Below are 57671 nucleotides of genomic sequence, written 5' to 3' on the forward strand. Positions count from 1 at the left end.
GCGGACAGCCGTGCTCCGCCGCTTGGCGGCGGACAGGCGCGCGAGCGCGCCGTCCTCCGCGGGAGCGGCTTCGCCGGAGGCGGCGCCGGTGCCGCGCCGGCCGGCCGCCGCGAACGGAGCCGCCAGCATCGCGGCGATCCGTTCCCATGGAACGGCCAGGCGGCGAATCGCGATATCCGCGATCCACAAGGCCAGCACGGCGGCCAGCAGAAGCGACGTCCAGTCCCGCATCTGCTTGTGCGGGGCGGCCGGCTGCGCATACACGGCCGCGGGATCGTCCCAGGAGAGCACGCGCCCTCCGGTCAGCTGCGCCAGCTCGGCCAGACGGGCAGAGCCTTGCGCCTCGGCGGACGAAATGCGGTATTCCGGCGAATACGGAATAACGAGTCCGGTTCCGGTCGAAGCCGGAAGCGCGGCCGTCTCGCCGCTGCCCGCCGTTTCTTCCCCGTTTGATCCCGCCGCGTTTTCCGAATCCGCCCCGCTTCCTGCGCCCGCAGGCGACAAGTTGAGCAGATAAGCGCCGGGTTCGCCGAGAGGCAGCATGCCCGTGTACCGGCCCGGAGCGGTCTGCACGAGCGTCACCGGATCGGTCGCTGCGCTTCCATCCCCGCCGATCGAAGCGACCAGCTCGTCGGGAAGTACGACGTCGCCCTGCGATTCGGCCGTCACGCTGAGCTGCGTGCCGCCTTCGGCCATCGCCGTCTCGATCCGGTAAGGCGACGCCGCAAACTGCGGAAACGTCCATTTGACCGTCTGCGTAAGCACGTTCGCAAAGCCGTCCCAGCCGATCCAGGGCCCCGACCATTCGCCGGTCAGATCGCTCGTCCAGGCTACGCTTCGGCCGGAGCCGTACTGCCAGCGGACGAGCAGCGGATCGGGTTCGGGACTGACCAGCGCCGTCTGCGCGGACGGCTTGGCGCTCGTCGCCACGTAGCCGTTGATCGTCGGCAGCCCTTCCGCGAACAGCGGAGCCCAATCGCCCGCGTCCGCGACCCGGGGCGTAAAAGGCTTGTCGACGACGTACGTCCGGGCGAGCAGCACCGCTTCGCGGCTGAAGATCGCCGGCAGCGTCGTCTCGTCCTGCACGTCGTAGAATCGGCCTTTGCCCAGATCCGCGACGCGCTGAAGCAGTCCGCGATCCGCGTCCGAGCCGACCGCGACGCTCGATACGGTCACTTGTTCCTCGCCGAGGCCGGCCAGTAGTTCTTCGTAGCTGCCTCCGCCCGCGGACTGTCCGTCCGTGAGCAGAATAATATGTTTGCGCTGCGCGTCGATCCCTTTGATCGTCTCCGTCGCGGAAGCCATCGCCGGGAAAATGTTCGTCCCGCCGCCGCTCGGAATCGACTGGATCAGCTGAAGCACTTCTTCTTTGTCCGTCAGCTTGCGCGGTTCGACGACCCACCACGGCGAATCGTCGAACGCGACGACGCCGACCGTGTCTTTGGCCCGCATCAGTTCGACGGTGCGCATGGCCGCTTCTTTGGCCAGCTCGATCTTGCTTCCGCTCATGCTGCCCGAACGGTCGATGACGAGAATCAGGCCAAGCTCCGGCACTTCGCGCTTGCCTTCGAGTTCCATCGAGACGGGCAGCGCCCGCTCGATCGGCGTATCGAAGTAGCCGCCCAGGCCGAAGCTTTGATCGCCGCCGCTCATCATGAAGCCAATCCCGTAACTGCGGACCGCCGTTTCGATTGCGTCCATTTTGGACTGTCCGAGCGCGTCGCCCGATACATTGTTGAACAAAATGCTGTCGTACTGCGCGTAATCGGCAATCTCCGACGGCAGCAGCGACGCCGGGATAACGGTCGTATCGATCAGCCCCGCGTTCAGCGCTTTTTCGATATTGGACGATGTGTCCGGTTTGCCTTCGACGACGAGCACCGACGGACTGCCCGCGACCCGGGTAAAAGCGAACGCCGCATTGTTCGCGGACTGTTCGTCGCCCGGCAAGCCCAGTTCGGCCCGATAGCGATGCAGGCCCGGCTTTTTGGCCAGGCCCTGCAGCAGCACGGCGTTGTCGCCGCGTTCCACCCGCACAGTCTGCGCGCCGATCTCCACGTTGTCTTCGTACAGCCGGATCTCGCCTGTTCCCGAGAACGTGCTGCGCAGCCGCGCTTCGACCGTAAACGCTTCGCCGAGATACAGCTTGCCCGGCAGGGACAGCGAATCGATCGCGGCGTCGCGCTCGGTCTCGGTCCGCTTGTCCAGCACGTCGACGGCGATGCCGCGGTTTTTGAGCAGGCGTCCGCTTTCGAGCATGCTGCCGATATTTTCGTCGCCGTCGCTGATCAGCACGATGCGCGGATCGCCGGCCCCAAGCATGCCGGACGCCAGCTGCAGCGCGCGCTGCACATTCGTGTAGTCCGCGTCGATCGCGGCTTCCAGCCCGCCGAGCGGCGCATCGGCGCTCATCGTCCGCTCGGCCGACGCGTCGCGACCGAACGAGAGCATCGCATACGCATCGTCGGCTGCTTTGGCCGCAAGCGAACCATCGATCCAGTCCCGGTCGGCGTCGCCGGCGGACGCGCTCGACGAACGGTCGACCGCGTACACGACTTCATGCTGGCGCTGCACCGTATAGAGCTGCACGCCGGCCAGCAGCAGCACGAGCAGCAGCAGCGCAATCGTCCGCAGCGAAGCGGCCAGCCGGTGCCGGAACATCGGGATACGCGCCGGACCGCGCCAGGCAAATACGGCAAAAGCCGCCAGCGGAATCAGCAGTAGAAGCAGCCACGGATGGTCAAATTGAACGCCCACGTCGGTACACCCCCCATTCCGTCAGCATGATTGCGGCGATCAGCGCGGCCAGCCAGGCCGTAAGCGGCAGCCGGCCGCGCGTGTCTCCGCTCGCCGCCGGTCCGGACCCGGACCCGGCTTCGCCGGTATCCGCCGTCCGGCCGAATACCGGAACGTCCGCGGCCGGCGCCGCCGACTCCGAAGCGTCCGGCCGCACGTCGAGCAGATACGTCGGCGAATCGTCCGATCCGCTGCCGGTTTGCTCGAACGCGTACAAGCCGGGCACGTTCGGCGCGATATCCGTTTGCGCTTCGATCGTTGGCGTCCCCCCGCTTCCGAACGCGGGGCCTTGCAGCGGACGCCATACGGCCTGCTCGGCGTCCGCCGCGATCGGCATGTCCACCGCCGCTCCGGATACGACGCGGCCCAAGCCGCCTCCGCGTCCGCCCGACAGCCAGGAGACCGCGTTGCTGACGAGCACCGGGAATTCGCTGTTCAGCGGCAGATCGCCTTTTTGCAGATCGAAGCCGAACCAGAGCGTCCTGCGGCCGTTTGTCGTGCCCGCCGCCGCGGCCGGCTGTTCGCCGATCGTGAAGATCGTCGTCAGCCCGGCCGGCTTGCCGGTCGCAAGCGCCCCGAAATAAGGCTCGCCCAGCGTCAAATACCGGGTGACCGGGTGGTTGGACACTTCCGCGCGCCGGCTGCCCGGCTGCTGTGCATTTTCCGGTCCGCCGATCGTCCAGAGCGCCGCTTCGGACAGCATTTCCCCCCANTCCGTCCCGACAGATCGAGCCGGGTCACTTCCGCGCCGGACAGCCGCAGCGCTTTTTCCAGAAACAGATTGCCGCCGGACAGCAGCAGCACGTTCACCGAACCGCCCGTTTCCGCAAAAGCGAACGCGTCGTCGTCGGCCGCGTAATCGTCGGGCGCATTCGCGAGGCTGAGCCGGTAGGCGTCCGCCGCTTCCGTCGCGTCGAACGTCACCGTCTGCCGTTTGCCGGGCTCAAGCTTCAGTTCCCGGCTGCCAAGCGGACGGCCGTCGCCGGACCATTCCGCCCGAAGGTCGAGCGGCACCGTGCCGGTGTTCGCGATCACGCCGACGAACCGGCCGCTCGCGTCTGTACCAAACTGCTCGACCGACGCGTTGCGGTATTCGGTACTGCCGATTCGCCGTACTTCGATCGGAACATCGACCGGCAGGTCGTCCGCGCGCTCGTTCCACTGGGCGTCGGTATAGACGACGATCCGGGCGTCTTCCTGCCCTTCGGCGACCGCCGACGCAAGCGAGATCGCTTCCCGGTAAGCCGTTCGGCCGTAGTCCGCCGACAGCGAACGTACCGCTTTTTCCCAGGCGCCCCGATCAGACGTCCCCGATTCGATCACCTGCGGGCTGCCTCCCATGCGGATCAGCGTCAGGCCGCCGCCGGAAGAGTTCGTATCCGCCAAAATGCCGCGCTTCATCTCGTCCAGCCGGGTTCCGGCATCCGGATCGTCCGGGCCGCCGTTTCCGCCTTCGCCGGCGGCGAAGCGCGCGCTCATGCTGGCCGAGACGTCAGCCACGACGACCGTGTATCCGCCGCCGCCCGCTTCCGCCCACACAAACGGACGCATCAGCGCAAACGCCAGCAGGGCGGCCGCCAACAGCTGAAGCCACATTAACAGGCGGCTGCGCAGTTTTTGCCAGGGACGGTTCGCCTCGGTATTTTCCAGCGCCCGTCTCCATAACAAATGGCTCGCGACCGGCGTATCGATAAACTTCCGCTTGAACAAATACAGAATGACAATGACCGGAATACCCAGCGCAAACCAGAGCCCCGCCCATGAACCGATTCCCATGCTCCGCACCTCCTCTCGTTCTCCGGCGAGCCGGCTTCAGCGTACCCATCCCTGCTCCCGCAGCGTTCCGAGCACAATCTCGCGCACCGGCACGTCGGTAGGCGCAAGCACGTACGCAATGCCCCGCCGCGCGCAAAACTCGGCCAGTCGTCCGCGGTAAGCGGCGAATTCCCGTTCATACGCTTCCAGCAGCCGGCCGGTCAGCGCGGCTTCTTTTGCCGTTCCGAGCTCGGCGTCGATCAACTTGAGATCCCCGCTCAGACGGGGTTCGATCTCGCCGCGCGTCACCACCTGCACCAGTACCACTTCCTGACGGGCGGCCTGCAGGCGGGCCAGCGCTTCTTCCAATTCTTCTTCGCCGCGCTCGGTCCAGCAGTCCGAGAACACCCACGCCATACCGGGCAGCCTGGGCAGCCGGGAGCGTTCGCCGAACGCCTCGGCCAGATCGCCCCGCCCTTCCGGCTCCGAAGCGGCCAGAAAATTCAGCATCCGGTGCACGGCAGGACGCCCCCGCAGCAGCGGCAGCCCTTCGCCGACCCGGGCTCCGACCCGGTAGACGCCGAGGCGATCATAGCCCGCAAGCGCCATATAACCGATGCTCGCCGCAAGCCGCGAAGCATGCAGCAGTTTGGTTGGTGGAGGTTCGTCGGCCAAACGCGAAGCGTGCCGCGAAGGGGTCGATGCCGGTTCGTCGGCCAGCCGCGAAGCGTGCGGCGATGGGGTCGGTGCGCCTTCGTCGGCGAACGCCATCGACTGCGAGCAGTCGAGATACAGAGTCACCTGAAGTTCCTGCTCGTCGAGATACTGCCGGACCACCTTGCGGCCCGTGCGGCCGTATACGCTCCAGTCGAAGCGCCGCACGTCGTCGCCCGGCGAATATTCGCGGTAATCCGCGAATTCCAGCGAAGCGCCGAGCTCTCTTGACCTGCGCCGACCCTGCCTCGTGCCGCGCACCCGCCTTGCGGTGGACAGCGTCAACCGGTCCAGCCTCGCCGTCCATTCCGCGCCGAGCAGCTGTTCGGGCTTCATCTCGACGGCTCCAGCCGGGCCAGAATATCGTCGACCAGCGTATCCGGCGACACCCCTTCGGCCTGGCCTTCGAAATTGAGCAGCAGGCGATGGCGCATGGCCGGCTTCGCGGCGGCCACAAGGTCTCCGGTCGAGACGTGCATGCGCCCTTTGACGATCGCCCGGACTTTGGACACGGCGATCATCGCCTGCAGGCCGCGCGGCCCGGAACCGAACCGGACATACCGTTTGACCGATTCGGGCGAATCCCCCTGATCGGGATGCGTCATCATGAGCAGGCGCACCGCATAATCGAGCACGTCTTCGGACACCAGTACTTCTCTCGCTCCGCGCTGAATCTCCATCAGCGCCGCGGCATCCGCTCTCTTCACCGCCTGACGCTGGGACGAAGCGGTCGTGCGCCGGATGATCTCTTTCAATTCGTCAGGCGACGGATAATCGACGTCCAGCTTGAGCAGGAAGCGGTCGAGCTGCGCTTCGGGCAGCGGGTATGTGCCTTCGTTTTCCAGCGGATTTTGCGTCGCGAGGACGAAGAACGGTTCCGGCAGGCGGTGGGTCGTTCCGCCGATCGTCACCGTCTTCTCCTGCATCGCTTCAAGCAGCGCGCTCTGCGTCTTGGGCGTGGCGCGGTTGATCTCGTCGGCCAGCACGATGCTGCCGAACAGCGGTCCCGCGCGGAACTCGCTCGAGACGCCGCCGGCATTGCCGAAATGGATCATATCGGTGCCGGTAATATCGCTCGGCATCAGGTCGGGCGTGAACTGGATGCGCGAGAACGGCAGATCCAGCGCGTCCGCCGCCGAGCGGACCAGCATCGTTTTGCCCAGCCCGGGAATGCCTTCGAGCAGGGCATGCCCGCCCGCGAATACGCACCACAGCATTTGTTCCACGGTCTCGCTTTGTCCGACGATGACCTGCGCGATCTCTTCGCGCACGTCTTCCATCGTTTGTCTCCAGGCTTCGATCCGATCGGTCTCCTGCAGCATGAACCTTCCCCCTTTGGCGGCCTGTCGGCACGCCGTTTCGTCTAGCCTTGCCGCCGCTTGCCTTCCCGCAAGATCGCTTCGGCTTTATTCGATGCGAACGGACGGTCAGGACTGCGGACGGATTTCGGTAAAATAACTTTCGACGAGTCCCTGCACGCTTTGCGGCAGCTGACTGCGGCCGAGCGATTCTTTGGCCCGCTCGGAATATTGACCGTACACTTCTTCGTAAGGCCGGCTGACGCCGTCGATCGTCGGCGAGACGCCGCCGGTCTGCTTGTCGCCGCCGCTTGACGGTCCGCCGTCGGACTGGACGTTTCCTTCGCCCTGCAAATTGCGGGGCGTCGTGACCAACTCCCGGCCGCCGCTGCCTTGCCCGGCGCCGCTGCCTCCCTGGCCCGAACCGGAGCCGCCGGAACCGGAACCCGAGCCTGCGCCCGAACCGCTGCCGGCGCCTTGGCCCGAACCTTGACCCGAGCCCTGGCCGGAACCCTGCCCGGCTCCCTGGCCCGAAGCGCCGCCCGGCGAACCGGAACCTTGCCCGCTGCCGGGATCGCCCGTGCCTTCGCCGCTTTCGCCGCTCTCGCCCGGCGAACCTTCCCCTTCTCCGCTCTCGCCGGAGCCCGGGCTGCCGGCTTCGCCCGCGTCGGCCAGCGCTTCGGCCGCTCCGCCACTGCCCCATGCTTCGGACAACGACAGTCCCGAAGCGGCCAGTTCCCCGGCCATCTGCATGCCGCTGCGCGCCAGCTGGGCCGCCGCTGCGGCGGCCAGATCGCTTTGTTCGCCGAGTCCGCCGGACTCGCTCGCCGCCGCGGCCAGCTTCTCGGCGAGCTCGCGCAGCTGCTCGTCGGACAAATCGCCCGAAGCCGCCAACTGCTCGGCGGCTTTGCTGAGCGCTTCCTGCAGCGCGCCCGTTTCCTTGCCGGCTTGGGGCGCCTGCTCCGCGAGGCTTTGCATCGCTTCGGCCAACGCTTCTTTTTGCTGCGCGGACAGCTTGTTCATCGCGTCCTTCAGCGCTTCCGCCCGCTCCGAAGCGTCGCCGGCCTGCGGCTTGGCGGCTTCCTGCAGCGCCTGCTGGGCCGCAAGCTTGCGGCTCCAGTCTTCAAGTTCACGCTGCTCGCCGGCCGCCGCTTCCGCCCGGCTGCCCAATTCCTTCATCGTGCGTTCCATTTGTTCCAGCGCTTCTTCGGCGCGGCCCGAGTCGCCGAGACGCTCGGCCAGGTTCGCCGCCGCTTCAGCGAGCGGCGCCCGCGCCTGCGGCTCGATCGGCGCCTGGGCGAGTTCTTTCGCCAGCGCTTCGGCTTTGCCGCGCTGCGATTCGATCAGCGCCTGCTCCTGCTCCCGCTGCCGCAGCTGCGTATCCATCGGATTCGGAAGCAGCAGCAGAAGGAGACAGAGGGCCAGCAGCGCGGCCGAAACAACGCCCGGCCGGCCGAACTTGCGCGGAAAAGGCAGCCGCTTGCCGCGCTCGGCCGCAAATTCCAGCGCATAAGCCCGCGCCTGCGCGCGCTGCCAGTTCGCCGCGGCCGAATCCCGCCCGGCGAACTCAAGCGCCGTCTTCATCAGGTCGCGGCGTTCTTCCGCCGGATCGGCACGGTCCATCGCGCGCGCCGCTTCGGCCGTGCCGACGGGCCGCCGATAAGCGGTGGCCGCTCCAAGCAGCGCCCCGGCCGGCAGCAGCGCCAGTGCCCAGAGCGGCGCGTGCGCCACCGGCACAAAGCGTGCCGCGGCCAGCAGCAGGGCGGCGGCCGCGAATCCCGCGGCCAACCCCCGCAGCGCAAACGCGTAGACGCGAACAGCCTGAAGCCGCAGCCTCACGCTCCGAACGGCGGACAAAATAGGTTCCATGCCGATCCCTCCTTAATGTTCATATATGCCGGCGCAGAGCCGGATATTTACGATTTGCCCGGTCGGCCCGGATTCGGCTGCATCTCGGCCACTTTCGCGCTCTCGCCCGGTTCTCTGCCGAGCGGCGTAGTATCGACCGAACGCTTTCTTCGGCTCACCGGACGGATGCGCCGAATAGCGATCCACAGCGCGCCTGCGATAACGAACGCGTATACGAGCAGGAACTGGAGCCAGAGCGAGATCGGAGCTTGACTTTGCAAGTTCGCGCCATTGACGAGAAATGCTTGTTTGGAGAGGCCCGGCTCGAAAATGCTGATCAATGCGCCGACCGGATTAAGCCCCAAAATGAAGCCGATCCACGAATATTGCGGCTGCACCGTGCCGCCGTAATACGTCTGCTGCACGATGGCGAGCATCAGCAGGTACGCGACTCCCGTCACGACAAAAATGAACAGCGTCATGCCGTACGTCATGATGACGGCCATGATGGTCCGCTTGAACAGCGTGGAACACAGAATGCCGAGCGAACCGAGCAGCAGCATCGTGAACAGGTAGAACAGGAAGACGAGCGTCAGCTGCGAAGGCGAGATGCCGCCGTACAGGAACACGATGCTGTAGATTGGCAGCGTCGCCAGCACGATCAGCACCATGAAGGCCAGCGAAGACGCCAGCTTGCTCAGCACGATCGCAGACGAACTCTGCTGCGTCGTCAGCAGGATGTTCAGCGTCTGCTTCTCGCGCTCGCCGCTGATGACGCCCGCCGTCAGGGCCGGCGTCATGAATGCAACCAGCACCAGCTGCGCGATGCTGAGCACGTAGAACAGCATCCGGCTCGTCGACGGATCGAAGCGCATGCCCGCCTGCGAACCTTGAAAGCCCATCGTCACGTAGATGAATCCGATCGCGAGCCCGCCCAGGATCAGCACATAGGCCAGCAGCGCCACGAAAGACCGCGGCGTCCGCATCCGCAGGCGAAACTCCTTGTCCAGCACCGGATTGATCCACAGGCTTCCGCCCCGGTCCGTTTTGTTTTTCGGGCTCATGTCGCCGCGCCTCCTTTCGTGATTTCGAGGAATACGTCTTCCAGATTGGTCTGCGCTTCGTTAAAAGAGACCACTTCGTATTCCCAGTCCAGGATGCGGCGCAGCAGCTGCATCTGCTCGGCATCCTGCCCGCTGAAATGGACCTGAATGCCGTTCGCTTCGCTCAGCACCCGGCTGACGTGGGACTCATCCCGCAGCCGCTCCGCCAGTTCGTCCTGCCGGCCAAGCGTACGGATATGCAGCACCCGGTTGACCTGCATCCGGCTCTGGATATCGGACACTTTGCCCTGCGCCACCATCCGCCCGTGCTCGATAACGCCGATCTGATCGACCATCTCCGCAAGCTCCGGCAAAATATGCGAGGAGATGATGATCGTTTTGCCCATGCGCTTGAGTTCCTTGAGAATTTCCCGCATTTCGATCCGCGCCCGCGGGTCGAGTCCGGAAGCCGGCTCGTCCAGAATCAGCACTTCGGGATCGTGCACGAGGCTGCGCGCGAGGCAGAGCCGCTGCTTCATGCCGCGAGATAAACCGTCCACGTAAGCGTCTTTTTTGTCGGACAGGTTGACGAGTTCCAGCAGCTGCGGAATCAGTTTCTCCCGTTCGGTACGCCCAATGCCGTAGCTCGCTCCGTAAAAATGCAAATATTCGTCCGTCTTGAACCGGTCGTAGACGCCGAAGAAATCGGGCATATAGCCGATGCGCCGCCGCACTTCCTTGGGATGCCGCGTCACGTCGTACCCGCTTACTTTGGCGATACCGGAATCCGGCAGCAGCAGCGTGGCGAGAATCGACATCGTCGTCGATTTGCCTGCCCCGTTGGGGCCGACGAAGCCGAACACCGTGCCCGCGTCGATCGTCATGCTGATGTTGTCCAGCGCCTGAAAATTGCCGTAACGCTTGCTCAGTTCCTTGATCTCGATCATGGCTGCACCGCTCCTGTCAGTTTGATCTCCGGCAGCGCCATCGTCGTCCACTCGTTGACCCGAATCCGAATCTGGATCTGGTTGTCGCCGCTCACGTAATCGCCGGCGTTTTTGAACGAAGCCGAGACCGCTCCGGCCTTCCATTCGATCGCCTGCCACCGGTTCTCGGCTTCGTTGCGCAGTTCGACCGAGAACGTCTGCGGACGGCCGTCCGGCAGCCGGATATCGAGCGCTTTGTAAGCGGCGCCCGGCAGATCCGGCAGCGTGTAGCCGAGCGTCATCGAACCCGGTGAAGCGCTGACGCGGCCCATGCCGTCGTCGGACACCTGCGTCGTGTTCGTGTGGACGACCGAGCCGCCCACGTAGCCGTACGGCAGATTGAAGGCACCGTTTTGCACGACGTTGATCGACACCGGCTGCGTATACATGCTCAGCCGGTCGTTGGTGACTTTTTTGCTGCCCACGTCAAGTTTGTTTTCCGAATCTTCCGAGAATGCGACCAGGAAAGCTTCTTCCATTCCGCCCCGGTTCACCGCGCTGTTGACCGGAATGTTCTGGGCCAGGGAACGCTGGCGGACGAACTCGTCGCTGCCGCTCGCCGGATACGCGAACAGATAGCTGCCCAGGTCGTAATAACCGGAAGACAGCTTGGTCGCCTGGCCGAGCGAAGCTTCCGCGCCGGGCTCAAGCGTGCCGATCTTGTACAGCTGGCCTCCGGCGACGAGCCCCATATCGTCCATGCGCCGGGGCGTCTCGTTAACTACGCTGCCGCTGATCGCTCCTTTGTCGTCGATCGCAAGCTTCGCGTTCAATTTGCCGGTCTCCGCGCTGGCCGGTTCCTCGACCGTGAACTTGGCGACGGACCAGTACGACATGTCGCCCAGCCGAAGCTGCGAACCGTCCGGTTCCTCGCGCACGAAATTGCCCAGTTTGCCGCTTACCTCGCCGGTATTGCCGCCCATCCAGTTGTCGCCTCCGCCCATCAGGCCGAGCTGCGTGCCTGCCGGGAAATTGACCGTGTAATCGCCTTTGCTCGGCACGAACAGCGCGGTCGCGCTGCGCCGCACGCCTTCGCCTTCCCCGTCAAGCGTGACGAAGCTCAGCGTGTGGGCGATTTCGTTCGTTTTGTCGGAAGAACCCGCCAAATAGATCGCGACGCTTGAGACGACGGCCACGAGCGGAATGAATACCCATGCCCACTCGCGCTTGTCGAATTTGCGCAGCACCAGATACAGCAGCGGCGCGACGACGACGAGGTAAATCAACAGCATCCAGACAAGTCCGCTCAGCTTCGGCATGCTCAGCGAAGGGAAATAATCCAGCGTGCCTGAGAGGTTGTAATAGTCCGAGCCGAATGCAGGGACGGCAGCGCTTACGCCGGATGACGTCTGCGTATTCAGGTCTGCCCGCAGCAGCTTGCCCCACAGCGGCGAACTGCCCGCCCACGAAGACAGCGGCGCAAGCGCCAGGTCGTAACCCGCGTACCAGACTTCTCCGGCCTGCACCGGCATCGACGCGATCAAAGGCCGTTCTTCTTCGCCGTAGCGCACCTGCGCGTCCGGCTTCGCCGCAGCGTTCGCGACCGTAAGCATGGTGCCGCTTGCGAGCGGCTTGCCGTCTCCGCCGGGCACAAGCGGCGCCGCGGACAAGGAAGACGTCCCGCCCGACGCTTCGACCGGCGAGAGATCTTCAAATCCGGCCGACGTTTTGGCATAGCCCGCGCCTCCGCCGAACACCAGCGATCCGCCGCGCTCTACCCAGCTGCGAATAGCGTCCGACTGCTCCGCGCTCAGCGTATCCGCGGCGAAATCGTTCAGCACGAGCACGTCGAGTCCGTCGAGCAGTATCGGATTGTCGCCGATATCGTCCGCTTCGAGCGGCACGAGGCTGATCGCCTGTCCGCCGGCCTGCTGCAGACTGAGAAAATTCATCGTGTCGGGATCAGACGCCAGCACGCCGACGATGCCGCCGTACTGGCTCGAACCCGACAGATACGCGCGGCCTTCCCGGAACGGCAGCGATTCTCCGGTCTCGACCGAGCCCGGATAGAATCGCAGCAGACTCGTATTGCGCGAATACGAACCGCCGGGGATCGCAAACACCACTTCTTTGGCCGTGCCTGCCGGCAGCTCGACGCGGCGCACATATGTACTTTCTCCCATTCCGTTCTGCGGCGTGACCTGAACGACCAGATCGCCGGTCAGATCCTCGGCGCTGGTCAGCGTCACCCGCAGCGGATTCCAGCGTCCGTCGTTGATCTTGCCTCCGTAACCGAACTCCGTCGCGACCTGAAGCCCGCCGCTCGCGGTGGCCGCTCCCGCCGGCCAGGCCGGCAACAGCGCGGCAATCAGCAGCAGCGGCAGCAGCAGAGTCAGGCCGCGCAGCACCGTACTTTTTTTCCGTTCCAACATAACAGGCTCCTTTCGTTTGGCGAATCGAATCCCTCAAATAACTAAAATTTACATCCCTGAAAATGACACCGGCCTGTTGAGCATTCAACAGGCCGGTCATGCGCCGTAACGGCTGCATCCTATAACGACGCCGCGCCCGAACGTTTCTCTACTAAGACGGTTCGGAGCGGGTCTTTGTTACGAAAAGAATCAAACTTCCGGTCTCTCCGGCGGCTTGGCGATCAGTTGAACACCACGGTCTTGTTGTGATGCACCAGAATGCGGTCTTCCGCATGCCATTTGACGGCGCGCGCCAGCACGACCCGTTCGATCGTGCGGCCGATCCGTTTCAGTTCCGGCACGTCGTCGCGGTGGCTGACCCGCTGCACGTCCTGCTCGATGATCGGACCTCCGTCCAGTTCTTCCGTCACGTAATGCGCGGTCGCGCCGATGATCTTCACGCCGCGGTCGTACGCCTGAGCATACGGCTTGCCGCCGACGAAGGCCGGCAGGAAGGAATGGTGGATATTGATAATACGGTTGCGGTAATTTTCGATAAAATAAGGCGAGACGATCTGCATGTAGCGCGCCAGCACGATCAGGTCGATCTCGTCGCCGACGGCGAGCAGCTGCTGGCGTTCCGCTTCCGGCTTGTTATCTTTGGTGACCGGAATATGGCGGTATTCGATACCGAACGATTCGACGTACTCCCGCATATCCGGATGATTGCTGACGACGACCGCGATTTCCGCGTCCAGGTCGCCCGCCTGCCACTGCCAGAGCAGTTCGACCAGACAGTGGTCTTCTTTCGAGACGAACAGCGCCAACTTTTTCTTTTTCGCCGCCCGGTAGATTTTCCAATCCATCTCGAACCGATTGGCAATTTCCATGAAATCGGCTTCCAGCTTCGGCAGCTTGCCGCTCAGTCCTTCGAGATCGAATTCGATCCGCATGAAGAACATTCCGCCTTCGGGGTCCATCGTATACTGGTCGGACTGGACGATATTCGCTCCGTGGTCGAACAGGAAACGCGAGACCGCCGAGACGATGCCCGGGCCGTCCGGACAAGAAATAAGCATGCGCGCCCGGTCCTGCGGCTGCTGTTGGCCTGCGGAACCCGCAGTTTTGACATGTTGCTCCATGATTCCGTAATCCTCCTTGGGTCCGGCCGCGACTGTTCGCGCGCCGGCCTTCTCGACATGGTGAAGGCAGCGGGAAGAAGCGGTTGCGTCTCGAATATGGACGCCGCGCCGCGTGCTTCCCCTGCTTTTTTGCCAGAAAAATTAGAACCGCGCCAGTGCTTCCCTGCCTGCCAGCACGGCGATCAGACGTTTGTTGAGGTCTTCTTCGGAGACGTTCGGCAGCACCGACTCCTGCACCGCGAGATCGTACAGCCGCTCAAGCGGTTCGCGCGGATCGGCCTTTTTGGCTTTGGCGTCGTTTTTGAGCACCGCCCACGTATCGAGCGTGAACGCGCGCGGATCAAGACCCTGCGCCGCGAAAAAGGCATGCAGCTTCTCGACGTCTTCGCCGAAGCCCGTGCCGAAGCGCTCGCTTACGGTGCCGCGCAGAAGCGCGATTTCGACTTCGTACATCGGACGCTGCGTTTTGACGTCTTTGCCGATCCACGGCGTCTCCAGAATGAACGGCAGATGGCTCAGCGACGGATGGTTGACGACCCCGTTGAGCGCTTCGAATCCGATCCAGCCCGCGCCGATCGGCGTATGACGGTCTTTGCCCGCGCTGACCGGATTTTTGCTGTCGTTGATATGCATAACGCCAAGGCGGTCCAGTCCCACGATGTCGTCGAACTGCTTCAGCACTCCGTCAAAATCGTTCGCGACGTCGTACCCGGCATCGTGAATATGGCAGGTGTCCATGCAGACGCTGAGACGTCCGTTGTTCGGCACTTTGTCGATGATGCGCGCGATCTCTTCGAACTTGCGGCCGACTTCCGTTCCTTTGCCCGCCATCGTCTCCAGCGCAATATTCACGTCGGTCTCTTCCACGCCGCTCAGCACTTCGGTCAATCCCGCCGCGATACGCTCGATACCGTATTCCAGGTCCTTGTCCGTGAACGCGCCCGGATGCAGCACGATCTGCTTCGTGCCGATCGCGTGGGTCCGGCGGATTTCTTCCTGCAAAAAGCTGACACCCAGCTCGTACGTATGGTCTTTGTACGAAGCGAGGTTAACGATGTACGGCGCGTGCACGACAATTTCCGGCACCCCGTTTTGCTCCATCAGCTTGAGTCCTTCTTCAATGTTCATCGTGTCCATCGGTTTGCGCCGCGTGTTCTGCGGAGCACCCGTATATATCATGAACGAGGTCGATCCGTAGCCGTTCGCTTCGTTCGCCGCGCTCACCAGTCCCTTGTCCGAAAAAGACACGTGGGAGCCGATCTTAAGCATGGTTCATCCTCCTCTTTGTCTGCGGCTGCCGGATCTTGTCGCCCGCAACGGCCCATCCCGTCGTTCGCGTATCCGGCCTGCCGTCCAAACCTTGTCTTATTTTAACGTGAAGCGGGCAAGAAATCCACGCATAAGCACGGATAAGTCAGAACTGTCATCGGATGCGGGAGATGGCCGGCGCCTTCCGATTTGTCATACAGCCCCCGACGCCGTTTAATAGAAGGAGAAGAACAGTAATAGTAAGGGTAGGATCATTCGCGGACGAATCGGCAGGTTCCGCACGAGGAGGTACGGCATGAAGATTGCTATCAGCGGAGGAACGGGATTTATCGGCAAAAAACTGACGGAAAGACTCACGCGGTCGGGACATGAAGTGGTCGTGATCTCGCGCAAGGCGGCAGACGGGGCTTCCGGCCCCGCCGTCCTGACCTGGGATCGACTCGAGCGCGATCCGCAGGCGTTGGCCGGCTTCGACGGCATCGTCAATCTGGCGGGTTCTTCGCTCAGCCAGCGCTGGACGGACGAAGCCAAAGCGGAGATGGAACGCTCCCGCCTGGAATCGACGCGCAAACTGATCGAAAGCATGCGCAGCCTGACCACGCCGCCGTCCGTCTTCGTTCAGGCGTCCGCGATCGGCATCTACGGCACGTCCGAAACGGACGAGTTCACGGAAAGCTCGCCGCCCGGCGGGCAGGACTTTCCTTCGCAGCTGTCGGTGAAGTGGGAAGCCGCCGCCGATCCGATCGAAGCGATGCCGCAGACGAGGCTCGTCAAAATGCGTATCGGCCTGGTGCTCGGCCGCGAAGCGGGCGTGTATCCGGTGCTCAAGCTACCGTACAAGCTGATGGGCGGCGGCAAGCTCGGCAGCGGACGGCAGTGGATGTCGTGGATTCATATCGACGATCTGACGGGACTGTTCGAATTCGCCCTGACGCAGCCCGGCGTATCCGGCCCGATCAACGCGTCCGCGCCGAACGCCGTGCGGCAGGACGAACTCGGCCGCGTGATCGGCGGCGTCATCGGCCGTCCGCACTGGTTCCCGGTCCCGGCCCCGCTCATGCGCGCCGTGCTCGGCGAAATGTCGCTTATGGTGACCGGCGGCCAGCACGTCCTTCCGCGGGCCGCGGAAGAGAACGGGTTCAAGTTCGGGCATCCCTACGTGGAAGAAGCGATTCGGGATTTGGAGCGGAAGTAGGCACAGCTGGAATCAGCAGGTAAAAAAGAGTCCGGATCAGGGATCAACCTGAACGGACTCTTTCCTGTTCTATAGAAGATGCAGTTTTTTGCTTTTGAGTTCGTACTTGCGCCGGCAGATCCGGGCTACCGAGTCGTCGTGGGTGACCAGAATCATCGTCATCCCTTGTCGGTTCAAGTCTTGCAAACTAGTCAGGATCGACGTTTCCGTTTCTTCGTCCAGCGATCCCGTCGGCTCATCCGCCAGCAGCAAAGGCGGATTTTTGATGATCGCCCGCGCGATTGCGACCCGCTGCCGTTCTCCGCCGGACAGCTCTTTGATTCGCCTTTTGAGCAGCGCGCCGATCTCCAATTGGGCCGCGACTGCCTCGACGCGCTTTTTGATATCCGGTTTGGTCGTTTTCAAATAATGCAGCGGCAGTGCGATATTGTCGAACACGCCGCGGTCATGCAGCAGATTGAAGTTTTGCGTAACAAAAGAAAGATGGTTCCGCCTGTAATCGGCCAGCCTGGATGCGTTCCGGTCAGAAATCTTGTCCTGCCGAAAATAGACCTCGCCCGCTTCGATTCCCGTAAGTCCGGCAATGACGTTCAGCAGGGTCGATTTTCCGCAGCCGCTTTTTCCTTTGATCGCTACGGAATCTCCTTCGTCTACGCTCAAACTCAAATTTTCCAAAATAGTGCTTGTCGTCCGCCCGTTTTTGAATAGTTTGGAAATCCCCGACACTTCAAGCAGCATGTGAACGTCTCCTTACTCCTCGGTTTTGATATACTCCGACATCGGCCGGGACAAAAACTTGCCGATCGGCAGCGCGCAGGCGAAGATCCCCATCAAGGCAGCTACCCCGAACAGCACGAATTGCATGGGCAGATCCCCGATCTTCAAATAATATTCCATGATTATGAAGTTCACGCAGCAGGTGACGCCGAAAATAGACAGGATCGGCAGCGCTTGCAGCTTCACGAGCTGAAATCTTGTAGCTCCGTTCAGGTAGTGCACGGCCAGCATAGGGAAGCGCCTTTTTTGCTGCATGAACAAAAACAGGTTGATCACGACGACGTTCAATATGACAAAAGCGGCAAAAAGGCTTTTCACGAGAGCCTCGTTTTCCTGAATGACGACCATCAGGCCCCGGTAATTTTGGAAATGCGGATTCAGCCCGATAAACGAATATCGTCCAAAGCCGGTACTCGACGCGAGGGCGTCGATCCGCTGCAGCATCTCTTTTTTCAACTGCGGATCGTCTTCAAGCACCACATACCCGTTGACTCGGGCAAAATAATTGATCGTCTGAAATTTGGCTTCCCCTTCATTCTCGGGAGGTCCGTACGCCACGTACGGAATCACGATGGAATCATCCAGATAAAACTCCGGCCGATCCGCATAATAGACCCGGGTGTTTTCAGCCAAAATGCCGATCACTTCTACCTTTTGAATTGTGCCGTAATAGTTGATACTCGTCTGCTGTCCCACTTCGTACAGCTCCCTGTAGTCATACCCCAGCATAACCGGCAGAACTTCGGGGCTTAGTTCGGACTGGGACTGGCTCCATATTCGGCCCGCATACGTTTTGAGATCGAAATAACGCAGCGCTTGTTCGTTAAGCTGCAAAGATTTGACCCATGTATACGGTCTGCCCGCTAGGTTCTCCTGCCGCTTCCCGTTTCCGTTCTCGTATCCCTTGACAAAATTTAACGGAAGCCCGTTGTCTTCCAGCATGACTTCGTGATTGAACATCGTGAGATATTGAAACTCCCGGGCCGTGTCGAGTTCGCCGTAGTAATTTTTCAAGATGTCCAAAGAACCCGGCCGAGCATTGAATGCCGCATAGCTCTGCCCTTCCCTATAGTCATCCATTAGTTGGTACATCGCTTTGCCTGCATAATCCGCCTGCATGCCTTCATGCTCGTAACGCAGCTGCTGAACAAAAGCCAGAAAGGTACCGAAAATCAAAAAAAACAAAAATAGTTGGATGTAGAACAGGACCGTCAACGCTTTATGTTTTTTATAAAAATAAGCCAGTTCGGCGAGTACCATGTCATCCCTCTCTTCGGTTGGCGTGCAGGCGGTCGAGGTACCCAAAAATCATTTGCAGCAAACCGTTCAACACCGTTGAAGCGATCGCTACTGCGATGAATGCGCCAGCCGCAATCTCCACATGGATATACCGAACGACCAAGCCGATCGACGCAGCGGCGATAATCGAACACAAACTATTTTTGACCAACAGCTGCCCGAACAACTGCCGATCTTTAACTCCCAAAATCCGCAGCACGGACAAGACCGGCCAATGTCGTTCGTACCAATACCGCTGAAAGCTCACATGCGAAATCACAATCAGACCGACAAAGCCCGCTATGAGTATGGAAAAAAAGCCGGACGTGCGATTCGTGCGGGAAAGGCCTTGTTCGAGTGCGGGAATCCGCTTCACGGCAGGATTCGCAGCAACAAAAGCCGAGGTCAAGCGGTCCATGTTTTTCTTCTCGCGGCTGTCCAGAATGATCTTCTGACCCGGGCGTGTAACGGTAGAAATACGGGGATGATGCAAAATGACCGATTGGTCTACAGGCGTCACGAACGAGGCTCCCATCACCCCGATAACCTCGTAAGAGGTTCCGGTATAATCCAGGTAACGTATGCCCTCCTTCAAATAGGTGGAGTCCAGTATCGACCTGCCGACGACGGCTTGAGGGACCGGCGCTTCTTCGTCGATAAATTTGCCCGATCGCATCGGCGGCAGCCAACCTTCCGGATTGGCGAGCAGAAATTTATGGATGCGATCGCTGCGCAAAAACAACCGGTAACCGGATTCGGACAAACGGACCAGATCGTCATTCGGAGCAGAATTAGCAAAAGCCGCATAATGATTCGTATACATCTCGTTGGTCAAAAACCGATACTGCTGCTGCCGTTCAACATAAGACATCAAAAAGCAGCTCAACAGATACAAGCAGCCCAGCATGAATATCAGCAGCCCGTCTGTTCTTCTTAAGCGAAGCACTTGGTTTCCTCCCCTGTAGTTGGAGTCAGATAACGATAAAGCTGCTCTACTCGTCACGAAGTAGAGCAGCTTTTTGGTGATCGCTAGACTTGGAATTTAACTCCCCCAGAATGTTCGCGCTTCGATATTTTCCCAAGCACCAGGGTAGTACCATCTGTCCTCGATGCCGGAGTGTGCCTCCGTATAACCGGTTCCCCAGTTTCTCCCACTGTCTGTTCTTACCGTTCCTCTGTTATCTCGAATTTGAGCTGTCGTATAATGGGATTTGTCTTTCCAAATCGTTTCCCCATAAGCCGCATAACCTGTCGATCCATCAGAATCATGTCTGACTCTGCGTTCGCCCCTATGGGATTTAGGCGAGCTGGTGACTGCCGCGATTTGAAAGAAGCCGTCATCGGATGAATTGGAGAAATAACCTTCGGACTCACTCCACCCTCCCGATGGCGGCGTGTCCAAAGAGGCAGCCGAGCCTGATGCAACAATCGCCAAAGACAACCCCAAAGCACTTACAGCAATAGACAATTTAGTTCTTTTGTTCATTTCATCCCTCCAAATTCAATTTGTGTAGCAACAAGACTTTATTATATTATTAAATAATAATCAATACCTTATTTAACCAAAATAAAAATATATTTAAACCTGTGAGTAAGTTTGGTTATTGGTTTTCCAGAAAAAGCATGTATTTTACTTCAAGATTAATTTAAGTTGAATTTAAAGAAAAAAGCCTCAGATTGATCAGAGAATATTTTGCGACAAGCACAAAAAAAGTCCGCATCAGGAATCAACCTAAACGGACTCTTTTCCAAGGAACGTCACTTCAAAATCAACGCTCTCTGTTAAGGAAGAGTCACGTAAATGTGCATCTTCCCCGCTTTCAGTTCCGGCACCCATTCCGAATATTGAATACCCAGAAAATCCAACTTTTTATTCCACTCTTCTCTTTCTATGTCCTTGTAAATCTCTCCGTCAATATTCACATTTCCATACCGATGAAGAATGTAAGTCAGCACGTAGAGATCGATCATCGTCTGTCCGTTCTGCATTTTAATCCAGGTTCTGGGAGCTACCACTTCTCCGGCTTTCGGTATTACAGGGTTGGCGGAAAAGTTGAGAAGCAGCTTTTTACCGTTATTCGCTACGGTAGCGATTTTGCTTTTGCCATCCCATTTGATCGTGCTGGAGGTGTAGCCGAACACTTCTCTCAGAGGAACAAACTTGCTTTTGTATTCGGTCCCTTCGATCGCGATATCCTTGGGTGCCTTCCCGCCTCCTACGTGCAGCACGACGGTTTTTTCACCCATTGAAATGACTTGATCGGCCCGGGTTCTTAACGAAAGGTCGGCAGCAAAAGCGCTTGAACTCATTGTTGCAAGGCCGATGACAAGAGCTAAAACACATACAAACTTTTTCATGTTGAGTCTCCTTTCCGAATTGTTTATTTTATTATATATTATGGTTAATTTTATATTATCATAAAAATATGTTCTGCCTTATATTCTCGATCACTATGGGGAGGTCTATGAAGATCCGGAACGGGAGCAATAGCAGGCGAAGTTGGATTTCCTCGGGATTCAATACATTAAGTTTTTACCGAAAGTAAAAGACAGTCGCATGCATATTTATATGACTCTTTGTTAATGTATAAAAAAGAGCAGGGCCTTCTTTTGTTACAGAAGACCTTGCTGTTTTTATTGTCCAATAAACCTAAAAACGCACAGCGTGATTTTTCGAACTGACTATTCATGTTTTCAAAAGGTTCAAGTTGCTTCATTTTTCCAAAGTCAGAATTTCCAACTCCGACAATCCCGTCGTCTGAACGATCGTGCCAAATCGAGATCCAATTGCAGCATGTTTCTAGCGACTATCCTGATACCTGCCTGCGTAACTCCATCAAGCATGGAAATTCGTCATGCAGAACCTTCTGGCTTTCTTCGTACACACGCCGCGCTTCGACGTCCTGAATCAAAACTCGTAGAGTGTTCATCGCCGGCCCCAACTCCGGTTCGTTCATTTTTAGCACCTCCCAGTATTCAGTACTGCTGTTTTGCAAAAAGAACAGCCAGCTTGCCAAACTGCCCTGTGTCGGAACAGAAGACCCCAGCTTGGTCAATTCAAGAAAATGCACTTCGATATTGTATTAGTAGGCATCAGAAATTCAGTATCTATGATTGGCCATGTTACGTTTGGATAAAGATATCGAAAAATCAACTATTTATCAAATAAATCTTATTTGTCTGTATCTGTATACGACTGATTTTTGACATTATCAAGATTTATACACGTCCGGGAAATCCTGCTGGAGACGTTTTAACTTCTACCGGTAAGGAAAGCTGCTCTTTTAATTTGAATACTGTAGGATCAATCTCAAATAAACTAACAGCAATTTGATTTTGACCATGAACATGAGCAATTAAACGATCATGTTTAGTGAAAGGGGCTTGAGCAGTTGAGCCTCCGAATTCTCCGGTATTGGCAAGTATTACTGGCTGATACATATGATAATGAAGCGCACCTACCATATTATTAAATGTATTAATATCTTTATTTAAAGCAGCCACTACAAATACATCCGATATATCTCTTAAATCTGCGACCAGCGATAAGTCAGTAGCATCGTAACATATAGCCCCTGCAACCCGTATCGTACTTCTACCAGGTTTCTTAAATTCTACAAGAACCTGATAGGGCCTATGTCCTTCAATACCCATCGCTAGTTCCTCTTTTGTCATATGCCATTTCCCTTGTCTAACTTCCACAAATTCTCGACCAGTACTTTTTTGTGATCTTAGTATCCATATGGCTTGGTTGATAGGAACTTTTTTTGTATCGTGTTTTATAAAAGTCATCCCTGCAAATATACTAGCTTTTGTCGAATCAGATAATCGTCTCAATAACCATAAGTCATCAGGGTGTACAGATAGTTCTGGAAAAATTATTAAATCTACTACATCTAAGTTCCTTCTTTTTTGAGCCTTACACCAAGCTTTTAGCTTTAACCTTACAAGATTACAAATCGATGCCAGATGAGATCGATGTTGTGCCCTTAAAGATGGTGTCCAATGTAGAGGATCTTTAGTAATGAAATCTTTAGTTTTTGGAAACAGAGTTTGCACTATTGCTACTCTAAACATCTGATCTTCTGCTTCTTGATGACTTACCGTAGGCATTACATATACAGGAGTTTTAGTGATTTTTCCGAATATACTTCTTTGATGAGTCATGCGTTCATAAACTATTTTTAAAAGATCATTAGCATTTTTAACATCTTCAAATTTCTTTAATAATTTTCCATGGGAGTTTACTCCGGGCCATTGTAACATGCAAAACAACAACTCACTTAGCCAAGGAGAAATAGGAGTTTGATTTCTGCTTAATCCACTTGATGAATTTGCTAAACCGAATCTTCTAGTAAACCATGTAGACCTTAATCCATTATAGCGACCTACATCATTTCTCGAAAGAAAAGAGGAAGCCGTAAAATCAAGTTCACCAGTTAAGCATGCCCTTAAAATGCTACCCAAAGCATAAAGCCAAGATTTATTTTCTGGCACCCATTCAGGCACTAAGTACAAATTATTATCGACTGTTTTATGAGAATGTTCCATAATTCTAATTTTTAAAAAATCTTCATCATGGCTCAAGTTTTGAATTTCTCTCCAATCGAAACAATATATATCTAAAAATTTAATTGACAATCCTTTGTGTAGAATACTTTCAATCTCTGGATGCTTCAAAATGATATATAAAAACATCAATAATGCATTTTCTTGCACAAAAGGGTTTTGTGTGTTTTGCACTACTCTTATCAACGATATCCATTCTTTATTAAATAGTTTAAAATTGTTTTCTGCAGAAAAATCAACTTTTTTACTAATATAATTGAGCCATTCTGTTCCCTTAGCTGCTCTAACTTTACGAATTTCAGGCAATAAATCTGGACGATTCAAAACAAGTAAATCTATCAACTCAATTTGTTCTTGTATTGTTACTGTATTCATTAATTGTGAGAACCAATTTGCGTATTTTTTTTCATTGGGATGGAGTTGCTGTACTACTAGAGAAATCGGAAAATATTTTTTCGCAAAATTATCTTTTATAGGTTTGTAAGATAACATGTTGTGTAAAAAGTTATAACTTTCTAAATTTTTCGTATCTCCTATACTCACAACTTCATTAAGCGACGCCAAAAAAAGTAGAGCTTGTTGCTTCACATACCAAGGGAATTTATCTTCTTCTTGAATCACTCTTTTAGCGCATAGTGCTATTTCTTGTCTAAAATAATCTCTATTTGCATTAGTTGGATAATCGATATCTGGCCGAAAACCAATGTCAACTGCTGCCGCTCTAAATAAGTCAGCAATAATGTACTGAATAACTCTAATTTCTCTTTGAAATTTCTTTGTAAAATCAATTGATACTTTTTCTCCTGTAAATATCCAAAATTCAAGGGCTTCTAAGATAGGATCCAGAATAGAAGGGTCTGGATACAAATCTAGAGCAGCTTTAAGAAGAAGTGTTAGAGAAGGATTCTCTGCCCAACATGCAATAAGTTTTCGTGCTGTAGTTTCAAATTCATGATCTAAAAGTTCTCCTAAAGTTACACCTTTTGAATCTTGTCCTAAAAATTCTCCAAGGTCAGTCATTCCTCGCCGTGTACGCAAGGCACCAGCTATTCTTATAGCTGCAAACCGCTTGAGTGTATCATCTCGCACATCGACATTAGGTATAGATATTTTAGATAGCAAGAGCCAATTTGACTTTCTTTCTTTAACTCTAATTAACTCTTCTGAAATTTGAAGTAAACCATCAAGCCCTCCCATCACTTGTTGTAAAGAGTCAGCATCAGGAGTACCACTTAATACCCCTTGAAATAAGCCCATCAACGAAGATACATTATTCTCTGTAGACATTTGTCGATAAGAAACTACTTTTGTTTTTTTTTCGTTTATCATTAGTTTTATTCTGGCTTTTTTTAAATGATCACTTAATTTTTGCGCAACAAATTTAGTAACTATTTCACCTAATTCATTTTGATCTGTATCTTTTATATCATAGCCTTCTACCACTAATCTCAAATCGTCTACATAACGACAATAATCTTTTATGACTAATTTGAATTCCTTTCCACTTTCTCTGTTGGAACTCCCGTCTATTTGATAACCAATACTATCTCCTAACAAGTTATCAAATCCCAGCAAATAAGCATTTGAAAAAAAACCACTTGCTACTAATCCCTGAGGAAGACCTTGTGGTAAGGATTTACTTCCAAAAACATTTTCTGTATCATCAAATCTTTCCCATTTCCAACTCATTATACTTTTCAAGATTCTCCAAAACTCATCTTCACTCTCGTACTTAGAACTTAAATTAAACTCCTCCATATAAGACTCATGAATACTTTTTAATTCATTAATTAAAAAAGTTCGGTCAATATGATCAAAAAATCCTTTTAAATCTAGAGAAACGATAAACAAATTTTGATGAGAATTTAATTTTGGAACAATATATTGACAGATATTTTTAGGTCGAGAAAGAAAAGTTCTATAGTCTTCATAGTACTTTCTATATACTTGGGAATTCGCCCATCCGAACTTCGCTCTTTTCTTGCCATTATGAGAAGTTATCCATTCACATTGCAATCTATTCCCATAACTAAACACTCTATTTTTTTGGGCCTCTATTGCATTATTTTCTTCAGTTGAACCTTGAGCAGATTCAACTGAGTCAGCTAAGCATAGCATAGCTGACGTAGCTAAAGTTTGATCGCAAATATTCAAATGTGCTAAAGGCCTTAACTCAATTCGATCTTTTTTATTATCTTCCTTAAAAGGTTCCCAAGGAATTAAATGAGATATCTCCTCTAAAGAATATTCTTTGTTTATTTCTATTTCATTTACATCATTGAATTTCCAAAAGGCATTTTTGGGAGCTGGTACTACCTTTAAAAGAGAGGGTTTGTAGCTTTCTTTCTTACATTTTAAAGACCACTCTTTTAAAGTTCTTTCTAAATTTATTGTGGAACAGTCTAATTCCAATACATCTGCATACCAATTATGTCTTCTTATATAGTTTTGTGTTTTTTTCCATGATTGAGCTAACACAATATAGTTAGAAACAAATTCTTCTCTAGGAGCTATAAGTTCAAAATCTTCTGGTAAGTCAATATTACTCATAAAAACCACCTAACTTATTCTTTATATGTGCTAATTCAAAATAATGGATTCAAGAATTATAAGTACAAACATGTTGAAGGTAGCTTTCAATTTCATTTAGAGAATATTTATATTCAACAAATGAATTAGGGTAAATTGATATGACTAGCTCGCTAGTGAACTTATTACCTTTCTTTATTTCTTCTAAAAAACTATCTGCAATTATGTGAATAAGTTGTACTCTATTCAAACTGATTCTATTTCTACCACTTCCAATAATAGGTATGCATAAAGCTTCACGATGTCCATGCGAAGCAATGTATTCCCATAAGAATTTCAGTGCTTGTTTAAGATGGTCTTCATTAGGCATAGCAATTCCTTGATCATTTAATTGACTTGTAACAAGCAAGTATGCTTTCTCAATTTTTTTCGTTGGCGTTTTTAGTTCTAGTACAGTTCCTATGGGATAACTTTTAACTCTTTGATTTCTCACTGTCTTTTCAACAAAACTTTTGTTTAGAAGTTCCTGTTCTAATAGCCGAGTAAACTGAGAAGAGTTTTCAAAGATTTTATTTCTATATTGTAGTTGAATAGTTTTTTTAGATATATGTTCATGCGCAAAACAATCATTAACAGCTATTATAGGAATATGCTTTCTCATACTAAACATGTTTTTCACTTTAAGAACTACTTTAATATCCTTATCACCGACTTTGATCTTTCTAGTAAACCTAGGTCTAATATTTATAAGGGCCACTCCTGTTGCTATAATAAGGCAAACCCACCAAGGTGGAGGAGTCCATGGAACTACATGATTTTTTTTATAAAAATCAATAAAATCAATTATTAGCCAACATAAAGAAAACAAACTTATCCATGTTCGAAAAAATTTTAAGATGAGGTCTTTAGATAGCTCTGATGCATTTTTCAATAGAGAAAAGTATTTAATGATCCCCATATTCCCTCCGTCTTTGAGAAATTGATAAACTTTTTTTGTTTATAATCTAAAAATAAATAAAGAAACCATTACTCACAATATATGGTTAGTGCCAAACTGTCAATTCCTATTTATCTACCCTATTCCATTAGTACAAATAAGAAAAAAAGTAATAGTAAACCAATAATTTCAAAATCCAAAATACTCTCTAAACTTCTAACTCATCTAAATCGTTCGCCTTTCAAGAATTTTTTAAGCAAAATAAAAATATACTTAGTTCAGCAAGCAAGATCATATATCCGGCTTTTCACAACCGTGTGTAGCTTTCTTTGAGGCTAATTCCACTTAAAACTAAAACCAAGCAACCTTTAGAAAATCATTACATATTTTGTTATAAAAACAAAAAAGGTCCTGATCAGTGAATACCCTGAACGGACTCTTTTTGTTTTTTAATTTTACCAAAGCTCATTTTTCCAAAGCCAAAATCTTCGACTCCGACAATCCCGTCACCTGAACGATCGTATCCAAATCGAGATCAAATCGCAGCATATTTTGGGCGACTATCCTTGCGCCTTGCCGAAGACCTGCCTGCGTAGCCCAATCAAGCATGGAAGCTTCGTCGTGCAGAACCTTCTGGCGTACTTCGTACACCCGCCGCGCTTCGGCGTCCTGACTCAAACCTTGCAGCGTACTTGTCGCCTGGCCCAACTCCAATTCGTTCATTTTAGCACCTCCCCGTATTCGGTGCTTCTGTTTCACGGGACAGAGTATCCGGACGACTCGAATCATTCGAATGGCTGTATGTATGATACCAAATTTCGCCTCGATCATCCGCTCTTCAACGTATACGAAATCCCGGCGAGCCGAAACGTGTCGCCTTCGCGCAGCTCGTAGGCTTTGTACGGAATCAGTGTCTCTTCGTTCAACGTCGTACCGTTGCGCGAACCGATGTCTTTGATCGTGTACATGCCTTCGTACAGTTCCAGTTCCACGTGCGCACGGGAGATGCCGGCCGCGGTCTCTACATGCTGCGAGACGTCCGCCGCGCGTCCGATCGTAAAAGGGCCTGCGGGCAGCGGGATGCTTTGCGGAAGTATCCCGTTTTCGATACGTTCCAACCGGTAGCGGGGCCCCGGGTCGGCCGATGCCGACGCTCCGCCCCTGCCCGCCGGAGTGCGACCGCTGTCCAGTATGACGGTCGGCTGCGCAGCGGGTGTGCCGAGTACGCCGGTGCCGCAATCCGCATAAGACGGAGCCCCCGCCGCTTCCGGGACATCGCCTGACGAAGAACTCCCGGCATAACCCGGATGCAGAAAATCGGGAATGTTTCTTCCTTCGGCGGATTCCGTCCGCATGTCCCGATTCTGTGTATCCCGATTCTGCATGATGCGCTCTCCGGCTCCCGAACTGCCGTCGACTGCTTGTTCTCGCTGCCCGTAAAACGGTCGCGGTCCCGGGTTTCTTCCCGGTTCCTGCCACGCCGAAGCCAAAGCTTCCGCTTCTTCTTCCTCCTGGCGGCGCTCCGCCCTCCGGCCGCCGAATTTTACTTTGCCTGCCCAGCCCGCATAAGCGAACAGCAGCAGCGGCGGCGCAGCCACGACGCAGACCAGCAAACTGACTCGGCCCGGATGGTCCAGGTACAGAAGCTTCCAGAGCGCCGCAAGCAGCAGACCGGCGATCAGAGGCGCGATCAACCGGCCGCTGCTGCCGTTTTCCGAGCGTTTGCGTTCGGTTTCCGGACCTTGAAGCGCCGAATCCGACGGCAAGGAGCGGAACGATTCTCCCGAAAACGCGGCAGCCGGCTCGGCGTAAGACGCGGCGAGGTCGGGTGCAGCCAGAACTCCGGCCCTGCCTTCGCCGTGCTGCGGCCAAGCGGCCTGGCTCGCGGATCTGCCGGCATTGCCGCCTCCACCAGCCGCTTCGCTGCCGCCGGCCCGGAAAGAAGCTGGGTGCATGCTCGGTCCGTACGCTTCCAAATCGCCGGCAGGCGATTTGCCGCTTTCGGTCAGCAGGCCGATCAGCAAACTTTTGAGCGTTTGCAGCGAGAAAGAAGGCTGTTCGCACATCTGCAATACGTGCTGGATGCCGTTTCCCCGAAGATCGTCCACCGCGGTCATCCAACGTGCGGCCAGACTGCCGATGCGTTCCCGAATCGGTGCGGCTCCGGCAGACTCGTCCAGCGGAACATACGTCAGATATACGATCCCTTCGGCCAGCGGACCGTCTACGAACATATAGTCTTCCTTGAGCAAAAAACGGTGCGGGTTCAGCATATAGGTCATCCCGTATTCGAGCGCCGTAACGATTTGCAGCAGCAGCGCATAATATTCGACGAGAGTGATCTTTTCCGTTCGCAGGCAGGCCGACAGCATTCTTTTCCCGCCTATGTCGTAATGAAGTTCCGTGTCCGTATCCACTTCGCGCACATGCAGATCGAGCACATGCGGCACGCTGGAAGCGGCCAGCATCTTCACCTGTATCCGGTTCAGCGTACCCGCTTCCGGATTCAACTTGTTTTTGAGCACCATGTACGTCGTATCGCTCTGAATAAAATCGGTTACGAATTCGGCCATGTCCAACCCCCTTAATGCAAATAAAAGTATCCAACCAGCGCGCCGGGCAGCACCGCCCACATAAACGGAAACGTCAGATGGTTGACGCGATCCGCCGTCAGCGGACTCAGGCTGCGGAACACGAACAGTCCGGCCAAACTGCCGAAGATCCGCTTGATCCGCACCAGTCCTTCCCGCCGCCAGCACAACATGCCCAATCCGATGACTCCGGCGAACAAAATAGAATAAAGCAGCGTCTGGGCGGCGAACGCGAGGCCTGTCCAGGCTCCGATTCCCGCGAACAATTTGACGTCGCCCGCGCCAACGGCTCCGAGCAGGTACAACAGCAGCAAAGTCGCAAATCCGGCGGCGCAGCCTTGCAGCGCAAACAGCAGCCCGTCCGCTCCGTGCGAGATGCTGCGATATAACAGTCCGCTTAACACAAACAGCAGGTTCAGCCAATTGGGGATTTTGCGGGTGCGAACGTCCGTTATGAAAGCCGCAGCCAAAAAGCATCCGCAGCCCATATAGGCAGCCATGTCGTCGATCATGGAGTTCCTCTTTTCCGTTTGCTTCATTAGATTGGGATTTTAGATTGGGATTCGATTAGCGGACTTCGAACGAGGCTTCGGCCGCCGCTGCCCCTTCGGCTTCCACGATCAGCGTCCAATCGCCGGAAGTCGTATTGCCACCGACCAGCCAGGTCCAGGACAGATTGCCGGCGGCGTCGGCCGTCTGCTGCCCCAGATAGCGCGCTTTGCTGCTGCCGCTTTTGTACACGACTTTGATCGTCGCTCGCTGCCGCGGCTGCACGCGGGCCGTCACGGTCGCCTTTCGGCCCGGGTAAGCCGGATTCGGCACGGACGTGATGACCGCCGGCCTGCCGGATTGCGTGCCCGTACCTGCTGCGGCACCTGTGCCGGCCCCCGCCTGTTCGCCGGTATCTCCGATCCAGACCCGTTCTTCCGCTTTGACGCGGACCGACACGGGCTTTCCCGTAAAAGGCACTTGAAGCGGAAGTTCGTAAGTCAGTTCGACGCCGAAATAAGGCCGATTGCCAGCTCCTGTCGTCGGAACGCTGATCCCGATAACGTGCAGCCGGTCGTCTTCCAGCGGCCCGTTCGCGATCAGCGGACCGAGCAGCGGCTTGATCACCGGATCAAGCACGCTCGAAGCCACTTCGTCTTTGAGCGCCTGCAGCGGAAGGTCGCCGGTTGCGGCCGCTTCCGCGACCCATTTGCCGATCGGATCGGGCAGCGCGGATCCGTATGTCGCAGCCAATTCGGCAAACGAAATTTTGGAAAACCCCTGCAGCGCTTTGGATACCGGCTCTAACCGGCGCAGATTGTCCGCCGCCGTCTGGACCGGGTAGAGGTGGGTTGCGACCTGCTTGGCGGCTTCGGAAGCCGTCGTCTGCAGAACGGTCGAATACGCCGTCATCTGCACGATATAGACCAAAAAAACGAAAACAAGCAGAAACAGGGGCAGGACGAGCGAAGCTTCCACCACGATGCTGCCCCGTTCGCCGGCGAAGCGCCGGTTCTTGCCTGCAACCCGCTGCATAAGCCGCCTCCATCCTTCATCGTTCATTCTTCAATACGAGTAGTCTGCCTGCAGATCGACCGTGTACGCACCGCCTTCCCAGGCGCCTCCGCCGATCCGCAGCGTTCGCATGACGCCCGGCAGAAACCAGACCGGCATCGTGATTCCGGCATCCGCGGACAAATACGTATAGTGGTCGTCGGGATTGATTCCCGTATCGAGGCGGATGATCGCCAGCATACGGGAGAGGCGGCTTTCGCTCCCCGGATGAGCGAACAGAAACAGCCTCAAATGGTCTTTGTACGTCAGCTTGATCTTGAGCGTCTTGGCCAACTCCACGTAACCCTGCTCGGCCAGCATCGTCATATCGACCAGCGCCTGCGTAATTCCGTGCACGAGCGCCTTGGCAAAAACGACGAGCGGATTGCCGAACGCGAGCACCGCCGGATCGGCGAGTGCCTCCATCGTCCGAATCGCCAATCGCATAGCGAAAATTTCTCCGTACGCCGCCGCGAGGTTGCCACCGGGATGGCCGAAGCCGTACAGGATATACTCCAGCTCCTGATTTTCGACGCTGAGCAGATCTCCCGCTGCCGCTCCGTCGAACGGGGTGCCCGGCCGCGCCAAAGCCAACACTTTTGCATAATCGAAATGGGAAAAATGGTCCGACGCGTATTCGTTTTGCAGCAGCCGGTCTCCGGTCGCATCCAGCATACCGGCTATGCCGCCGAAGAAGCCGTCCATCCGTTCCATCGCGTATTTGCCGGCTGCCGCCGAGTCTTTTTCCGGACGGGCTGCGCTAACCGCTGCGGCGATGCCGCGGTTCAACTTCAGGTTTTCCCGGTAAAATCGTTCCAACCGCCGAAAATCGCTTTGATGGCCTACGGCTCGCGACAAAAACGCGATCTTTTCGTTCGCTTCCCTAAGCTTGCCGTTAGCCGTGCGTTCTTCCCGTTTGCGGAGTTCGTCGTCGGCTCGATGCGACTTGAATTCCGCTTCGATCTCGCGGATCACGCTTCCCCGGCCTCCGTAGCGATCGTGATAAGCGCCCGCTGCCCTGCCCGCCGCACGGACCAGACTCTTTAAGACATAGCCGTTCGTTCCCGCATCATCTAAAATCACATGCAGCGTCTCCCGCAGCGCCTCGACGTCTGTCCGCAGGCTTGAGAAATCACGTTCCTGACCTTCGATCCGCTGCCGCATGCCGACGAAAAACCGGTCCGGCAGCGGCAGTTCGCGCAGCTTCTGCCGGACCGAAGCGCCGCCGCCCGCAGGCCCGCCTGCCGCTCCCGGCATATCCGACCGCGTTACGGCATCGTAAGCGCCGTCTGCTCCCCGCCTGCCCGCAGCGGCGATAACCGCCTCCAGCTCGGCGTTGATCCGCTGGGCTTGAAGCAAATGTTCCGACGCTTCTCGCATATCGTTGACGTGCGACGCCAGAGCGCGCGTTACGGCAGCCTGCATCCGATCCGCGACGCGCCGCGAACCGGATTCGTAGGCGGCAATCTTCGACTGCCGCTGCAGCCGTTCGAACCATCCGGCGTCCGGTTCGCCGCTGCCACCGCTGCCGTCGCTGCCGTTGCTGCCGTTGCTCTCGGCCGGGGGCGTTTCGAACGCTGCGCTTTCTTGTTGCCTTTTGTAATCGCCATACTGCGCAGCCATATCCGCCGCCGAAAACACCCCGCCGCCAAGTGAAGCATCCGCCAGCTCGCGTACGCCGTTCGTACCGATTTGTTCGACCAATCCGTCCGTTTGGTGTCCGGCTGTTCGTTGAACGTTCAGCATGCGGTCGAGTTCGGCTTCCCGCCGGTCGTACAGCTGTTGGATTTGCGCCAGTATCTCCACCGTCCCCGACGCTTCTTTCATCGCTTGGGACATCGGCTTGAATCGTCCGACCACTTCGAGCGCAAAATTGACAGGCGCCTTGTATTTCATCTCTTCGTTGATTTGGGCCGCGAACACGTCGTAACCGCCGAGTTCCCGACTGAGTTCCACCGAAGAAGAGAAGCGCTTGGCATCCAGGATCGGCAGCACGTCCGTTCTGGCTTTGTACGCCAGGCTCCGATCGAGCACGCCCGACAGAATCATCGCCGGATCGGTATCGCCGTAGGCGAACAGTCCGTAAGTCCGCTGCAATTCCGGCACGTAAGCCGACATGACCGAACGCGTCGCCGCATGCAGCAGCCGCTCGCTTTTCGCTTTTAACGCCGACATGCGCGAATAGTCGATAAAAATCGCGACGAAAGCCAGCATGACCGCCAGAATCAGACTGAGAAAAATCGTGATCGAACCGTGTTCGTTGTGCCACAGACGAAGCGTACGAATCAGCCGCCGCCCCCTGCGAAATTTGCCCGATCGAAAAGCCACAGCTTCACCCCCGTGCCGGGATACGTCCACACACGCATATCCCGGCTTCCCTTTCTTTTACTTGGCTGCTTTTTTGCCCAACTGCGCTCCGGCGTTTGCCGGGGTCATGGCGACGGCAGCGCCGCCCTTCTCGTCATTCGGCACCGCTTGATCCGCACGAAATTTGCCCGCGTAATAGCGGACCAGTTCGATATTGCGAATGAATTCCACCGGTTCGACGACCGTCGAATACTGCGAGCCGCCCATACGGTCGCCGGCGATCGCCCGGATCGGAGCCAACCGGAGCGGCGTATACAGAACCGTGACGATCCGATGCAGCAGGCCGCGCCGGCTGGTCATCGTCCCGTCCATCCCTTTCGGAAGGCGTTCCGCGGCTTTGGCCATTTTGACGGCTCCAAGCGACGGACCCGCGCCTCCCGGCACCCGGATACTTTCTTCGCCCGATCCGCCGCCGAGTCCGCCGAACAGCGAAGCCAGCAGACGGTCTTCGGTCAGACGCCAATACAGCTCTTCGGTCCGGTCCGCGCCGAAACTTCCGGTCCGCGGGTCCTTATGCCGGTTGTTCCAACTGTATGCCGCCCGCTCCGACGTGATCGCCGACGCGTGAACGAGCACGGCGCTTTGATACAGATAGAGGCAGAGCATCAAGATGACGATGACGCAGAGTATCACGATCGGCATGACGACGGCGGACTCGACCGTAAAGCTCGCTACCTCGTCGCGCATGAACGATCCCGAACGTTTCGAACCCGGCCTTTTCAAGACCAAAATTTTCAGAACCAAACGTTTCAGACCTGACCGCTTCACGGCGTTCACTTGAAAAATTCTTGGCTTTTGGAAGTGACGCTTGCGAGCAGGTTGGTAACCAGAGTCGTGATCTGTTTTTTGAAAATCAGGGCGATGATCAGCGTAATTCCGATAATCAAAATGACTTCCAGCGTGCCCAGTCCGTCTTCTTCTCTCCATATCCGTTTGGCTTTGTTCCCGATAGCTTGCAGCATAAGTAGGCCTCCTCTTAATCGTTGAATGGTCTTACATTTGAATCAACATCATGGCCGGTCCTCCGACCATGAGCATGACGACGAACAAGATCAAAGCCATCGGAAAAACCATTTTCGACGAGGCTCGTTCTCCTTGAATACGGCCGAGCGCTTTGCGCTTTTCCCACAGCGTTCTCGACAAGTCTCTCAGCGCCAACGCAAATTCTCCGCCGCCGCGCTTGTGATTGAGCAGCACGGTCGTGACGAATACGGTAGCGTCCTGCACGCCGCAGCGTTTGCCGAACTGCTCGAACGCCTGATGAAAAGGATCTCCGCTGCGCCACTCGGCAACCATGCGGTCCAGTTCTTTGTACAGCGGGTGGTCGACGCCTTCTTTTTGCTGCGAGCAGCGGACGATCGCCTGCTGCACCGTCTCGCCCGCGCCGACCAACAGCACGATTTTGTTCAACATTTCCGGCAGTTCCAGCAAAACGGCTTCTTCCCGGCGCTTGACCTTCGACGCCAGGTCTTTGATCAGTGCGATCGGCAGCACGGCCGCAAGGCCGAGTCCGATCGCGAGCCAGGCGGCGGAGCCGTGATTGGCGATCGCCATGACGCATCCGAACGTCAGCATCAGCACGGCGTGCAGCAGCATATGCGCCAGAAACAGCATCGTTCTCTCCGTGCTGCTCCGCAGTCCTTCGCCGCGCTGCACGGAAGATTGAAGCCGATGGAAAAAAATCGGAAAGCGCGCGGCGAGCCGCATCCGCTCTACGAGCACCAGCATCGGCGCAAGCAGCCCCCGCATGCGGATGCCTTCCATCGGCAGCGCCGCAATTTTCCGGTGCGCGGGCTGCCGCTTCGCCAAGGCGAACAACAGCGCGCACGCGGCAGCGAGCAGCAGCAGTCCCGAACAAGCCATGACGAGCATGTCTTTCCTCCTCTCAGATCCGAATATTCATGATGCGCCGCATCAGCCAGGCGCTGAGGAACATCAGGCCCAAGCCGACGGTTGCCAAGATGACGCCTAGCAGCGAACCGTACAGCGGAGCCATAAATTCCGGCGCGGAAGCGTTGATGAACAAAATAAAGACGAACGGCGTCGCAAGCAAAATGTTCGACTCGAATTTTTTCTGCGCGATCATGACCGAGATATCCTGCTGGATATCCATCTTCTCCCCGATTACCGCCGACGTGCGCCGAATGACTTCGATCAGGTCGCCGCCCGTCCGCTTGCATGTCACGAAAACGTCGATAAAATGGTCGATGTCTTCGATCCGGGCCCGCCGGCCGAAGTCGAGCAGCGCCGATTCGATCGGTTCGCCGTATTCCAGCCGCGTCGCGATCACGTCCAGCTCCCGAATCATGTCGCTGCCGCCGCCCGGATACAGTAGCTCCAGATCTTTCGCGGCTTCGCGAAACGCGTTTTCGACCGAGCGGCCCGCGGCCATCGACGAAGACAGCGAGTACAGCGCCTGCTTGAAATGCAGCTTGAGCAGCGTACGCCTGCGTTCGATCTGCCGAACGCGCCACAGCGCGGGAGCTTTCAACGCAGGCAGCGCCAACAGCAGGGCCAGCAGCCATATCTGGTAGAACAGCATCCCGACCGCAAACAGCAGGCCGGCGGCCGCAGCCGTGCTGACGATGCGCTCGTAGCCGGCCAACGCATAAACCGTATAATCTTTCAATTTGTCCGCCGGAGACAAATTCTCCCGCTTCCGCTTGGTTACGCTGTCTGCGGAATCTGTTTTAATGGACGCCGATCTGCCCGCGGGACTTCTGCCTATGCCGTTTCGCCCTGTACGCGGCATCTCTCTTCACCCCCTCTCCGGCAGTCCGGCCAGCCGGCGCCAATCGGCCGCGCCCGCGTCCCGCAGCTTGTCCGTGCGCCGCATCGGCTCCGCGCTTCTGCGCAGGCATCCGACGATCCGCCCGTCGCGCTCGCCTTCTTCTTCGAAACGGAATAGATTCCGCAGCCTGACCGCCCCGTCTTCCATCCCCGACACTTCACTGATCTCCACCACCCGGCGCGAACGGTCCCGCAGCCGCGACAAATGAACGATCAGATCGATCGCCGACGAGATCTGCTGGCGCACCACGGCGACCGGCAGATCCGCGCCGCTCAGCACCATCGTTTCCAACCGGCTGAGCATGTCCTGCGCGCTGTTGCTATGCCCCGTCGACAAGCTGCCCGAGTGCCCGGTGTTCATCGCCTGCAGCATGTCCAACGCCTCCGCGCCGCGCACTTCGCCGACGACGATCCGGTTGGGCCGCATTCGCAGCGAAGACCGGATCAGGTCGCGGATCGAAATCTCGCCTTTGCCTTCCATGTTGGCGTTCCGGGTCTCCAGCGACACGAGGTTGGGCACCGTCACGATCTGAAGCTCCGCAGAATCCTCGATCGTAATGACCCGTTCGTCGGGCGGGATGTACTGCGACAGCGCATTGAGAAAAGTCGTCTTGCCCGAACCCGTTCCTCCGCTAATAAAAAGGTTATAGCGGCTGCGCACGAGATGCTTCAGCAGAAGCGCGGCGTCTTCGTCCAACGCTCCGCGCCGAACGAGATCGTCCATCGTCATCGGGCGTTCCGGAAATTTGCGGATCGTCACCGTCGGACCTTTGAGCGCGATCGGCGGCAGCACGACGTTGACCCGCGACCCGTCCTTCAACCTAGCGTCGACGATCGGGGAAGACTCGTTGACGATCCGGTTGACGCCGGACACGATGCTCTGCACGAGATCTTCCAGCTTCTCCTGCGATTCGAAACGCTGCGGAACGCGAACGACTTCCCCGGCGCGTTCGATAAAAATTTCCGTGTGTCCGTTGATCATGATCTCCGTCACGCTTTTGTCGTCGACCAGCGGCTGCAAAATGTCCAGGCCGCGAAACGAATCGTAGACCCGGCGCACGAGCGTCCGCTTCTCGCCGGACGTCATCGCGGCAGCACGCGAATCGGACAGCACTTTGCGTTCGATCCGCCGCATCAGCTCGCCGTCGTCCGCGGACTGCGTGACATCGAGCGAAGAGCGGACTTCGGCCCGCATGACGCGAAACAACTCTTCCCGCGCCGCTTCTTCGGCGGCTTCCGGCTTTATGACACGCCTCCGGTCGCCGCTGCGGCCGCATACGGGGCGGAAGCCGGCGGACGGCGGCTTCCGCCCAGCCCGAGCTGCCCGCACAGTGCCAAGATGTCCCGCTGGAAGATCGGGGAGCCGAGCAGCACGTCTTCCCTGGATAACGCTTTCCAAGACGGAATATACGACAGGAAGGCCAGCGGACGCAGGTCCGGACGCGGCAGGACATTGTCCAACCGGCCGCCGCAGCGGTTGACCGCGAATACGCTTCTGCCGATCAGATCGTAGAACTCCGCAGGCTGCCGGGCTTCCCGATACTTCATCCACCCCGCCGTCCGGCGCAGATGCAGCAGATCGTCGGCCAGCAGCCACAGCACCCGATCCGCCCGCCGCAGCAGCGCCCGGCATCGGTCGTGATCTTCCGTATCCGTATCGGCCACGATCACGTCGCACGCCCCGCACGTCGCCAGGTAATCGAGCAGTCCCGCCGTATCGGCTTCGCTCATCTGCAGCAGTTCGTCCGGACGCTCCAGCGGCGGAAAAGACAGACTCTTGAGCTTCTCCTGAAAAGGCGCATGGCGCGACAGCGGAGAGCGGCACGCCTCGCCGTTCTCACGGGCCGTTCTCAGCTCGTACAATAGCCCGGGCAGTCCGCTTTCGCTGCCGGCTCCCCGGAATGACGCCGCGCTGTCCCACGTCTCCAGATTGAGGTAAAATACGCGTAGTCCCCGGCCGCCGAGCTGCTTGGCCAGATTCAGCGCGACCGCCGTCTTGCCGACTCCGCCCGCGGCCGAATGCACGGCGATGACCTGCGCTCCGGCTTGCGAGGCGCTTCCCGCCGCCTGCGCCGTTCCGGCCAGCTCCAACACCGCCGTCAGCAGCCGGTTCAGCGGCTGGAAAGCGTGCAGCACCGGCCCTCCCAGCGCCGCGCTGTCGGCTTCTCCGCTGCCCAACCCCAACACCGCCCACGGCACGCCCCGGCTGCTGTCCCCCTGCAGCCACGGCGCCAGAAACGCCGGTTCGCCCAGCACGAAGTCCGGGCGGTCCAACGCCATTGCGGACAGAAAAGCGTCAAGTTTCGAAAAAGCCCGCACGCTGACGCGTTTGGCGAATTCCCCGGTGCGTGCATACAGCAGAAACGGTTCGATATACCGTTCGTCCGCGGCGGCCAACGTAATCCGCACATTCCGCATCGATTTCATCTCCTCCTTGTCCAGCAAACACAAAAAAAGCACCGCTCGCAGACGGGCCTGAATCGGCCAATCCGGAGCGGTGCTTCCGCCGTGTTCCTGTTATTTGTCCTCACAATAGCATAGCGCGATCAAGCAGGCAAGACCTATTTTGCGCTTTCATATTTACGCCTGCCCCGCTCCCGTATCCAGAAACCGTTTGCGTACGCTGGGCGGCGGAATCGGGCACGTATCGTCTTTGCCGAACCAGCGGTAGCGGTTGCGGGCGATATAGCGGTAGACGGCGTTGCGCAGCGGGCGCGGCACGACGATCAGCGCGTACAGCAGCGGCCACGGAAAACGCAGGCGGCGCGCGATGCGCAGAGCGGCGGCGGAGCGCACGTATCTGCGTCCGTTTTCGATCAGGACGAGCGTGTTCGGTTCGCCGGAGTCTTCGAAGCCGGTTCCGCCGGCCAGTTCCTTGCCGAGGTCCGATTGCAGCGAAGCGAATTCAAAAGTGCCTTTCGGATCGCGGGCCACGATAAATCGCACCGCTCCCTGGCAAAAATGGCAAACGCCGTCGATCAGTACGATATGCGGTTCATCTGTCCGTACGGCCGATTTCTCGGCCGTTTTACTGTCGGGGTTCCAGGTAGTCACACTGCTCAAGATGATCGCCTCCAGTCCAAAATGAATGCTTTTCCTTCAGGGTGTCTTATGAATTGTTTAACCGTCTGCGCCGCGTTGAACCGCTTTTGATCCAATCCGGCGTTCGGCGCCGAAGATCGGTTCCTATCAAAAACAGCGGACGCACGGGGGTTATCCCGTACGTCCGCTGTCCGATTACGCGAGCAGTTGTTCAATTCTTCCGTCACGCAGCTGCGCGTCGAGTTCGCCCTTGAACTTCTCGAAGCAGTTGCAGATATAGTCCTTGCGGCAGATCGGGCATGGGGTCTTGAGCAGGCGGCTGATATGAGTCAGCTTCCACTCCGGATAACGATTATAGAAGACGCGGCACATTGTGCCGTCTTCCAGATGCACGACGTACTCGTACAATCCGTCCTTGTCGTTGCTTCCGGCCTTATCTACATTTACCACAGTCGGTCTGTAAGCCATATTCGTATCACCCGTTATTCTTAGTCTCGTCATAGGATGCAATCTTCACCCACGGCGCGTGCTTATATAGCTTAATGAATTTCACCCTTCGTGTCAACCGCACGTCCGGCGCGACTTTGACGAAAAAAAGCCGGAAAGACCCGCTCGCGGGACACTTTCCGGCTTCCGTTTCCGTTCGGACTTAGACGACGCTCAGTTCCACGTCCATGTTGCCGCGGGTCGCTTTGGAGTACGGGCAGAACGCATGCGCTTTTTCTACCAGATCTTTGGCTTTGTCGGGATCGAGTCCCGGAATGCGCACTTCCAGCTTGCCCGCAAGCTTGAATCCGCCGTCCGTCTCGTCTTTGCCGATATGGATATGGCACGTCACTTCGGTATCGGGAATATCGAGCTTTTCTTTGCGGGCGATGTTGGCCAGAGCGCTCTCGAAGCAGGCGCTGTAGCCGGCCGCGAACAGTTCTTCCGGGTTGGTGCCGGTGCCTCCGCCGCCTCCGAGCCCTTTCGGTACGGACAGCTGCAAATTCAGCGCTCCGTCCTCCGATTCGACGATTCCGCTTCTTCCGCCTCTGCGGGCCGTTGCTTTTGCCGTATATAAAGATTCCATAATATCGTCACTCCTTCTGTTCGTGTGAAATTTTAAAAGCATGCACTGTCTGTCAAACTATCTAATTTATAAAGCAAACAGAGACGAATGAAACGAAAGCGAATTGCAAAACTCAATTAAGTTGTTTACAATCAAAAAGAGAGTAATCATTTTAAGAGGAGGAATTCAATATGTCCGTATATGAATACGAAGCCCGCACGTCCAAGGGGGACGAAGTCAAGCTGTCCGATTACGCAGGAAAAGTGGTGCTCGTCGTCAACACCGCCAGCAAATGTGGATTTACGCCGCAATTCCAGGGCTTGCAGGATCTGTACGACAAATACCACGACCGCGGCCTGGAGATTCTCGGCTTCCCAAGCAACCAGTTCAAGGAACAGGACCCCGGCACCAACGAGGAAATCGCGGAGTTTTGCCAAGTGAACTACGGCGTCAAATTCCCGATCTTCGAAAAAGTGGACGTCAAAGGCGAAAACGCGCATCCCCTGTTCCAATATTTGAGCGACGAAGCGCCGGGTCTGATGGGTTCCAAATCGGTCAAATGGAACTTCACCAAATTCCTGATCGACAAAGAAGGCCGCCCGGTCAAACGTTTTGCTCCGCAAACGGCACCGGACCAGTTGGAGAAAGACATCGAAAAACTGCTCGGCTGAGTCGGGTCACCCCAAGCCAGAGTTCACAAGCCCTCGCGAACGCGCAGGGCTTTTCTGTGCATCGGCGGATCACGGAAAAATAAAAAAGCCTGCAAACCCCGAAAACGGGATCTGCAGGCTTCTTCGGTATGCGGTAGAGAGGACTCGAACCTCCACGGGTATACACCCACTACCCCCTCAAGATAGCGTGTCTGCCATTCCACCACTACCGCACGTCAAAGAGAGAATCAACTTCTATATCGTACCTAATTTCAAGCATACAGTCAACCACTTTTTCAAAAAAACTGAAAACCGATAAAAGATTTTAATTCGCGCACTTCTAAATGTTATATTATATAACTTAATGAGTCATTTAATTGAACTATTTTCCGGAAAATCGATCTTACTTCTTCATTTTTCTTGACCAAATACCGATATTCATGTAAAAATAAACAGCATAACGAACGAAAAACCTTTTCATATCCTAAAACCTAACATTTATATAACGCACAGAAATTCATCCACTTATCCCTTTAAGGAGGCGCAGCATCATGCACAGCGGACACAAGCTTCTCAGTTACATGACCCTGCTCGAAACGTCGTCCCCGTCGCCCGTCGGCTGCATTAAAGAGGATATGAACGGCAATCGCCTGAGCGGCGTCGAAGCTTTTGAAGAAGTGATGCGGTCGTATATCCATCCCCGATTGACGCATATCGAAGGACGCGCGATTGAAGATCTGTACGGCGCTTTCGCCCGCGGCGATTTCGAGACGGCGTTCCGCATCGACCGGAGCCTGCGCACCAAAACCTGTCCGAACGAAATCGATACCGAGATGCGCCGCTCCGGACGCAAAGTGCTGAAGCTGTCGAAATCGCTCTACCCGTGGATAAATTTCGCGCCGTTCGCGGAAGCGCTCCAGACCGGCCAAGCGTTCGGCTGCCTCCCGCTCTGCTATGCCTGGATCAATTTCAATCTGGAGATCGAACCCGAACAAGCGGTGACGGCTTATCTGTACCACCATACGACCTTGTACGTCGACCATTGCGCCCGCTTGTTGAGCCTGGACGACGTGACCCGGCGCAAACTGCTGATGCGAATGATCGACGACGCATCGGAGCGCTGGTCGCGCGCACGGACGACGACGGAGCCCGCTTTCATGTCCGCCGACGTTTACGGAACGCCTATCCAAAAAACGCTTTGAAGCTTATGCTTCAAAGCGTTTTTTCGTGCCGGGGCCGAAACGGATTTCCCCCTCCGTCCTCCCCGGCTCCCGCTAGTCTTCCCGATCCCGCGATTCCCCGCTGTCCGCCTCGCGGCTTCTCCGGTACGCGGCAAAAGCCATGTATTCGCGCATGAACGCTTTCTCTTCTTCGGTCAGTTCGTCCAGCTGGCAATCCGATTGCCCCAAACTTTCAAAAAAATAACGGCCGCCCGTTTCTTTGACTTCTTCGGGCTGCCATTCTTTGCCCGTCATCAGCCAATCCAGGCTTACCGAAAAATAGGCGGCGATCTCGATCAGTTTGTGCGTGCTCGGCGTGGATTTGCCTCTGCGCCAATCGCCCAAATTGCCCGCACTGATATTGAGGCGTTCGCCGAACGCCTTTTTGGTCATGCCGCTGCTCTTGATCAACTGCTCGATTCGTTCGTAGATCGACTGCAAACTGACGCCCTCCTCACGACCGCTTTTCGCTCATAATTACGCATTTGCGTATATTACCATTGAACGTTCACGTCTTTGCGTATATAATACGTTTTATGGTAAATGATCCCTTGTCCGTCTCTAATCGATTATAATTCATCCGTTTGCACATGAACAGGAGGAGCGATACGTTGCAGAGAAAAAAACCGATCACCCCGTTCGGTTGGGAAATCAAACGGCGTCTGGCGGAGCTCGAAATGGACCAGAAATCTTTTTGCGAGCTGTACGATATTCCGCCTTCCCGCCTGTCGAACCTGATCAACGGCAGCCGCAAAGCGGCCAAATACCGTAAACGGGTCTCCGAACTGCTGGACTTGTCCGCTTCTCCGACACCTTGTCAGACCCGACGCCCCGAGAGCGACTCTTTCCGCCCTTCGCAGACCGGCAGCGCAGGGAGGTTCGGCCGATGACGCCTTCCGCTTCGGACGATGCCCCAACGCCGCCCGTCCCCAGTCCGACTGCACCCTGGATCGTCATCTGTGCCCACTGCAGCCAAATCCGCCGTCCGGACGGCTGGCGGATTCCCGCGTTCGGCGAATGCAACGGCGCCGTGCTGACGCACGACATTTGCCCGGATTGCATCCGCGCGCTGTATCCCCAATACGCCTCCGTGGCGGACCGGCTTCATCGGGACGGCATGCTGCCGAATCCCTACGCACACAAAAAAGCGCAGACTCCGTAAGGAGTCTGCGCTTTTGTCGTATGCGGTAGAGAGGACTCGAACCTCCACGGGTATACACCCACTACCCCCTCAAGATAGCGTGTCTGCCATTCCACCACTACCGCATATTCAAACCGTTCGTCTTGCGAACGTTCATCACCATTTCTGTTAGAGGAGTAAAAAGAAATGGTGAGCCATGAAGGACTCGAACCTTCGACACCCTGATTAAAAGTCAGGTGCTCTACCAACTGAGCTAATGGCTCAAAGTGACCCGTAGGGGATTCGAACCCCTGTTACCTCCGTGAAAGGGAGGTGTCTTAACCCCTTGACCAACGGGCCTTATTGTCCTGCCGGCTCAGTGTTTCTCAACTGGGCACAAGTAAGAGTATAGCAAATGCAGCAGATAGATTGCAAGCTTTTTTTGAAAATATTTTTAAAAAGTTATTTGGGGTGCTTTTTTCGAAAAAGAGGCGTTCCTGAAAACAAAAAGAGGCACCTTCTCAGGTCCCTCATTCGATCAAGTGTATGAGTTGCTTGTGAGTAAAAAATATGGCGGAGAGAGAGGGATTCGAACCCTCGCACCGCTAACGCAGTCTAACCCCTTAGCAGAGGGTCCCCTTATAGCCACTTGGGTATCTCTCCATAAAAATGGCTCCCCGAACAGGACTCGAACCTGTGACAACTCGATTAACAGTCGAGTGCTCTACCAACTGAGCTATCAGGGAACATTGGCTAACGTTTCAACAAGATATAATTTAGCATGCCAGGATTTTTTCGTCAACCCCTTTTTCGTTTCTTTTTGCATCTGCCGCGTAAAATAAAAAAGAACCCTCGTCACCTCCGGTGAAGTTCGGGTTCTGGTAAGGGTCTTTGTGCTTGAGACGGCCGATCGCCTCCCGCTTCGTTTTCGTTTTGCGCGTTCTCAGATCCGCAAGCGCAAACGGGCTTCTCATCGTCGTCGTGTCCAGCTTGCCTTCCCTGATCCGCTTGTCGCGGATTTTTCTTGCTGCCGATTTGGCCATAGGATCGATCTCCCCGTTTCTGGAAAATGTGGCTGCCCGAATCCCGGGAGCTTTTTCCATTATACCCGATCAATCGATCTTCCGCACGTCGTCCGCGTTCAATTCTTCGAGCCGCAGATTGCCTGCGCAGCGCCCGCAGCGGTAGCGCGAGACGTCCATGCGGCGTTTGCGCTTGTATTCCATGCCGCAGTCCGCGCAGACCAACCTGTATTTGAACGGCAGTGTGCGCCTGGTTGGGTCCGGCAGCGCCTGACAGTACCGGCTCCCTCCTACCCGGGCCAGCAGGCGCTTGAAATCGGCGTCCCGGTGGCGGTAGCCGCGTCCGGCGATGTGCAGGTGATAATGGCACAATTCATGCTTGATGATCCCTTCCACCGCTTCTGCGCCGTGCGCCGCCAACTGCCTCGGATTGATATCGATATCGTGCGAACGCAGCGCGTAGCGCCCTCCGGTCGAACGCAGCCTTGCATTGAAAAAAGCCCGATGCCGGAACGGCACGCCGAAGTGTTCCAGCGATAGGCGTTCGATCCATTTCTGCAGCTCGGCGTCCGTCATCGCCTGCCCGCTTTGCATGCGGCATTCCCCCTTTCTTCGCGTTGGTTCGTTTCTTGAATTTTACCTTGCGGGTGGACTACACTGTCAAGGTAAGGTTCGGCCTGTCGGCCGCCGATTCGCTAAAAAGAATATTTTATGTCTGGAGGCAACCATCCATGCAATCCACGCAACTGCCAAGACGCCGGCCCGAAGAAGTCGGCATCGATCCGCGCGGCATCCTCTCTTTCCTCGATGCCGTCGCCGAAGACCGCTTTGACCTGCGCAGCTTCATGCTGCTTCGCCGCGGCTCCGTCGCCGCCGAAGGCTGGTGGGCGCCGCACGCGCCGGAAGACCGCCACGCGCTGTATTCGGTCAGCAAAAGCTTCACGTCGACCGCGATCGGCCTTGCGGTCGAAGAAGGACGGCTTGCCGTCGACGACAAAGTCGCCGACCTGCTGCCGGAGCTGCTGCCCGAAGATCCGCATCCCAACCTGCTCAAGATGACCGTGCACGACCTGCTCGTCATGGGCACGGGTCAGTCGAAAGATCCGCTGGAACGCGTTCGCCCGGTGCCGGAAGCCGATTGGGCCCGCGCCTTTTTGGCGGCGGACGTCGAACACGCACCCGGCAGCGTTTTTGCTTACAGCAGCGGCGCGACGTACATGCTGTCGGTCATCCTGCAAAAGCTGACGGGAGAAAAAGTCGTCGATTATCTGGAACCGCGTCTGTTCGCGCCGCTCGGCATCGCAAACAAAACGTGGCAGGAAAGTCCGCAGGGCGTTACGACCGGCGGCTGGGGCCTCAAGCTGTCCAGCGAAGACCTGTCGAAGTTCGGCCAGCTCTATCTGCAAAAAGGACAATGGAACGGACAGCGCCTGATCGCCGAAGACTGGATACGACTGGCGACGTCGAAACGTATCGAGAACGGCGACAACCAGGGCGGCGACTGGACGCGCGGCTACGGCTACCAGTTCTGGGTATGCCGGCACGGCGCTTATCGCGCCGACGGAGCGTTCGGACAGTTCTGCCTCGTGCTGCCGGAGCAGGATGCCGTTATCGTATTGACGTCCGCGATCTCGCGGACGCAGGAGCTGCTGGAAGCGGTCTGGACGCATCTGCTGCCGGCGATGCAGGAGGCGCCTTCGGCGCCGGGCGCGGCGGGCGACGAAGCCGCGGAGCGGCTGCGGAAGCTCGCCTACGCGCCGGAGCCGGCGGGCGAAGCGCCGGCGGACGAGCCCTGGTCCGGCCGGACGTACCGGCTGGACGGGGAACTGGACGGCGGCCTGAAGCTTGCGGCCGTCCGCCTGACGGCGGAGCGCGAAGACTCGCTCCGGCTGGAGCTGTGGGAAGCCGGCGAAGCCCCGGCCCCGGGCGAACGCCCCGCGATCGCGCTGCTCTGCGGCGCGGGCGAATGGCGCAAGACCGAAACGCCGGTTCCGGCCGGCCGTTCTTCGAGCTTCCCGCCGGATCTCGGTCCGGCCCACGGCTGGTTCGCCCGCCGCGGCGACGGTTCGCTGCGGATCACCGTTCGGTTCTCGGAAGAACCGATCATTCTGGATCTGACGGCCTCGTTCGGGGCCGACCGGCTGGAACTGTCCGTGCACGGCAATGCCGAGTTCGGGCAGAAGGAACAAAAGCTGCTCGGCATAGCCGAAAAAGACGACGAACGCGCTTGAGCCCCTAAAGCCCCGTAAATATCGCTTGGCCTATCGTTTGGCAAACAGTTAGAAAAATCGCTGGAAAAATCGAAGCTTGAACGCGCCGAAAAGCGTCCCGGATGTAACTCCGGGACGCTTTTGTCATGAAAATTTCCGTGTGTGCCCGCTTGCGCTTAGGGCTTGGAACTCAGGCGTTCTCTACCGGTCCGCGCATCGTCAAGCCGACGCGGCCTTTTTTGAGATCCGCGTTCAGCACCCAGACCGTCACCGTGTCGCCCACGGCCACGACGTCCATCGGATGCTTGACGAACTTCGTGCTGAGCTGCGAAATATGGACAAGACCGTCGCTTTTGATGCCGATATCGACGAAAGCGCCGAAATCGATCACGTTGCGCACGGTGCCTTGAAGCTCCATGCCCGGCTTGAGGTCTTCGATCTTCAGCACGTCGGTCCGGAAGATCGGAGCCGGCAGTTCTTCGCGCGGGTCGCGGCCCGGACGCTGAAGGCTCTCCAGAATGTCGCGCAGCGTAGGCAGACCGACTTCGAGCTTGTCCGCCAGCGCTTGGGCATCCGCCGCTTCCAGCGCCGCCGTCATGCCGGCCGTGCCGAGATCGGACGATTTGAAGCCGAGTTCGGCCAGCAGCCGGTCGACGACTTTGTACGATTCCGGGTGGATCGGCGTGCGATCCAGCGGGTTTTTGCCTTCGATACGCAGGAAGCCGGCGCATTGTTCGAGCGTTTTGGCGCCGAGGCGCGGCACTTTCTTCAGTTCGCTCCGGCTTCCGAACGAACCGTTCTCGTCGCGGTACTTGACGATGTTGCGGGCCGTCGTCTGGTTGATGCCGGCGACGTACGACAGCAGCGACGGCGAAGCGGTGTTCACGTCGACGCCGACGTGGTTAACGGCCGATTCGACGACGGCTTTGAGCTGTCCTTCGAGCTGCTTCTGCGAGACGTCGTGCTGATATTGGCCGACGCCGATCGCTTTGGGATCGATCTTGACCAGTTCCGCCAGCGGGTCCTGCACCCGCCTTGCAATCGAAGCGGCGCTGCGCTCCGCCGCGTCCATGTCCGGGAATTCTTCCTGGGCGACTTTGGACGCCGAATAGACGCTTGCGCCGGCTTCGTTGACGATCAGGTACGACAGCTTGCGCGCCTTGTAGTCGCCGATCCAGTCGGCGACGAACTGCTCGGTCTCGCGCGAAGCCGTGCCGTTGCCGATCACGATCAGCTCCAGGTCGTACTTGTCGACCAGTTCGCGGAACTTCTCGGACGCTTCGCGAATCTGATTGCGCGGCGGCGTCGGATAGGTGACGGCCACTTCAAGCAGCTTGCCCGTCTCGTCGACCGCGGCCAGCTTGCAGCCGGTCCGGAAAGCGGGGTCTACGCCGAGCACGCGCTTGCCGCGTACCGGCGGCTGAAGCAGCAGGCTCCGCAGATTGCCCGCGAAGATCGAAATAGCCTGCGCGTCGCCTTTTTCCGTCAGTTCGCCGCGCACTTCGCGTTCGATCGAAGGCCCGATCAAACGCTTGTAGGCGTCTTCGATCGAACGTTCGAGCAGCGGATGGACCGGCGACGAGCCTTGGATAACGCGTCTGCCGATATAACGCAGGATCGGCGCGGAGTCGGTCTCCAGCGACACTTTGAGCACGTTCTCGCGTTCGCCGCGGTTAATAGCGAGAATGCGGTGCGGCGGCATTTTTTTGGCCAACTCGCTGTATTTGTAATACATTTCGTAGACGGATTCCGCGGAAGCGTCTTTGGCTTCGGTGACGAGCAGCGCATGGTCCAGCGTATACGTGCGGACCCAGGCGCGAATCTTCGCGTCGTCGGCGAGCTGCTCGGACACGATGTCGAGCGCGCCCTGCAGCGCTTCTTCGGGCGAAGTCACGCCCGCGTCTTCGGACAGATAGCGCGACGCTTCGCGATCGAGGTCCGCGCGGCCCGGCTGGCTCATCAGCCACTCGGCCAACGGCTCCAGCCCTTTTTCCTTCGCGACGCTTGCGCGCGTCTTGCGCTTCTGGCGAAACGGACGGTACAGGTCTTCGACCTGCTGCAGCTTGGCGGCTTCCAGAATGGAAGTCTTCAATTCTGCCGTCAGCTTGCCCTGCTCTTCGATCGTGCGCAGCACCTCGAATTTGCGTACGTGAAGACCGCGCGCATACTGCACGCCTTCTTCGATATCTCTCAACTGGTTCTCGTCCAGTTCTCCGGTCATTTCTTTGCGGTACCGCGCAATAAACGGTACGGTGTTGCCTTCGTCCAGCAGCGCTACCGCCGCTTTGACCTGCTTGCCCGCTATGCCCAGCGCCTCCGCCGTCCGGCGGAACATCGCCTCGCGCTCGGTGGCCGTCATCTCGGACGAACCGGTCTCCTTGTTCAGTTCCAGATCCGACACTGTATCTCCCTCTTTCTTCCGCTGCTTGTTCTCCGGCCGCCTGCGCGGCCTTGTTCTTTTCGCGGGCCTGCTGCTCGCGCCGCGAAAAAACGGTGTACCCATTATGACAGACAGACCTCGTTGTCCGCAAACCGAAATCGAAATCCGATCGCTGCGTGCCTGCGAAAAAGACGGCACGAACCGCCTCCGGCCCGTTCTACAGCGCCAGCCAAATATGGCGGGCAAACTTCCCTTTGCGGACCGTGCAGCGATCCGCGACATACAATCCGACCGCTTCGATCTCCGCCCCGATCTCCTGCGTCGCGACGATCACGCACCGGTCGGCCAGGCGCCGCGCCGAACGCAGCATGTCCATGCGTTCGCCCGCCGTCAGCACCGAACACAGATTATACGGCAAATCGAGCACGAGCGCATCGTACCGCCCTTCAAGCGTGCGCATGTCCGCGACGCCTACGCGGCCCGGCAGCCCGAAATGCGCCAGATTCTCCCGCGCGCCGATCGCCGCCAGCGGATTCAGGTCGAAGCCGTCGATCGCGATGCCCATCGAAGCGGCTTCGACGAGTACCGTGCCGATGCCGCAGCACGGGTCGACCGCGCGCACGCCGTCCGGCGCGGGCACGGCGATATTCGCGACCGCCCGCGCCGTCCGCGTGCCGAGCGCGGTCGAATACTGGCGCGGCTTGGCGTTGTGCTTCAGCCAGATTGCTTCGCTCTCCGCGTAGCGGCCCAGATGCCACAAGCCGTCCGCCCAAGCGACGCCGTACAGCCGCTGCGGACGCTTCATGTCCGCCTGTCCGGCAAATCCGGCGCCGACCAAGCGTTCGATCGCGCGGCGCTGGGCATAATCGGCCTTGCCTTCCGCTTCGATATAACGAAGCTTGAACGTCTCGCCGTTCAGCGCGATCGCGGAAGCCGCCTGCGCAAGTTGTTCCAGATCGGCCGCGCTGAACGAGATCTCCAGCTTCCCGCGGACGAAAGGACTGCGCGAAGGATCGACGTTCCGGTCGGAACGCACGAATCTTTCCCGGGGGACGCTGCCGAGCAGGATGCGCAGTTCCATCCGGCACAGCGAGCTTTCGTCTTCGTGGCAGGCAAAATCGTACATATATTTCTGTTCGTGATCGTTTTCCATTTTCCCGTCCTTTTCCCGCGCGCCCGAAAAGGCGAAGCCTGCGTACGGCCGAGCCGCCGCTGCGCTTCGCCTTGCCTGCCCGAATCGCTGCCTGCGCATATCGGGATATTCTTCGAATCCGAATCTTTTGTGCAATCTTCCATACCGAATACAAAACATTCAAAATTCAAGATCATTCTTCCAGACCGAATTCGCCAAAAAGAATCTGTTCAGGCTGTTTTCCGTACCGAATTCGCCATTTTGCACTCCGTATCGCGGCAGATAGACCGCTTATTCGGAAGTATGGACCGTCTGCGCCGCGGCCGTCTCTGCCTGGCCTGACGCCGGTTCTTCGAACTCCGGCTGCAGCGGCTTGCGGCCGCGCATAAGCCCTTCGGTCAGCTTGCGGCCGGTCGGCGTCTGTGCGAGGCCGCCCTGCCCCGTCTCGCGGTGTCCGCTCGGCATCGCCGCACCGACTTCCAGCATGACGCTGACGACTTCGTCGGACGGAATAGCGCTGCGCACGCCGGCCAGCCCCATATCGGCCGCGGCCAGCGCGTTGACGGCGCCCAGCCCGTTACGGACGATGCACGGGATCTCGACGAGCCCGGCGACGGGATCGCAGATCAGGCCCAGCGTGTTCTTGAGCGCGAGGCCGACGGCATGCATCGCCTGTTCGGCGTTGCCGCCGCGCAGTTCGACCAAAGCGCCCGCCGCCATGCCGATCGCCGAGCCGACTTCGGCCTGGCAGCCGCCTTCGGCGCCGGAGATAAACGAATTGTTGGCAATGACGTAGCCGATCGCTCCGGCCGCGAACAATCCGTTCACCATATGTTCGTCGCTCCAGCCGAAACGTTCCTGCGAACTGACGAATACGCCCGGAATGATTCCGCACGAACCTGCCGTCGGCGTCGCGATGATCCGGCCCATCGAAGCGTTGACTTCCGAGACCGCCAGCGCATAGGCCATGGCCCGCGACGAAGGATCGCCGGAAGACGGCGTGCCGTTCTCCGCAAGGTCCAGCACTTTGACCGCGTCGCCGCCGCTAAGGCCGCTGCGCGACACATTTTGTTCGGACAATCCGAGCCGCACCGCTTCTTTCATCTTGCCGTAATAGTCGGACATCTGCGCCGTGATCTCTTCGCGCGAAACGCCCGTTTCGGCGGCCTGCTCCTCGATCATGATCTCGGCGAGCGTCTTGCTCTCCGCCTGGCTGATCGCCGTCAGTTCTTTTAATGTACGGAATCTCATTGCGTTATGCCCCCCTGCCGCTCAAATTGATGACTGTCACTTCTTTGACTTCTTCGATCTGCCGCAGCTGCGCGAGCAGCTCCGCGTCGGGCACGGAGTCCAGCTCCATCACCGTCATCGCTTCCGCGCTGCGCCCTTTGCGGTCGACGCCCATATACCCGATATTCGTATCGCTGCCGCCGAGCCGCGCGGTCAGCGAAGCAAGCACGCCCGGACGGTCGTCGTGCAGCACGACGATCGTCGGGTATTCGCCGCTGCAGCGCACGTCGAAGCCGTTCATTTCATGGATCATGACGGTGCCTCCGCCGATCGAAGCGCCGAGCACCTGCGCGGTGCGGCCGTCCGCCGCCGTCAGCTCAAGCTTCGCCGTATTCGGATGCGGAGCCAGGCCGACGCCTTTGAAAAAGGAGATCTCGATACCGAGACGCTCCGCTTCCTCGAGCGCGTCCGCTACGCGGGCATCGTCCGTGGCGTAGCCGAGCAGTCCGCCCGCAAGCGCCAGATCTGTTCCGTGTCCCCAATACGTCTCGGCGAACGAACCGTACAAAGCGATTTTGACGGTCTTCGGCTGCTCGCCGAGCAGCTGCCTCGCAATCAGTCCGATGCGCACCGCTCCAGCCGTATGTGAGCTAGAAGGACCGACCATGGAAGGTCCTATAATCGAAAACACATTTTTAAACCGCATCTGAACGTTCTCCTCGCTGTATGTTTAATCGTGATCGACAAGGCCTTTTGGGGCGCAGTCGTTTATTTATAAGCACTCACCCGCTATTTTACACCTCATCCCGCCTGACGTCGACGCCTTCGCACTACTTCGACACCGCAGCGAAGTCCTGTCCGCGTCCGTTCGGATTCCGGGGTTCAAACGGCTGAATCGTTATGTTCGTGTTAGGTATTCTGCTTTATTGTCTGCTTTATTGTCTGCTTCATTGCCGTCTCTGCCTGCTTCTTCGAACATGGCGAATTGCGCGCACAAAAGAAGCCTGCGACCGCCCAAGGCGGAAACAGGCCGATTCCTCTCAACTGCTAAACGGCGAAAAAAAGAGCACGCGCGCGCGAAAGAATTCGCACGAACGTGCTCTTTTTCCGATTGGTGCAGACCGCGCTTCCCGTCCGCGGACGGATGCGGCCGCTCCGAATCCCGATCGAACGACTGGCTGTGTTCCGGATTAAAAATCAACCAAGCTCAAGCTGATTTGCAAAGACTCGTCGACCCGCTTCATCGTTTCTTCGCCGAGTCTCGTAATCCGGTCGGTCAGGCGCTGCTTGTCGATCGTTCGAATCTGTTCGAGCAGGACGACGGAATCGCGATCGAATCCGTGCGTCTTGGCATCGATCTCCACGTGCGTCGGCAGCTTGGCTTTTTGAATCTGGGCGGTAATCGCCGCGACGATGACCGTAGGGCTAAAGCGGTTGCCGATATCGTTCTGGATCACCAGAACCGGACGCACCCCGCCCTGCTCGGATCCCACTACTGGCGAGAGATCCGCAAAAAATACGTCACCGCGTTTTACAAGCAATAGTTACACCCCGCTTACTAAGCGAACCAGAGTGATGTCCGCATCTTCCTCCGCATGAAACGCTTCACAAGCCATCGACAAATTGATATGGGCCATTTCCATGTAACCCTGCTGCATCGACTCGCGGATATACCGCTTCTTCCGGTCGACCAAATACTGTCTCATTGCCAGCCTGATCAGTTCACTGCGATTGGAATTTTCCAGAGCTGCGATCCCATCCACTTCCTGCAGAAGATGATCAGGCAGGCTGATCATCACTCTCTTGGTGCTTTGCAAGTTCGCCACCGTTCGTCCACCCCCATGAGCTTTTACCCGTCAACGGTCCCTTGATCTTGTCGAAAAACTCCGTTGGAATCGGGGACTGTTGAAATAGCGTATATACGATTCGTATATCACCTGTGCTGCCACCCATTATAGCTCACAATCTTTCATCCGTACACCCTATTTCTTCACACTTTACTCGGAAAGCACTCGAAACCGGTTTGGATTTTCATGCAAAAGGGGGTTTAATTCCGCAATAACAACACCCGTTCGGGTATAAATTCGCGGTACGCGATTGGCGAGCATGCACACCACTTCGTAATGGATCGTTCCCAGTTTGGCGGCAATTTCGTCCGCGGAGATGACTTCCCCGGACTGGCTGCCGAGCAGGACAACCTCCTCGCCTTCTTGGATATCTTCCGCGTCGGCGAAAGATTTGAGCGACACCATACATTGGTCCATACAAATCGTTCCGGCCACCGGAACCCTGCGGCCCCGGATCAGCACTTCGGCTTTGCCGCCGAGCATCCGCGAGTAACCGTCGGCATAGCCGATCGGCAGCGTCGCGATCCGCTCGCCCGCTTCCGCCGTGTACAGCGAGCCGTAGCTGATCCCCATCGCCCGAGGAAGCGTCTTGACGAAGACGGCTCTGGTCTTGAGTGTCAGCACCGGCTTGAGCGCAACGGCGGTGCGGTTGACTTCGCGGGAAGGATAGAACCCGTACAACGAAATTCCGATGCGAACCATTTTCGGTGAAAAGCCCGGCGTGTCGATCGCGGCGGCACTGTTGCCGGTATGTATCAACGGAATTTCGATGCCTTCTTGCGCAAGCGCGTCCGTCGTGCCGCGGAACGCTTCGTACTGAATCACGGTATAGGCCTTGTCGGCTTCATCCGCTCTGGCAAAATGCGTAAACAATCCTTCGACCTCGATCCCGTCCGCTTCAAGCGCTCTTTTGACGAAGTCGGTCGCATCCGGACCGGCCATCCGTCCGAGACGGCCCATGCCGCTGTCCACTTTGACGTGAACCTTGAGCCGGCTGCCGGACGGGGAACGACCCAGATGGCGCGCCGCTTCGAGCACCTCGTCGCTGAACAGGGCCACCGTGATCTCCCGATCGCGTGCGATCGCAAGTCCTTCGGGGGGCGTATAGCCGAGCACGAGAATCGGCATGACGATCCCCGCTTCTCGAAGCTCCAACGCTTCATCCAGGAAAGCGACGCTCAAATAATCGGCACCGAGACGCTCCAGCTCGCGGCTGACCTCCACCGCTCCATGCCCGTAGGCATTCGCTTTGACGCAGGCCAGCAGAAGAGTCGAAGCTTCAAGGTGCAAACGAAAAGCCTCGTAGTTGGCGCGAAGCGCATCCAGATCCACGACGGCTTGGGTAGGACGATACTGCATAGGCAAAACAGCCACCTCTAACGTAAATTTGTTAATTCCAGCGTAAGCTTGGGAAGCGGGGCTGTCAATGCCGGCAGACCAGTCCACACCGTCGAAGAATTGCAGGTACAAAGAAGGCCAGAGACAAAATCCGCCTTAATGAAAAGATTACCCGCTCCGGGTTTTTTAGAAGCGCCGCAAAGCGGCCGATTTTCCCCGGGCGGGCAATTTTTTAAAATTTGGGCATTACAGCGTTCTCAAGACTCCGTTTCGCGCGGCACCCACTCGAACAAGTCCCCTTCTTCCATCGCGTCGATCACCCGGTCCAGCCAGCGGTAATAGCTTTCGGCCTGGCGGATTTTCTCCCGGTCTTTTTTCAGAACGCCTGAGGTGAACTCGCTCGTGTCGGGCTGTTCGAGCAGCCGGTCGATCTCTTTGATCGCGCGGCGCAGCACCTGGAGATTATTTTCGACGGCCCGGCGCCATTGGGTAGCAAAATAGTCCGTAAATGTCTGATACCAGTCGTACTCGACTTCATACAGATCTTTTCTGGACCCTTTTTCCCAGACCTTATTGACCATGTTCAAATCGAGCAGCGTGCGCACGCCGGTACTCATGCTCGTCTTGCTCATTTGCATTTCGCGGCCCATGTCGTCGAGCGTCATCGGTTTGTCCGCAAAAAACAGCAGCCCGTACAGATGTCCGGTCGACAGCGTCACGCCGTACAATTCCATGTTTTTGCCCACGACTTCGATGACGCGTTTGCGGATGCGCTGCACCCTGTCGTGTTCTTCTTCGTTCCACTGGTCCTGGTCCAAGCCCATGCCTGAAGCCTCCTTAATCTCTTTCCCTATACGCTTTTTATAACAGGCCCGCATGCGGCGATGCAAGCTTCATCTATGCTTTCTGCGCATATGACCTTATAAATGTCCAGTCTCGCATACGCAAGATTTGTCATTTTTTATTTTAGGAGAACGTCAATCAATTGTAAAGTTTCTTAAAAAAGAGCATACGTGAGCAATTTCGAGCATTTACGACTATTACTTTGTACAGTTTTTTCTGTACGAACTTAACGTACGGATATGAAGGTTGAAAAGAAAAGATTGCTTTGTTACAATTTAGGACGTTGGTATCACGGAGCTCGGTTGGTTCCGGGGACCCGGTTTTTTACCATTAAAGACGCCGTCCCCGAACCATGCAGCCTATCCACCATTCGGCGCCTGCCGGAAAAAGATGCCTTTAAATAGAAAAGAGGGGTGAACGAAATGCCGATACTCAGCATTCGGAACGTAAGCAAATTGTTCGGACCTAACGCTGCCCAGGGTGTCAAGTTACTGGGACAAGGCTATAACAAGGAAAAGCTGGCCAAAGAGAAACAAATCACCGTCGGGGTCAACCAGGTGAACATGGATATCGAGCCTGGCGAAATTTTCGTCATCATGGGCTTGTCGGGCAGCGGCAAGTCGACGCTCGTACGCATGTTCAACCGGCTGATCGATCCGACCGCGGGACAAATTCTCGTGCACGATAAAGACCTGATGAAGATGAATGCCGAACAGCTGCGCGACGTGCGCCGCAAAACGATCAGCATGGTCTTCCAGAAGTTCGCGCTGTTCCCGCACCGCACCGTGATCGAGAACGTCGAATACGGACTTGAAATCCAAAAAGTCGAAAAGTCGAAGCGCTACGAGAAAGCGAAGCAATCGCTCGAACTCGTCGGCCTCAAAGGCTGGGAAGATAAAATGCCCGACGAACTCAGCGGCGGCATGCAGCAGCGCGTCGGCCTCGCCCGCGCGCTCGCCAACGATCCCGAAGTGCTGCTGATGGACGAAGCGTTCAGCGCGCTCGACCCGTTGATTCGCCGCGACATGCAGGACGAACTGCTCGACCTGCAGGAGAAGATGAAAAAAACGATTATCTTCATTACCCATGACCTGGACGAGGCGCTTCGCATCGGAGACCGCATCGCACTGATGCGCGACGGCGAAGTCGTGCAGATCGGCACGCCGGAAGAGATTCTGATCCAGCCGGCCAACCGCTACGTGCAGCGTTTCGTCGAAGACGTGGACTTGTCCAAAGTGCTGACCGCGTCACACGTCATGCGCCGGCCCGAGACGATTACGCCGGACCGCGGTCCCCGCGTCGCGCTGGAACTGATGCGCGAACGCGCGGTCTCCAACCTGTTCGTGATCGACCGCAGCAAGCGGCTGCTCGGTGCCATTACCGCCGAAGACGCTTCTCGCGCCGTCAAGGACAAGCTGACTATTGAAGATATCCTGATTCCGGGATGTCCCGTCTGTCCGCCGGATCGCCTGATCGGCGAAATGTTCGAACTCAGCAGCACGTCTCCGATTCCGATTTCGGTCGTGGATGCGGACAACCGCCTGATGGGCGTCGTCGTTCGCGGCAGCCTGCTTGGCGCCATGGCCGGAGAAGTGGAAAACGAAGGAGGTTATAGCCGTGCCGATTAATCTGATTACCGCCGAGATGCCCAAGCTTCCGATCGCGAAATGGGTCGACTCGGTCGTGGACTGGATGAGCATCAACCTGGAAGGATTGTTCGACGGCATCGCTTTTACGATCGAAAAAGTCGTCGGCCTGTTCACGGACCTGTTCATGCTGCCCCATCCGATCCTGTTTATCGTTCTGCTGGCCGTTATCGCCTACTTCGCCGGCAAATGGAAACTGTCGCTGTTCAGCGTACTGGGCTTCCTGCTGATCTGGAACCTCGGTTACTGGGATGCCACGATGAGCACGCTCGCGCTCGTCCTGACGTCCGGCTTGATCTCGATCATCATCGGGATTCCGATCGGGATCCTGTGCGCGAAAAGCAAAGGCGCTTCGAGCGTCATCACGCCTCTGCTCGATTTCATGCAGACCATGCCGGCGTTCGTCTATCTGCTGCCGGCCGTCACGTTCTTTAGCCTCGGCGTCGTGCCGGGCGTGATCGCTTCGATTATCTTCGCGATTCCGCCGACGATCCGCCTGACCAACCTGGGCATTCAACAAGTATCCGGCGAACTCGTGGAAGCGGCCGACGCTTTCGGTTCGACCGGCGCGCAGAAGCTGTTCAAGGTTCAACTGCCGCTTGCGATGCCGACCATTCTGGCCGGTATCAACCAGACGATCATGCTGTCGCTGTCGATGGTCGTTATCGCCTCGATGATCGGCGCGCAGGGCATCGGCGTCGAAGTGTACCGCGCCGTCACGCAGCTGCATATCGGCCAGGGCTTCGAAGCCGGACTTGCCGTCGTCGTGCTGGCAATCGTACTCGACCGTCTCTCGCAAAATATATTCAAACCTGCTAGAAAAAGGAGAAATGCGTAATGAAAAAGTTTAACTTCGGCACGAAAAAATGGTTCGGAATGACAAGTCTCGCCGCTATGCTCGTCCTCGGTGCCTGCTCTTCGGGCGGAGGCGCTTCTACCGGCGCCGCCGGCTCCGGTTCGGAATCCGCTTCGCTCGGCGACCAGGTCGACCACAAGATCATCGGCATCGATCCGGGCGCCGGCATCATGAACGCGACGCAAAAAGCGATTACCGATTACGGTCTGAACGACTGGACGCTGATCGAAGGTTCCGGCGCGGCGATGACCGCAACGCTCGACAAAGCGATCAAAAAAGAAGATCCGATCGTCATTACGGGCTGGAC

Annotated in this window: 51 protein-coding genes, 6 tRNA genes and 1 pseudogene (1 of these 58 running past the window's edge); 8 read left to right on the forward strand and 50 right to left on the reverse strand. The window is 56.7% G+C overall.

The features are described 5' to 3' along the window. The 11 genes from FTE24_RS05930 to FTE24_RS05980 all read right to left on the reverse strand — a co-directional run. On the reverse strand, positions 1-2757 hold a 2757-nt coding region (locus FTE24_RS05930), incomplete at its 3' end, for a VWA domain-containing protein (protein WP_160441673.1). Beyond that, positions 2741-3499 carry a hypothetical protein gene (locus FTE24_RS05935; protein WP_160441674.1) on the reverse strand — a complete coding sequence of 253 codons (759 nt, stop codon included), beginning with the start codon at positions 3497-3499 and terminating at the stop codon, positions 2741-2743. The genes FTE24_RS05935 and FTE24_RS05930, both read right to left, overlap by 17 nt. Then, positions 3394-4572 (reverse strand): vWA domain-containing protein, encoded by a 1179-nt coding sequence (locus tag FTE24_RS05940; protein WP_160441675.1) that lies wholly within the window; start codon positions 4570-4572, stop codon positions 3394-3396. Before FTE24_RS05940 ends, FTE24_RS05935 begins: the two co-directional genes overlap by 106 nt. A 36-nt stretch (positions 4573-4608) precedes the next feature. After that, complete coding sequence (locus FTE24_RS05945) at positions 4609-5601, reverse strand: DUF58 domain-containing protein (RefSeq protein ID WP_150231563.1); 993 nt, start codon at positions 5599-5601, stop codon at positions 4609-4611. Then, entirely contained in the window at positions 5598-6587 is a 990-nt protein-coding gene (locus tag FTE24_RS05950) for an AAA family ATPase (protein WP_150231565.1), read from the reverse strand. Before FTE24_RS05950 ends, FTE24_RS05945 begins: the two co-directional genes overlap by 4 nt. Before the next feature lie 105 nt (positions 6588-6692). Beyond that, positions 6693-8432: a phage tail tape measure protein gene (locus FTE24_RS05955; protein ID WP_160441676.1), complete on the reverse strand. Its 1740-nt coding sequence runs from the start codon at positions 8430-8432 to the stop codon at positions 6693-6695. Positions 8433-8479: 47 nt separating this feature from the next. Beyond that, complete coding sequence (locus FTE24_RS05960) at positions 8480-9475, reverse strand: ABC transporter permease (protein ID WP_150231568.1); 996 nt, start codon at positions 9473-9475, stop codon at positions 8480-8482. Continuing rightward, positions 9472-10401, reverse strand: a complete 930-nt coding sequence (locus FTE24_RS05965; protein ID WP_150231570.1) for an ABC transporter ATP-binding protein — start codon at positions 10399-10401, stop codon at positions 9472-9474. The genes FTE24_RS05960 and FTE24_RS05965 overlap by 4 nt, the downstream gene beginning before the upstream one ends. After that, complete coding sequence (locus FTE24_RS05970) at positions 10398-12812, reverse strand: hypothetical protein (protein WP_150231572.1); 2415 nt, start codon at positions 12810-12812, stop codon at positions 10398-10400. The genes FTE24_RS05965 and FTE24_RS05970 overlap by 4 nt, the downstream gene beginning before the upstream one ends. A gap of 221 nt (positions 12813-13033) precedes the next feature. Further along, entirely contained in the window at positions 13034-13933 is a 900-nt protein-coding gene (purU, locus tag FTE24_RS05975; protein ID WP_141448942.1) for a formyltetrahydrofolate deformylase, read from the reverse strand. 141 nt (positions 13934-14074) lie between these two features. Beyond that, a complete protein-coding gene (locus tag FTE24_RS05980) occupies positions 14075-15202 on the reverse strand; it encodes a deoxyribonuclease IV (protein ID WP_150231574.1) in 1128 nt (375 codons plus the stop codon). A gap of 295 nt (positions 15203-15497) precedes the next feature. Here FTE24_RS05980 and FTE24_RS05985 point away from each other — a divergent pair, with 295 nt between their 5' ends. After that, entirely contained in the window at positions 15498-16397 is a 900-nt protein-coding gene (locus FTE24_RS05985; protein ID WP_150231576.1) for a TIGR01777 family oxidoreductase, read from the forward strand. Positions 16398-16466: 69 nt separating this feature from the next. Here FTE24_RS05985 and FTE24_RS05990 read toward each other — a convergent pair whose 3' ends face one another. From FTE24_RS05990 to FTE24_RS06095, 22 genes are all read right to left on the reverse strand, one after another. Beyond that, a complete protein-coding gene (locus tag FTE24_RS05990; RefSeq protein WP_237401665.1) occupies positions 16467-17135 on the reverse strand; it encodes an ABC transporter ATP-binding protein in 669 nt (222 codons plus the stop codon). Between the two features lie 12 nt (positions 17136-17147). Further along, the gene (locus tag FTE24_RS05995; RefSeq protein ID WP_150231578.1) at positions 17148-18434 is read right to left on the reverse strand and encodes a hypothetical protein; all 1287 of its coding nucleotides are present in this window, start codon (positions 18432-18434) and stop codon (positions 17148-17150) included. A gap of 1 nt (position 18435) precedes the next feature. Beyond that, entirely contained in the window at positions 18436-19398 is a 963-nt protein-coding gene (locus FTE24_RS06000; protein ID WP_150231580.1) for a hypothetical protein, read from the reverse strand. 96 nt (positions 19399-19494) lie between these two features. Beyond that, a complete protein-coding gene (locus FTE24_RS06005; protein WP_150231582.1) occupies positions 19495-19938 on the reverse strand; it encodes a hypothetical protein in 444 nt (147 codons plus the stop codon). Between the two features lie 296 nt (positions 19939-20234). Continuing rightward, positions 20235-20810, reverse strand: coding sequence for a stalk domain-containing protein (locus tag FTE24_RS06010; RefSeq protein ID WP_150231583.1), 576 nt, complete (start codon positions 20808-20810; stop codon positions 20235-20237). 449 nt (positions 20811-21259) lie between these two features. Further along, positions 21260-21523 (reverse strand): PD-(D/E)XK nuclease family transposase, encoded by a 264-nt coding sequence (locus FTE24_RS06015; RefSeq protein WP_337190021.1) that lies wholly within the window; start codon positions 21521-21523, stop codon positions 21260-21262. A 148-nt stretch (positions 21524-21671) separates the two neighbouring features. Continuing rightward, entirely contained in the window at positions 21672-25571 is a 3900-nt protein-coding gene (locus FTE24_RS06020; protein ID WP_150231585.1) for an RNA-directed DNA polymerase, read from the reverse strand. A gap of 49 nt (positions 25572-25620) precedes the next feature. Then, positions 25621-26508, reverse strand: coding sequence for a macro domain-containing protein (locus FTE24_RS06025; protein ID WP_150231587.1), 888 nt, complete (start codon positions 26506-26508; stop codon positions 25621-25623). Between the two features lie 444 nt (positions 26509-26952). Beyond that, positions 26953-27210 (reverse strand): hypothetical protein, encoded by a 258-nt coding sequence (locus FTE24_RS06030; protein ID WP_150231589.1) that lies wholly within the window; start codon positions 27208-27210, stop codon positions 26953-26955. Positions 27211-27314: 104 nt separating this feature from the next. Next, positions 27315-29060, reverse strand: a complete 1746-nt coding sequence (locus FTE24_RS06035; protein ID WP_150231592.1) for a DUF6382 domain-containing protein — start codon at positions 29058-29060, stop codon at positions 27315-27317. A gap of 11 nt (positions 29061-29071) precedes the next feature. Further along, positions 29072-29590: an A24 family peptidase gene (locus FTE24_RS06040; protein ID WP_415663169.1), complete on the reverse strand. Its 519-nt coding sequence runs from the start codon at positions 29588-29590 to the stop codon at positions 29072-29074. A gap of 55 nt (positions 29591-29645) precedes the next feature. After that, a complete protein-coding gene (locus FTE24_RS06045; RefSeq protein ID WP_150231593.1) occupies positions 29646-30602 on the reverse strand; it encodes a TadE/TadG family type IV pilus assembly protein in 957 nt (318 codons plus the stop codon). A gap of 30 nt (positions 30603-30632) precedes the next feature. Continuing rightward, on the reverse strand, positions 30633-32948 hold the full coding sequence (locus FTE24_RS06050) for a hypothetical protein (protein WP_150231595.1): 2316 nt from the start codon (positions 32946-32948) through the stop codon (positions 30633-30635). Positions 32949-33005: 57 nt separating this feature from the next. Beyond that, on the reverse strand, positions 33006-33674 hold the full coding sequence (locus FTE24_RS06055; RefSeq protein ID WP_150231597.1) for a TadE family protein: 669 nt from the start codon (positions 33672-33674) through the stop codon (positions 33006-33008). 86 nt (positions 33675-33760) lie between these two features. Beyond that, complete coding sequence (locus tag FTE24_RS06060; RefSeq protein ID WP_141448931.1) at positions 33761-33949, reverse strand: Flp1 family type IVb pilin; 189 nt, start codon at positions 33947-33949, stop codon at positions 33761-33763. 31 nt (positions 33950-33980) lie between these two features. After that, a complete protein-coding gene (locus FTE24_RS06065) occupies positions 33981-34859 on the reverse strand; it encodes a type II secretion system F family protein (RefSeq protein WP_150231598.1) in 879 nt (292 codons plus the stop codon). 13 nt (positions 34860-34872) lie between these two features. Then, entirely contained in the window at positions 34873-35616 is a 744-nt protein-coding gene (locus tag FTE24_RS06070) for a type II secretion system F family protein (protein WP_237401666.1), read from the reverse strand. Between the two features lie 129 nt (positions 35617-35745). After that, entirely contained in the window at positions 35746-36972 is a 1227-nt protein-coding gene (locus FTE24_RS06075; protein WP_150231603.1) for a CpaF family protein, read from the reverse strand. Positions 36973-37019: 47 nt separating this feature from the next. Further along, a complete protein-coding gene (locus tag FTE24_RS06080) occupies positions 37020-38195 on the reverse strand; it encodes a hypothetical protein (protein WP_150231605.1) in 1176 nt (391 codons plus the stop codon). A gap of 162 nt (positions 38196-38357) precedes the next feature. Further along, a complete protein-coding gene (locus FTE24_RS06085; protein WP_415663178.1) occupies positions 38358-38831 on the reverse strand; it encodes a thiol-disulfide oxidoreductase DCC family protein in 474 nt (157 codons plus the stop codon). A 183-nt stretch (positions 38832-39014) separates the two neighbouring features. Then, the gene (locus FTE24_RS06090) at positions 39015-39287 is read right to left on the reverse strand and encodes a hypothetical protein (RefSeq protein ID WP_141448927.1); all 273 of its coding nucleotides are present in this window, start codon (positions 39285-39287) and stop codon (positions 39015-39017) included. A gap of 181 nt (positions 39288-39468) precedes the next feature. Continuing rightward, positions 39469-39891, reverse strand: a complete 423-nt coding sequence (locus FTE24_RS06095) for an organic hydroperoxide resistance protein (protein WP_141448926.1) — start codon at positions 39889-39891, stop codon at positions 39469-39471. Positions 39892-40061: 170 nt separating this feature from the next. On the opposite strand from FTE24_RS06095, the gene FTE24_RS06100 reads away from it, so the two are divergent. Further along, complete coding sequence (locus FTE24_RS06100) at positions 40062-40541, forward strand: glutathione peroxidase (protein ID WP_141448925.1); 480 nt, start codon at positions 40062-40064, stop codon at positions 40539-40541. A 129-nt stretch (positions 40542-40670) separates the two neighbouring features. On the opposite strand, the gene FTE24_RS06105 is transcribed toward FTE24_RS06100, so the two are convergent. After that, positions 40671-40753: transfer RNA gene (locus FTE24_RS06105), tRNA-Leu, on the reverse strand. Positions 40754-41071: 318 nt separating this feature from the next. On the opposite strand from FTE24_RS06105, the gene FTE24_RS06110 reads away from it, so the two are divergent. Further along, positions 41072-41722, forward strand: coding sequence for an urease accessory protein UreF (locus FTE24_RS06110; RefSeq protein WP_150231607.1), 651 nt, complete (start codon positions 41072-41074; stop codon positions 41720-41722). Between the two features lie 72 nt (positions 41723-41794). Here the strand turns inward: FTE24_RS06110 and FTE24_RS06115 are convergent, their stop codons facing one another. After that, positions 41795-42181 carry a helix-turn-helix domain-containing protein gene (locus tag FTE24_RS06115; RefSeq protein WP_150231609.1) on the reverse strand — a complete coding sequence of 129 codons (387 nt, stop codon included), beginning with the start codon at positions 42179-42181 and terminating at the stop codon, positions 41795-41797. 170 nt (positions 42182-42351) lie between these two features. Here FTE24_RS06115 and FTE24_RS06120 point away from each other — a divergent pair, with 170 nt between their 5' ends. Both FTE24_RS06120 and FTE24_RS06125 read left to right on the forward strand, forming a co-directional pair. After that, a complete protein-coding gene (locus tag FTE24_RS06120; RefSeq protein WP_237401667.1) occupies positions 42352-42630 on the forward strand; it encodes a hypothetical protein in 279 nt (92 codons plus the stop codon). After that, a complete protein-coding gene (locus tag FTE24_RS06125) occupies positions 42627-42902 on the forward strand; it encodes a hypothetical protein (RefSeq protein ID WP_141448922.1) in 276 nt (91 codons plus the stop codon). Before FTE24_RS06120 ends, FTE24_RS06125 begins: the two co-directional genes overlap by 4 nt. Before the next feature lie 21 nt (positions 42903-42923). Here FTE24_RS06125 and FTE24_RS06130 read toward each other — a convergent pair. From FTE24_RS06130 to FTE24_RS06160, 7 genes are all read right to left on the reverse strand, one after another. After that, positions 42924-43006 (reverse strand) — tRNA-Leu (locus FTE24_RS06130). A 62-nt stretch (positions 43007-43068) separates the two neighbouring features. Further along, positions 43069-43144 (reverse strand) — tRNA-Lys (locus tag FTE24_RS06135). 4 nt (positions 43145-43148) lie between these two features. Beyond that, positions 43149-43220, reverse strand: a tRNA-Glu gene (locus tag FTE24_RS06140). A 211-nt stretch (positions 43221-43431) separates the two neighbouring features. Then, positions 43432-43523 (reverse strand) — tRNA-Ser (locus tag FTE24_RS06145). A 7-nt stretch (positions 43524-43530) separates the two neighbouring features. After that, a tRNA-Asn gene (locus tag FTE24_RS06150) sits at positions 43531-43606 on the reverse strand. Positions 43607-43636: 30 nt separating this feature from the next. Beyond that, on the reverse strand, positions 43637-43903 hold the full coding sequence (locus FTE24_RS06155) for a hypothetical protein (RefSeq protein WP_150231611.1): 267 nt from the start codon (positions 43901-43903) through the stop codon (positions 43637-43639). A 69-nt stretch (positions 43904-43972) separates the two neighbouring features. After that, a complete protein-coding gene (locus FTE24_RS06160) occupies positions 43973-44458 on the reverse strand; it encodes a SprT family protein (RefSeq protein ID WP_170315160.1) in 486 nt (161 codons plus the stop codon). Between the two features lie 155 nt (positions 44459-44613). Here FTE24_RS06160 and FTE24_RS06165 point away from each other — a divergent pair, with 155 nt between their 5' ends. Then, the gene (locus FTE24_RS06165) at positions 44614-46113 is read left to right on the forward strand and encodes a serine hydrolase domain-containing protein (RefSeq protein WP_150231613.1); all 1500 of its coding nucleotides are present in this window, start codon (positions 44614-44616) and stop codon (positions 46111-46113) included. A 169-nt stretch (positions 46114-46282) separates the two neighbouring features. Here the strand turns inward: FTE24_RS06165 and FTE24_RS06170 are convergent, their stop codons facing one another. The 8 genes from FTE24_RS06170 to FTE24_RS06205 form a co-directional block, all read right to left on the reverse strand. Next, on the reverse strand, positions 46283-48427 hold the full coding sequence (locus FTE24_RS06170) for a Tex family protein (RefSeq protein WP_415663179.1): 2145 nt from the start codon (positions 48425-48427) through the stop codon (positions 46283-46285). A 262-nt stretch (positions 48428-48689) separates the two neighbouring features. Then, positions 48690-49625 (reverse strand): TRM11 family SAM-dependent methyltransferase, encoded by a 936-nt coding sequence (locus tag FTE24_RS06175; protein WP_150231616.1) that lies wholly within the window; start codon positions 49623-49625, stop codon positions 48690-48692. Positions 49626-49895: 270 nt separating this feature from the next. Beyond that, positions 49896-50855, reverse strand: a complete 960-nt coding sequence (gene sdaAA, locus FTE24_RS06180; RefSeq protein WP_150231619.1) for an L-serine ammonia-lyase, iron-sulfur-dependent, subunit alpha — start codon at positions 50853-50855, stop codon at positions 49896-49898. Between the two features lie 4 nt (positions 50856-50859). Further along, positions 50860-51540 (reverse strand): L-serine ammonia-lyase, iron-sulfur-dependent subunit beta, encoded by a 681-nt coding sequence (gene sdaAB, locus FTE24_RS06185; RefSeq protein ID WP_150231621.1) that lies wholly within the window; start codon positions 51538-51540, stop codon positions 50860-50862. 484 nt (positions 51541-52024) lie between these two features. Further along, on the reverse strand, positions 52025-52375 hold the full coding sequence (locus tag FTE24_RS06190) for a type II toxin-antitoxin system PemK/MazF family toxin (protein ID WP_018975909.1): 351 nt from the start codon (positions 52373-52375) through the stop codon (positions 52025-52027). Between the two features lie 3 nt (positions 52376-52378). After that, the gene (locus FTE24_RS06195) at positions 52379-52660 is read right to left on the reverse strand and encodes a CopG family ribbon-helix-helix protein (RefSeq protein ID WP_018975910.1); all 282 of its coding nucleotides are present in this window, start codon (positions 52658-52660) and stop codon (positions 52379-52381) included. Positions 52661-52831: 171 nt separating this feature from the next. Continuing rightward, positions 52832-54046: an alanine racemase gene (gene alr / locus FTE24_RS06200; RefSeq protein ID WP_150231623.1), complete on the reverse strand. Its 1215-nt coding sequence runs from the start codon at positions 54044-54046 to the stop codon at positions 52832-52834. Between the two features lie 230 nt (positions 54047-54276). After that, on the reverse strand, positions 54277-54843 hold the full coding sequence (locus FTE24_RS06205; protein ID WP_150231625.1) for a GbsR/MarR family transcriptional regulator: 567 nt from the start codon (positions 54841-54843) through the stop codon (positions 54277-54279). Positions 54844-55284: 441 nt separating this feature from the next. On the opposite strand from FTE24_RS06205, the gene FTE24_RS06210 reads away from it, so the two are divergent. Further along, on the forward strand, positions 55285-56490 hold the full coding sequence (locus FTE24_RS06210) for a quaternary amine ABC transporter ATP-binding protein (protein ID WP_150231626.1): 1206 nt from the start codon (positions 55285-55287) through the stop codon (positions 56488-56490). Positions 56491-56506: 16 nt separating this feature from the next. Then, a pseudogene (locus tag FTE24_RS23600) lies at positions 56507-57671 on the forward strand (glycine betaine ABC transporter substrate-binding protein); its annotated part runs 592 nt beyond the window's last position; the annotation flags it as partial.

Source organism: Saccharibacillus sp. WB 17 (genome assembly GCF_008634075.2).
Lineage (GTDB): Bacteria > Bacillota > Bacilli > Paenibacillales > Paenibacillaceae > Saccharibacillus > Saccharibacillus brassicae.

Excerpts from the sequence above, each read along its gene's own strand:
- FTE24_RS06045 (WP_150231593.1), bottom strand. The coding sequence starts at position 30,602 with ATGCAGCGGGTTGCAGGCAAGAACCGGCGCTTCGCCGGCGAACGGGGC.
- sdaAA (WP_150231619.1), bottom strand. The coding sequence starts at position 50,855 with ATGAGATTCCGTACATTAAAAGAACTGACGGCGATCAGCCAGGCGGAG.
- FTE24_RS05935 (WP_160441674.1), bottom strand. The coding sequence starts at position 3,499 with ATGCTGTCCGAAGCGGCGCTCTGGACGATCGGCGGACCGGAAAATGCA.
- FTE24_RS06155 (WP_150231611.1), bottom strand. The coding sequence starts at position 43,903 with ATGGCCAAATCGGCAGCAAGAAAAATCCGCGACAAGCGGATCAGGGAA.
- FTE24_RS06055 (WP_150231597.1), bottom strand. The coding sequence starts at position 33,674 with ATGCGCGACGAGGTAGCGAGCTTTACGGTCGAGTCCGCCGTCGTCATG.
- FTE24_RS05990 (WP_237401665.1), bottom strand. The coding sequence starts at position 17,135 with ATGCTGCTTGAAGTGTCGGGGATTTCCAAACTATTCAAAAACGGGCGG.
- FTE24_RS05980 (WP_150231574.1), bottom strand. The coding sequence starts at position 15,202 with ATGCTTAAGATCGGCTCCCACGTGTCTTTTTCGGACAAGGGACTGGTG.
- FTE24_RS06175 (WP_150231616.1), bottom strand. The coding sequence starts at position 49,625 with ATGGAAAACGATCACGAACAGAAATATATGTACGATTTTGCCTGCCAC.
- FTE24_RS06065 (WP_150231598.1), bottom strand. The coding sequence starts at position 34,859 with ATGCTCGTCATGGCTTGTTCGGGACTGCTGCTGCTCGCTGCCGCGTGC.
- purU (WP_141448942.1), bottom strand. The coding sequence starts at position 13,933 with ATGGAGCAACATGTCAAAACTGCGGGTTCCGCAGGCCAACAGCAGCCG.
- FTE24_RS06110 (WP_150231607.1), top strand. The coding sequence starts at position 41,072 with ATGCACAGCGGACACAAGCTTCTCAGTTACATGACCCTGCTCGAAACG.
- FTE24_RS06170 (WP_415663179.1), bottom strand. The coding sequence starts at position 48,427 with ATGTTCCGCCGGACGGCGGAGGCGCTGGGCATAGCGGGCAAGCAGGTC.
- FTE24_RS05970 (WP_150231572.1), bottom strand. The coding sequence starts at position 12,812 with ATGTTGGAACGGAAAAAAAGTACGGTGCTGCGCGGCCTGACTCTGCTG.
- FTE24_RS06075 (WP_150231603.1), bottom strand. The coding sequence starts at position 36,972 with ATGCGGGCCGAAGTCCGCTCTTCGCTCGATGTCACGCAGTCCGCGGAC.
- FTE24_RS06060 (WP_141448931.1), bottom strand. The coding sequence starts at position 33,949 with ATGCTGCAAGCTATCGGGAACAAAGCCAAACGGATATGGAGAGAAGAA.
- FTE24_RS05955 (WP_160441676.1), bottom strand. The coding sequence starts at position 8,432 with ATGGAACCTATTTTGTCCGCCGTTCGGAGCGTGAGGCTGCGGCTTCAG.
- FTE24_RS06100 (WP_141448925.1), top strand. The coding sequence starts at position 40,062 with ATGTCCGTATATGAATACGAAGCCCGCACGTCCAAGGGGGACGAAGTC.
- FTE24_RS05965 (WP_150231570.1), bottom strand. The coding sequence starts at position 10,401 with ATGATCGAGATCAAGGAACTGAGCAAGCGTTACGGCAATTTTCAGGCG.
- sdaAB (WP_150231621.1), bottom strand. The coding sequence starts at position 51,540 with ATGCGGTTTAAAAATGTGTTTTCGATTATAGGACCTTCCATGGTCGGT.
- FTE24_RS05985 (WP_150231576.1), top strand. The coding sequence starts at position 15,498 with ATGAAGATTGCTATCAGCGGAGGAACGGGATTTATCGGCAAAAAACTG.
- FTE24_RS06020 (WP_150231585.1), bottom strand. The coding sequence starts at position 25,571 with ATGAGTAATATTGACTTACCAGAAGATTTTGAACTTATAGCTCCTAGA.
- FTE24_RS06205 (WP_150231625.1), bottom strand. The coding sequence starts at position 54,843 with ATGGGCTTGGACCAGGACCAGTGGAACGAAGAAGAACACGACAGGGTG.
- FTE24_RS06005 (WP_150231582.1), bottom strand. The coding sequence starts at position 19,938 with ATGAACAAAAGAACTAAATTGTCTATTGCTGTAAGTGCTTTGGGGTTG.
- FTE24_RS05995 (WP_150231578.1), bottom strand. The coding sequence starts at position 18,434 with ATGGTACTCGCCGAACTGGCTTATTTTTATAAAAAACATAAAGCGTTG.
- FTE24_RS06160 (WP_170315160.1), bottom strand. The coding sequence starts at position 44,458 with ATGACGGACGCCGAGCTGCAGAAATGGATCGAACGCCTATCGCTGGAA.
- FTE24_RS06040 (WP_415663169.1), bottom strand. The coding sequence starts at position 29,590 with ATGATCGACGACATGGCTGCCTATATGGGCTGCGGATGCTTTTTGGCT.
- FTE24_RS06090 (WP_141448927.1), bottom strand. The coding sequence starts at position 39,287 with ATGGCTTACAGACCGACTGTGGTAAATGTAGATAAGGCCGGAAGCAAC.
- FTE24_RS06095 (WP_141448926.1), bottom strand. The coding sequence starts at position 39,891 with ATGGAATCTTTATATACGGCAAAAGCAACGGCCCGCAGAGGCGGAAGA.
- FTE24_RS05960 (WP_150231568.1), bottom strand. The coding sequence starts at position 9,475 with ATGAGCCCGAAAAACAAAACGGACCGGGGCGGAAGCCTGTGGATCAAT.
- FTE24_RS06025 (WP_150231587.1), bottom strand. The coding sequence starts at position 26,508 with ATGGGGATCATTAAATACTTTTCTCTATTGAAAAATGCATCAGAGCTA.
- FTE24_RS05945 (WP_150231563.1), bottom strand. The coding sequence starts at position 5,601 with ATGAAGCCCGAACAGCTGCTCGGCGCGGAATGGACGGCGAGGCTGGAC.
- FTE24_RS06010 (WP_150231583.1), bottom strand. The coding sequence starts at position 20,810 with ATGAAAAAGTTTGTATGTGTTTTAGCTCTTGTCATCGGCCTTGCAACA.
- FTE24_RS06030 (WP_150231589.1), bottom strand. The coding sequence starts at position 27,210 with ATGAACGAATTGGAGTTGGGCCAGGCGACAAGTACGCTGCAAGGTTTG.
- FTE24_RS06125 (WP_141448922.1), top strand. The coding sequence starts at position 42,627 with ATGACGCCTTCCGCTTCGGACGATGCCCCAACGCCGCCCGTCCCCAGT.
- FTE24_RS06165 (WP_150231613.1), top strand. The coding sequence starts at position 44,614 with ATGCAATCCACGCAACTGCCAAGACGCCGGCCCGAAGAAGTCGGCATC.
- FTE24_RS06080 (WP_150231605.1), bottom strand. The coding sequence starts at position 38,195 with ATGCGGAATGTGCGGATTACGTTGGCCGCCGCGGACGAACGGTATATC.
- FTE24_RS05950 (WP_150231565.1), bottom strand. The coding sequence starts at position 6,587 with ATGCTGCAGGAGACCGATCGGATCGAAGCCTGGAGACAAACGATGGAA.
- FTE24_RS06210 (WP_150231626.1), top strand. The coding sequence starts at position 55,285 with ATGCCGATACTCAGCATTCGGAACGTAAGCAAATTGTTCGGACCTAAC.
- FTE24_RS06035 (WP_150231592.1), bottom strand. The coding sequence starts at position 29,060 with ATGGCCGAATTCGTAACCGATTTTATTCAGAGCGATACGACGTACATG.